Genomic DNA, 57,671 nt, shown 5'->3' with positions numbered 1-57,671 from the left:
CATCTTTCTGAACAGGAACGCAAAATCCTGCAGCCAACAGGCACAGCAACTGTTGTTGCCTCACGCGCCGGCTGGGCTAAAACCTATCTAAAAAAAGCAGGCCTTGTTATCCAGCCTGCCCGTGGAATGGTTAGCATTACCCCGGCCGGAAAAAAGCTGCTGGAAGCCAACCCAAAACAAATTACAAAATGGGATTTAGCTCACTATCCCAGCTTTAGAGAATTTACAGAAGCTGGATCTTCAACAAACCCATCAGAAGGGGCAAAAGAAGAAAAGATCACCGACACAGCGGAAATCACACCAGATGAACAAATTACCCAAGCTCTTACAGCCATTCATAATGAACTTAAGGACCAGCTGATTGAAAATATTCTGCAACAGTCCCCTGAATTTTTTGAGCGCCTCATCATCAATCTTATTTTAGCTATGGGCTATGGCAGCTCTCAAGAAGATGCCGGCCAGCATATCGGCGGCAAAGGAGATGGCGGGATCGATGGTGTGATCAAACAAGACGAGCTCGGTATTGAACATATCTATTTGCAAGCCAAACGATACAGTGCTGAAAATAAAATTACTGCTGAGCAGGTGCGCGGTTTTTTAGGGGCCCTTCAGCTCAAACACGCAAAAAAAGGTCTTTTTATTACCACATCATCCTTTACAACCGATGCACGGGAGACAATAAAAAATGTTCCCCATATTGTTCTCATAGATGGCCAACAACTCTCTACCCTTATGATCAAATACAATATTGGGGTTCGTATTATTCAAACAGTAGAAGTTAAAGCCCTCGACCAGATGTACTTTAACCCCGACGCCGCCATAACAGAATAAGCCCGTCTCCTAGAATCAGCAAACTTCACCGTAAGGGAGCGGTTTTCATTCTTCTCCTTCACCCCAGTCCCCAAGATCATGCCCCCCAGGACTATGCCTCAGAACTACGCTTCAGAACTATACCTCAGGATCACGCCCCAAGGTCATACCCACCAAGCTCTGTTTTCCGCTCTCCCCATGAATATCAGAGATACAAGCAGCCTACCAAAGCCCCTTTATCCCTTTTCTGCCCTTTCATCGCACAGTCCATGCTGACTTATTTCCTATCAAGATAAAAGCCATTCCCTGTTTTGAGGGAATGGCTTTTAGTGGCGCTATGGATCAATGCTGATTAAGCAGAGAGTAAATAAAAATATAATACCCCAATAGCAGCCCCTGTAGTGCCTAATATGGTTTCTAGCACAGTCCAGGTTTTAAGGGTTTGGGCTTCTGTGGCACCGGTAAATTTTCCAAAAAGCCAAAAGCCTGCATCATTAACGTGCGAGCATACAATGGCCCCCCCGGAAATACAAATGGCCAAGGCAGCATATTGTGCCGGCGAATAATTCATTTGCGTTAACACAGGCATCATCAACCCGACAGTCGTCAGACAAGCCACGGTGGCTGACCCCTGAATAATCCGCACCATAGCTGCAAGAATAAAACAGGCAATAGCAATAGGCAGCCCAGTCCCCAACAGAGCTGCGCCAAGAGCTTTCCCCACCCCTGAATCAACCAGAACTTGTTTGAAAACACCGCCTGCCCCTGTGATCAGCAAAATAATCCCTGCAGGCTGAATAGCTGCAGCACAAGCGGCCATGGTTTGCTGGCGGGTCAGGCCATAACGCGGGGCCAAGCCATACATCACCACTAAGCAGGAAATCAGTAAGGCAGTAAAGGGATGGCCAATAAAAACCAGCCATTTATCAAGAGTTGTGCCAGAGGCTACCAAACGAGAACCAATTGTCTTTAACCCCACCAACACCAGGGGTAATAACACCATGGCCACACTAACGCCAAAAGAGGGCTGTTTATCCCGCGCAACTTCAGCCCCAACGGTTTCATCTTCTACAGTATCAAAGGTAACCACTTTGCTGATCACACTCCCAAAGAGAGGCCCTGCAATAATCATGCCTGGAATGGCTGCTGAGATCCCAATAATAATCAACCAGCTGAAATCAGCATTCAACTGGGAGGCCAATAACATGGGCACTGGCCCTGGCACCAAGAAGGCAGCAGCAGAAGCAATACCCGCAAAAAGCGAGACCATCATTTTCACCAAGTTCCCCTGGGAATGACGAGCAACAGCAAAAGCAATCCCAATCAGCAACACGACGGCAACTTCAAAAAACAAGGGAAGAGCACAAATTAATCCCGCAACCCCAAGGGCAAAATGGGCCCGTTTGGTACCAAAAAGGCGCATCAGATTAACGGCAATTTCATCAAGGGCCCCACTCTCATGCAGGACTTTCCCAAACATCGCCCCCAAAGCCACCACAATGGCCAAAAAGCCCAAGGTGCTTCCCATCCCCTTTTCCATGGTGGCACAAATTTGCTCCAACGGCATGCCCGAGAACAAACCCGCACAGATGGAAACCAAAATCAGGGCCACGAAGGCATGCATTCGCACCTTCATAACCATAAATAATAAGAGTACCACCGAACCAACTGCGGTGAGTACCAAGGTTAAAGTATTCATAAAAAACCTCTTATTTCTGGCAATTTCGCCTAATAGGCAGAGACCCAAAGGGGCTTTCCCTTCAGCGATGCCTTTCCAGCATGAAAACACTTAAAACAGGGCGATTTTGCCGCGCTGCGCTACGGAACAAGTGATTCTCCTGTACTCTCAGCATGGGTAATGCCCTGGTTAAATACGCTCTTAAAAGATACAATTCTCAAATGTTATAAGTAACCGATGGCCTTTTGCCAATGCCCAAACCCCTATATTCTTATAGCTGGCCCTGCGGTTAGGTTGAGCCTAGCGCAATACTGCGCATATTCAAATAGCTGTGAGGCCCAATAAGGGTTTATCTTTTGACTATTCTCTATTAATCTTGTTGGACTGTCGTAATTTTATCTTATTCAAAGATGGGTCATTATCTTTTGAGACGGCCTGGTATGATTTTTTGAGACCGCTTGATATGTGATTTCCAAAAACTCTTGTTCTTTACAACTAAAAATTTTTTACAACTAAAAACTCTTGTTTTTTACAAAATGCGAACAAAGGCAAACTTCCTGCTCTACGAACCGTTACAAGCTTCATAAAACCTCAATTATAAGAGAGGCCATTTCCATGAGATTTACAAACAAAGTTATTATTGTTACCGGTGGTGCCAGTGGTATTGGCAAAGCCTCGGTAGAGCAATTCTGCACCGAAGGTGGCAGTGTTGTTATTGCCGATAAAAACCGCACCGAGGGCGAGGCCCTGGCCAAAAACTTGCAGGGCAGGGAAAGAAAAGTTTCCTTTTTTGAGATCGACGTCACAGACGAGCAGCAAAACCGTAAACTACTAGAGCATACCCTTTCCTATTTTGGGCAGCTGGATATTATTTTTGCCAATGCGGGTATTGCTGCAGATGGCCCCATTGCTGAACTTTCCCTTGAGCAGTGGCAAAAAACCATCGATATTAATCTTACCGGTGTCTACCTTCTTAACCGTGTTGCCATAGAATACTGGCTGGAGAAAAAAAGAGAGGGCGTTATTGTGAATTGTGGCTCTATCCATAGCTGGGTTGGCAAGTCTGGCTTGACAGCCTACAGTGCTGCTAAGGGGGGTGTAAAATTGCTCACGGAAACCCTAGCTATTGATTATGCGGCCAAAGGGATTCGGGTTAATGCCGTCTGCCCTGGTTACATAGAAACCCCTTTGCTGTCCTTCCTAAAGCCAGAAGAGAAGGAAAAGGTTAAAGCCATGCATCCTATTGGACGACTCGGCAAACCCGAAGAAGTTGCCAATGTGGTAACCTTTTTAGCCAGTGATGAGGCCAGCTTTGTCAATGGAGCCTCTATTCTTGTTGATGGGGGATATGTCGCCCAGTAATTTTTCTGGAGTTTCTCGCCCCTCACCCTCTCCCAACCTTCTTATCGCTTAGGGCTAACTTAGCACCCAGCAAGGAGGTAACGCCCCTAAACTTCTCTTCTTTTCGATCAGAGTCTGTTCCTGTTTTGTAAGAGGAGTTTGATATCGAAAAGCTCCAACAAAGCCTTCACCCCGAACGGGATGCCCTGTTTGGATATCTGGGGTTACAAACCTTGTATGACCGCTATCTGCTGAAATACGGATGACAAACACTTTGAAGCCCCTCAGCTGTTTTTAATGCGGGTTGCTATGGGCCTGGCTATTCAAGTTCTGTTTCGTGATATAGGCCAAATTTTTGGCAAGACCAAACTTGGGGTCAGGCCAATTTTTAGGTTAAGATAGGCCGCAAGCCCAGAAGAACAGGGTTCCCTTCTTTGATCAACCCATCTCTTTGAGAAACTTATGATTTATTGCCTTCAAAACCAAGAGGGGATTGCTGACACAGAGTTCTGCTGTGGTTAGGTTGTACATACACACTATTGCTCATAAAGATTATCACTCAAAATAAAGGTTACCACTTAATAAAGGCTCCGTAGCTCCTCCGCATCTCCTTGGCCCGCGGGGTAAGGCTTATTGCCTCCGATACTGCTTTTATGTAGGGAATGTAGGGAATACTGAGCGAGCAGAAGGGGGATAATCCATCCCTTATGGGGTCTTCGAGCCAGACATAGTCGTTTAGGTGTGGTCGTTTAGGCGTAGTCCTTCAGGCGTGATCGTTCATAAGAATGTCGAGATGAAATCCTTTAGTGGTCTTGCAAATTATCTTCTCCATAACCAGCCCATTATAGGACCTTATGCCCGTATTCGCCCCGAGTTAAAAGTGAAAGAGGGAGCACCTATTGGCAATTTTGTAGAAATTAAAAGTGCTCATATCGCTGAGAAAACAAAAATCCATCATCTCAGCTCTCTGTTGAAGGCCTTTGCTGAAGAGGCTAGAGGGCAGTCTAAGCGGCAACCGCACGAAGGCGATTTTGTAGGGGAGTGCCGCTTTTTGAGAGACGCTAGGCGATTACGAACTCATAGGGACAGAAAAAGGGTTACTGAGATTTTTTGATAAAAATCAAAGCTCGACCCCTTTCCCTTATCTCCCCTCACCCTTATCCCTCCCAAGGGCTGCTAAGAGCTCCCTTATCCCAAAAATCTGGTTCCAAAAGTTTAATCCCAAGATTTTAGTCCAAAGATTTTAGTCCAAAGATTTTGGATAATCCTTTTGGGATATTTATGCTCATGGCGTGATTCCTGTGGAGTAATTCCCGTAAATTGCTTCCCATGAGCCGAAAGTCAAAACCCTAAGAAGGGATTTCATTTCCAACATTTCTTCCTCTTTTTAAAGCCCTGTTTCTCACAGAACCCACCACCAACCACTATGAACACTATGATTCAGTGCGCTCAAAGCCTGCCCTTTGTCTTTGTACCCCTCTCTCCGATCTAGGGTTCCATAAAGACAAGATAGAGGACAAGAGGAGCTAAAATCTCAATGATGCGCACTCCCAAGGGGTCAGAAAAAGGAAGAAAAGCTTTTCTAGAAGGAAATCATCTTCCCTGGCGAAACATAGGAATTCACCCGCGCCCAGGATTTGACCAATGGGATCACAAAGGGAGAGATCTGCTCGGCAAACGGTATGGGAAAATGCCGGATGGAAGAAAGCAAGGCAAAATCGTCAGTCTTTCCCAGAAAATCATCGCTAATGGCTTGCCCAATCCGTACGGTTTGGGCAATACCATGACCGCTCCAACCATGCACAGCATAGAGAGAGGCGGCTTCACCTTCATATTCTTTCCGGCAATCCACAGCACCATTACAGGTTAAGTCGGTCTTTCCACTCCATAAACACTGGAAATCCCACTCTTTCTGTTGGGGAAATATCGTAGCCAGACGCCCCTCTAGATAAGATTTGACCTGCTCAGGAGCCAGCTGGCCACCCGTTCCTTCCCCCCCAAAAATAAAGCAATTGGCATTGACAGGACGGAAATAATCAATCTGGAAACTCGTATCATACACGGCTTTATGAGTGGGCATCAGGCTATCGGCCAACCCTTCCACCGGTGCGGTTAACCCTACATAACTATAAAGGGGCATAGTGGTTGGCAAAATCTGGCCCAACAGGCCCGATGTTGCATGATGCACCCCTAAAATCACCGCTTTTTTAGCGCGGGCCTGGCCATGGGGTGTTTTCACTACAAACCCGTTCTCTGTTTTCTCTACCGCCTGCACGACGCTATTTTCAAAAATTCGGCCACCTTCCTTTACAAAGGCGTAAGCTAGCCCTCGCACAAAAGCCAGAGGGTGCAAATGCCCCCCAAGCGGGTCATACAGACCTCCAAAATAGAGAGGGGAATGAACATGGTTTTGAATTTCTTCCCGATCCATGACCCGTGCAACGTCATCGCCCAAATAGATGCGTGCCTCTCTCCCTTTTTCCAAAGTCTGGATATGACCTGGGTGAATAGCAGCTGTGATATGCCCATGATGCCGATCAACCTCAAACCCGTACTCAGCTGTTAGGCTATCAATAAGGTCCATGGCTTCAAAAGAGGAAAAACGCCACAGGCGCTTGGCCTCCTCTTCTGAAAACTGGGTAATAAGCTTTTCAGCCTCCCAGCGGGCAAGCCCTGGGGTGAGCTGCCCCCCATTACGACCCGACGCCCCACTGCCAATATGCTTTCTTTCGATTAAAGCCACATCTACCCCTGCCCTGGCCAGATGCAAAGCCGCAGAAACCCCCAATAGGCCACCACCGACCACCACCACATCGGCCTGCACGTCTTCCTCAAGGGTGGGCTGGGCGATCCAAGGGGTAACAGTGGCTTCATAATAATTGGGAATGGTATGACCATCTTGTATCCTGCCCTCTTTAACTTGGCAGGACCACTCCTCTGCTGAGGTGTAACCGGTAATCGAAAAATCTGCCTGCCCTAACAGGGTTGGCTTCTGAATAGACACTTTATAAATCCTTTATTATTTGACCCCTCCCTTTTAGGGGACTTCTCTAATGTATGGCTTTAAGATGAAAAAGGGAAATATTTTCTCTTTTTTTATTGTCTGATCGGAGTTTCTTATGTCTGGCTAGAAGTATTCTGTCTGCGTAATCCCCTTCAGTGGAGTAAAACCAGGTATGGTAAAAGGCCGATTCCCTTATCAAGCCAGCAGGGAGCACCACATAACCTTCTCACCAAAACCATCCCTTGAAGTTCCTCTCACAGGGATGATCAGCCTGCAGGCCAAGTCAAAAAATGCTTCCTTCTTCTGGGTACAAACTCTCTCTTGATGGGACAGCCTCCCCTCGCTCCTCTTGATATTCCTGCCTATACCGATTTTTTTTATGAAAACCCCTCCTCGTTTTATAAAAACCACCCCTTTATAGGGGAAAGCTGAGAGACTTTTCTGGGGTCTATTTCTTTAACGAAATAGTCATTATAGCGAAATAATTATTATAGTAATCATTTTCAAGGCTGTATGGGCTTTCAAAATGCCAAGCCAGAAAATTTTTCTTGTTAGCCTGGTTCCTCCCATCCCCTTCCCCAAGGCCCAAGGCTATACCCCTGAAAACCCCCACCCCTCAGAAAGAAATCTGCGCGTTGAAAGCCTGGATATCACATGCTCCTCTCCCTCCTCCCAACAAGAATGCCCATGAGGTGGGCCCTTCCCTCCCAGGAAGAATAAAACTCTCAAGAGAAGTAACCCCCCCAAAGGCAAGTAAAACCCTAAAGGCAGGGGAAGAAATATTTTTATAACAATGCGGGTATAACCCTATTGAGGCAAGCGAATATGGTACCAGTCAACGGGATGGCAAAAATCTTGCCCAGCACCATAAGGCTGCCATCCACACACAGCCAATTCCACTCCACACTAGCCCTAGAATAAAGGCGTTTCTTTCTATATTACTCCATAAAAACAACAAAGAAACAATGCCCAAAAGAGGAAATAGCGCTGTATAGACCCATATCTTGCCTTTCTTGCCTTTCCTCTCAATCCCCATCCGCATCAGAACTGAAAAGTTAACGGCTGTAAAGGCCACAAGAGCTCCAAAACTTATAAGAGAGACAGCAACATCCAACGAAAAAAACATCCCTCCTAAGGAGGAAATCCCCACAAGCCCCACACACCACATGGGGGTTTTATAACGCGGATGCAGATAAGATAACGGCCGGATAGGAAAGATATGATCCTGACTCATAATATACACAAGCCTTGCCGTTGCAGCATGCGAGGCAATGGAAGAGGCGATACAATTAAAAAATATGCCACAGAGGAAAAAAGACTGAAACAGCCTGCCCCCCACGTAAAGCACAATTTCCGGCATAGCCTGGGTAGGGTGTTTAAACTGGCTGTTATCGGGGTAATAGAGCTGGATAAACCATGAGGCGCAAAAAAAGATCGCCCCCCCCACACAGACAGTAATAACAATGGCCCGAGGGATATCCCTTGCTGGATTTCCCACTTCACTGGTCATAGTGGTGAGGGCATCAAACCCCAAAAAGGAGAACACCACAACCGCAGCCCCCCCTATAACAGGCAGCAAGGAAAAGCTGCCATTCCACAAGGGAGCGATTGTCCATAAAGTGTGGGTTTGTCCTGTTTTTTGCATAACCAGCAGAATAAACAGAGCCATAAACACGAGAGGTGTATAAGCAAGCAAAAAGCTGATTTTGGTTAAATACCCAATTGGAAACATATTAATCAGGGTAATAAGGAAAGCCATGCCGATAATCCATATCCACTGCGATAGAGCCGGAAATAAGGCATGGAGGTAGATGCTCTCCAGCAAAACGTTAATCAAAGGCAGCATAATATAGTCCAGCAAGGTGGCCCAGCCCACAAAGAAGCCTATCCGTGAGCCACAAACCTGACTAACATACCCATAGGCCGAACCCGCATGGGGAAAAAGGCGCGCCATTTGCCCATAGCTTATGGCCGTAAGCAAAATACAAGCCGTAGCCAGCAAATAAGCCAATGGAACATGACCATGGGTTATGCGAGAAATAATTCCAAATGTATCAAAAACCGTTAACGGTGTAAGGCAGGCCACTCCGATTGTGACAAGAGAGAAGACTGTAAGCGGGCGCCTCTCCTTCTTTCCCAATGAACCTGAAGTGTTTACGGATTGAATTTTTGCAAGCACTTTTTCTTCTGGCAATTTCTTCTGACAATTCTTCTAGAGTATTTTTTGGGAGTGGTTCTTCTGGAGTCATTTTTCAGGAGTCATTTTTCTGGGACAATTTTTTCAGATTTTCTTAAGCAATTTTTCCTCGATTCGTTTATATGAGAGTCATTTGTCTAGGAGTCGTTTTTCTGAAAGTCATTTTTTCTGGAAGTCATTTTTTCTGGAAGTCGTTTTTCTGGGGGCTGTTTTTCCTCAGATCATTTGTCTGGTTACTTTTCTACGGGAAGTTGCCCCTATTATTCCCAGCTGCCATAACGGCGAACATTTTGTGGGGAGTAAACCAAACGGTCTTTTCTCTATGGAAGACTACCTCTTCCTGATTCTCCCCCTTTACTCTTACTGACTATTCCTATTCCTGAGCTTTTTTTCTGAAATGGCAACAAGTTTTTTCTATCATACCGAAAATACCCACTCCCCAAACAGAGTGACTCATGCAAAGATCCCCCAATAAAGGGCATTAAGACATGGTCAGTCGTTATCGTCCCAATACGAATCATAGAGGCATAAAACTGTAGAGAACCCCCATTCCTCTGGCGTAGGATCTTGAACCCATTCCCTTTAACGGTAACAGAAAATGAATCGCACAGCTTTTTTTGAGCCGGTTGTTTCTTATTTGGCCAGTGGTAGAAAAATTCACCTGACATGGGGTGATGTAGCAATTCATTATAATGGTAACCAAAAAATAGTCACCAAACCCCATTTGTTCCCACCACATGACTATTACAGGCAGCAGGAAGAAGGCTCCTTATACTGCTTCCGTAAAGGCAGAGGATATTGTAAAAACAATTGACTTGGTAAAGTACAAAGTTGGTAAAGTACAAAAGCTAGTGAGCTTTCCTATCTTCTTGCACAGTACCAGAAAAATTAAGGGCAATAGGGGCCCACCAATGGCTGCTTCTGGGCCCACATGGCCTATGCAAAACCCGCGTGTTTCACCTGAAAACGGCCATCCGTAATAAGGGCTACCTTACGGTACCAGAAAAACGATGCTGCACCAGGCCCCCAAAACGGGTTCATTCTCTCATAGCTGCCATAGCTGCAAAATAGCTCATGGCCGACAGACAACTAGGTTGTTCAAATTATGATCAAATCGGCTGTCACCAGCATCAACGACAGAATTCATCACTTACAAAAAGCTTGTGACACGCGGGGAAAAGAGAAGGCTCTGTCCACAATATCCTATAGAGAAATCCTATGGGAGGAACGAACCTTTTAAGAGGCTGATTAAGAGCAAAACATTCAATGTCCCTAAAAGCTCAATGTCCCTGCCCCTAGAAAAATCCACCCGAAAGAAGGCGGAGAAGCGATTATTGAAAGCCAGCCCATTGGCATTCTATTTGGTGTTCAGCCATGGAACTTTCCTTATTACCAGCTTGCCCGCATTGCAGGCCCAAACCTGATGGCTGGAAACGTGCTGATTGTTAAGCATGCCTCAAACGTTCCGCAAAGTGCCAAAGCCTTTGAAGCCCTTCTGCTTGAGGCAGGAGCCCCTAAAGGCCTTTATTCAAACGTCTTTGCCACACGGCCTCAAATTGAAAAAATTATTGCTGATCCCCGTATCAAGGGGGTAGCCCTTACCGGGGGTGAAAAAGGCGGGGCGGCTGTGGCTTCCGAAGCAGGAAAGGCTCTTAAAAAATCCACCATGGAGCTGGGCGGCAGCGATGCCCTTTCAGCTTGAAGGCGCAAAACTTCCCTAGCAGGATTTTCCCCATTCAGAAATATTTTATAAAAAACCCCTGCTTTCATCTCTTGTTTTTGAAAACAGAACCTATTGATCCTATATGAATATAAGATCAATACCTAACCAAAAGCCCTCACCTGCTTTTCCTAAGGATGATATAAATGTTTCAGAGTTTTAAAGGAAATTTTTGGAGACCTTACCCACTCCATTGCTCCCCTATTGATCTCCCAAAATAAAAGCAAAATGAAGAGAGTCCACTCGCCTTTTCGCTCTTAAACAAAGTTAATAACTTACATGTTTTCTGTTAGGATAATAAAAAAGCGTTATTTTTCTTCGTTCTTACTATTTTTTACATTTTTTTATGTATTTTTTTAAACTTATAAGGCCGTTTTTCTATATTACATTTGTTCTTAATTATTTTTTACCATGCTTTTCTATATTATACACCCGCAATATTTTCTATTATGTAAGGAAATTTAGTGATGCATACCCATCTCCTCCACTATACTGGTTTTTGGACCATCATTTGGATTATTGCTGCTGCCTGCATTCTTTCTACCGTTCGGTTTGCCTTTGGTCGTCTTGTCCACAAACATAGAGACCCCCTGTCTGCCCCTGCTCATAACCAGAACCAGACCCAACAGAAAAAATAACGTCTTTTATGCCCTTTATCCCTGTAAAGGGCTTGGCAGAAGTTCACCACCACAGTATTCATGAAATGTAAAATCCCATCTGTTCCCAGTTCAGGAGCTTTCATACTGTGCGTATTGCAATGATTGGTGGTGGATATGTCGGGCTGGTTTCTGCGGCCTGCTTTTCAGAGTTCGGCCACGAGGTTCACGTTGTAGAAAATAACCCCCAACGGTTATATGCCCTACAAAATGGGGAAATTCCCATTTACGAACCCGGGCTTGATACTCTTGTAAATACCAATATGCGGGCCGGCAGGCTCTCTTTTGGAAACAACATCGCTGCGGCAATCAGCGATGTTCAAGCCGTATTTATAGCCGTTGGCACCCCACCCCGTAATGGCGATGGCCATGCTGACCTTCAATATGTCTACAAGGCTGCAGATGAAATAGCCCAATCCCTTACCGATTATACGGTTATCATTACCAAATCGACCGTGCCCTTGGGAACAAGCCGTAAAATTGCCGAGCGGATTCGCCAGAAAAACCCCAAACTTGATTTTGATATCGCTTCGAATCCAGAATTCCTCCGTGAAGGAAACGCTATTGGGGACTTTATGCGGCCAGACCGTATTATTGTTGGCACCGATACCGCCCAGCCTGAGCGCTCACAAAATGTGCAGGCTATTTTACGCACTATTTATCGCCCTCTCTCCCTTATTGAAGTGCCCATTCTTTTTACCAACCTGGAAAGTGCAGAACTGACCAAATATGCTTCCAATTCCTTCCTAGCCATGAAGATTTCTTTTATTAATGAAATGGCCGATCTCTGTGATAAAGTCGGGGCCAATGTTCATGACGTGGCCAGAGGGATGGGGCTGGATAAACGCATTGGCCAAAAATTCCTTCATCCTGGCCCTGGGTTTGGCGGTTCTTGCTTCCCAAAAGATACGATGGCCCTCATGCACATTGCTGAAGAGCACCAGGCTCCCTCTCGTTTGGTAGAAGCCACCATTAAGGTTAACGAAACCCGAAAAACCAACATGGCTTCGCGCATTATTGCCCATTGTGGGGGATCGGTCAAAAACAAAACACTAGCTATTTTAGGATTGACGTTCAAACCCGAAACAGATGATATGCGCGATGCCCCTTCCCTATCCATCCTCCAGCGCCTGGATGATGAAGGAGCACATATCCAGGCTTTCGATCCCGTAGGGATGGAAACAGCCCGCCCTCTCCTTCCTCATACGGTTCGGTATTGCAGTAACGTTACCGAAGCCCTGACCCAGGCTGATGCTGTGGTGATATTAACAGAGTGGAACGAATTCCGGGCCTTACCACCAGAATTCCTGAAAACCCACATGCGAGGGAAAATAATCATTGATCTGAGAAATATCTTTGATCCCAAAACCATGATCGAGGTTGGACTACAATACTACTCCGTAGGCAGGGCAGACCTGAGCCTTGCCCCGCTCCCCTAGGCCCAACCTCTATTTTCCACAAAAAAACCAGCTAGATCTTAGCTGGTTTTTTACTCATTTTGACTTTTTACTCATGCCTGAAAAAACTTTCCCCTTTATGAAAAAGCCTAAATGCAGTTACAGATTTTTACCAGGGGCAATCACCATACAATGGCTTAAAGTCTGACAGGCTTTTTGGGCTTGTTCACGCGAAAGCCCCGTTAACCGTGCCCGATAAACCCGCCCCCCATGAGCTGTTACAGCGGGGGTTTGCGCAACAGCTTTAACCCCTGTGCGGGAACGGGCTGACCCTGCAGCCTTAGAAGCCAATTGGGCAGAACTGAAAGCCCCCACCTGAATAGCCCATATACCACTGCCTGACTGTGCTGCCCTATGGGGAGCAGCAGCAAAGGTTAATGAAGAAGGCTGGGCCGGCTTGTGCAAGCTAGCATGTTGAACATGCATGCCAGTAGACGCCTGGCGTGCGGTATAAGCCGTTTTGCGGCTATGGGTTTGATAGGGAGTATAAACAGGGGTAAGCGAAGAATAAGGCGTAGGAGCCGCAATGGGGGGTGCTTGATATGTTCCATCAGCGTCCCCGTAAGAGTCTGGTTGGTAGGTGTTGGTATTATAAACCCCGGCAGAGGCCGGAACCGGTGCAACCTGACTAAATCCCCTTTGTGCCCAAGCCTGGCTCACCTGATCGGGGGTTTCTATACCCGAACTGGAAGAATCAGAGGCAGGTTGCGGTGCAAACGCGACCTGACTGTTTGCGGCCCTTCTGGTCGAGGCATCATCATCGTCTGCATCTTCGGGCGCTGCAGCCATCTGCACGGGTTGGCTGCCATTCATCCGCTGTGCCCAAGCATTCCTGACAGAACTGGCCGAGCCCGTACTATAGCTTGCCCGAGAGCCTATATGAGAGCCTGGAACAGCTGCAGAGGCATAAGCCGTCCCATCAACAGGCACACCACTTTCATGGCTGCTGACCATTAAATCGGCCTGGGAGCGATTCTTAGGATAAATCCCCGCAATTTGCCGGCCAATACTGGCCACATACCGCCGTGTTTCCCGGGGAAGCCCACGGTTATGCGTCAAAAAATCATCCAACCTGCCGGGGCCACCATTATAGGCAGCCAAAAACCCAGGGGTGCCGTAAATATCATACATCTGGCGAACATAAGCTGTACCTGCCATAATATTATTATGGGGGTCATAAGGATCATCACCTAAAGAATATTGGGCGCGCATTTCATCGTAAGTGGGGGGCATAAGTTGCATCAGCCCCATGGCCCCAGGCCCCGAGGTAACAAGTTCCCCATTATGGTAAAGCCTGCCGCCAGACTCCTGCTGGATGACAGCACGAATCCACTCCTCTGGCACATCAAACCGTTGGGATGCCTCTACAATATAAGGCCCCCACGGATCTTCAGGAGGGCCAGGAGGGGCATAATAGGAACGGGCACGAGCACGGTAATTAGCAGCCTCCTGAGCGGCAGGAATACCCGATGGTGCAGGTGCTGTATCGGCACAGGCTGCCAGAAACGCCAGCCCCCCCAAGGCTATCCCTCCACGTAAAACCACTGCCCGTGTCTTGCGTTCCGCTGATCTGATAAGAAGGCTTCCCACAGTACGGTTTTTATCTTTGAAAGAGGGAGAAAAAGGAACACCCAGTGGCATGACGGTAAACTACCTTGTGTTACGGCCTCCATAGCACTACTGCCCTTGAGAGGGGCCGTGCCAAAAACCAACTATGGAAACCAACGATGGACTTTATTTACATTATGACTTTTCTTGATAAGTAAACTATACCAGAAAAACGCCTAAAAAAAGTATAAAAAACTAAAAATATTTTTTTTACTGTTGTACATTTTCCAGTGTGCATTGTTTCCAGTGTACATTGTCCACCACGGCTATGAGGAGAGAAGAGACACTCATCCCAAAAAACAGCCTATACCCGTAGCCACACTAGAGAAAAACGCTTATCAATACCGCAATGTAAAGGAGGGGCCGCAATGTAAAAAAGAGCCGTAATTTATAAGGAAACTTCTCCATATTTTTTGGCCCTCTTAACAACAGCCTATCGTAACGGACCTGCTTTTGGGACTTCCTCATTCTTTTTCTTTCGACTTCCGAGCAAACACTGTCCTCTTTATCCCTTATGCTCCCTCTTACAAAGACTCTAGAAATTGCGAATACTCTAAAAAATTCAAAGGATTTCTTCATAACAGCCCGTAAAACCCAACAAAATTTGGAATTTCTATGTCTCCCTCTATACCTCTCTAACACCCTATTTTTCTTCAAACGAGACCTCTATTGGGCCTCCTCTATGTGAAAGACAGGCCAGACTGAAAGATAGGGCCCAACTGAAAGACAGGCACGACCCTATCCCCTCCGGCATCCTTATCCTAACAGGATGATTGTATAAAAAGCCCTACTTTATAAACCCACCTTATAAAAAGACCACGGCAATTACGGTGCAGCCATTCTTGCAGATTACGCCGGGCAGACCATTATCAGGGTTGTACAAACAAAGACCCAACCAAAAAATGAAAGACCATACCGTCAACCTTTCAGTTATTTCAAAACATGTCATTTCAAAATATTTTGGCCCTAATTAGATTTTGTCCCTGATGAGATAGAGAGTAGCGCACGAATTACCATTGCAACCAGCTCCAAAAACTTTGGATTATCAATCGACCTAGTCCACCTTATGCAGGCCTGCCATCATGGAGACCTACCCACCAAAACAGCAACACCGACCTAACAGCCAAGCGTGAAGAACAAACCCACGCATTTACGGCATTTGACGAGATTACTCTCTTTTTTTCTTTTGGCTTTTTCTTTTGAAGCTCAATATATTTTTGGTTACTGCCCAACCTTTTTGTAGATTTTGTAGATAGCGTTTATTTTTTAATAAACCCTTCTCCGTCATCACCCATTCTAAGTTTGAAGAATCTAGATTTGAAGAGTCCGGGCTTGAAGAGCCTGAACGCAAAAAGCTTGAGCTTAAAGAGTCTAAGTTTGAAGAGTCTGAACTTAAAAAGCCTAGGCTTTAAAAGTCCGGGCTTAAAGAAGGCAAAACCATACCCCGATACCCAACAGGTACAAAGGAAACAAGAATGAAGGGATCCCTTGAGCCTTTCCGTACATGATAGGATAGAGCGTATGATAAAATAGAGCCTGAAAAATTAAGGCCCTTGATAAGAAAAACCCACGCAATAAGCACGCCGGAGTGGTGAGGGGAAACGCCTGGGTCGTATAGATGTGCAGGCTGCTATTGATGGAGATGATGACAAGACGCGTTCTCTGGCCTCGGTTCGCAGGCAAAGGGAGCGTGAGCGTCGCCAGGCTGAGCTGGAAAGGTTACGCTCCGATCAGGTTCGTGTGGTTCGTGAGGTGGTTTTACCTGAGACAATTACTATTCAAGAGTTGGCTAACCGTATGGCTGCTCGCCAGGGTGAGGTTATTAAAGCCCTTATGAAGATGGGGGTCATGGCGACAGGGCCACAAATTATTGATGCCGATACTGCAGAGCTCGTGGTAGAAGAATTTGGCCATCGGGTTCGTCGGGTGGCTGAGAGTGACGTGGAAATCGGGATTGAGGGGATTGAAGATACCCCTGATCAGCTCAAGAAACGCCCTCCTGTCATTACCATTATGGGCCATGTTGACCATGGAAAAACCTCACTTTTGGATGCCTTGCGGACAACCGATGTTGTAGCAGGGGAAGAAGGGTTTTTCTATTTCTTTGGCATGGTAAGTTCCCGTTTATTTCCCTTTCTTCCTGATTTTCCCGCTGCAAAGCTAGAAAATTTCTGTTTTTTTATGGTAGGGTCTACAAACAAACGCCATTTAAGTTTAATAAAGTTTAAAATTTGCTTAACCCCCCTATACTCACTCTCTAACTGACTGACCTTCTGGCATGTCCCTTTCGTCTTCCTCATTTCGTCCTTCGTCTTTTCCTCCCCCCTCCCCGACCAAACAGGGATGGACAGATATAAAAAACGGCTTAGCCCTATGGAAGCTGGCTTTCTCCCTCGGGTGGCTAGACATCAAACTTCGCTACAGAGGCTCGGCCCTCGGGCCACTCTGGTTAACACTGACAACGGCTTCCATGGTTATTTCCATGGGGTTTATCTATAGCCATCTCTTTCGGCTCAACTTACACGACTACCTGCCCTTCCTCGCTATTTCCCTTATTTTATGGCAAACAGGCATTGCCTGCATGATTAGCGAGGCCTGCACCTGCTTTACTGAGGCCGAGCATACAATACGCTCCATCAAGCTGCCTTTTTTTGTGCAGGCCCTGCGTACAGTGTGGCGAAACATTATTGTTTTCCTGCATAATATTATTGTGCCCTTGGCTGTATTTGCCTATGTGGGAGTCTGGCCAGGGTTAAATGCCCTTTATTGCCTGCCAGCCTTTTTTCTATGGACCCTTGACGGGCTGGCCCTATGCTTGTTTTTAGGCTGCATCTGCAGTCGCTTCCGCGATATCCCCCCAATTGTTAACACCTTGTTGCAACTGGCCTTTTATGTTACCCCCATCATCTGGACCCCAACCCAGCTGGGCAGTAAAGGGTGGTGGCTACCTTTTAACCCTTTCTTCTCCCTTTTAGAAATTGTTCGTGGGCCATTGCTGAGCACACAACCCAAATGGGATATCTGGCTTTCTGCCCTCCTGTTCAGCCTGCTCTTATGGGTTATGGCCTGGATGACCTTTAAAATATCCCGTGCCCGGCTCATTTTTTGGCTATAACCCTTAAACTGTCTCCTTGATCCTTTATGCAGAGCAAACCTCTTCCCCCCCCTCAGGCCAGCATTCTTGTTAACGCTCTTTCCCTTGAGTTTCCCATTTACCATGGGGAAGCCAAATCCCTTAAAAAAACGCTCTTTCAAAAAGCCAAGAATTCTCTCCTTTCAAATGCGTTTAGTAACAGGAATAGAACAGGCGGCCAGATTACGGTAAAAACCAACGGCAATACGCAATATCTCACGGTGCAGGCCCTTAAAGACCTCTCCTTTCATATCGCCCCGCAAGAACGCGTGGGCCTTGTGGGGCATAATGGGGCTGGTAAATCCACCTTATTGAAGGTTCTTGCGGGCATTTATGAGGGAAACCCAGGCGCAGTCGCCGTTGAAGGAAAGATCAGCGCCCTGCTCGACGCCACAGCGGGGATGAACATGCAGCTCAGCGGACGAGAGAATATTCACCTCTGGGCCCGCCAACACAAGCTTATCCCTGCTGAGGAAAAACAGCTGGAAGAGAATGTCGAGCAATTTGCCGATCTGGGAGAGTTTTTTGATCTTCCCCTACGGCTTTATTCCTCGGGTATGATAATGCGGGTGGGTTTTGGCCTAATTACGGCCAGCACACCGCAGATTCTGCTTATGGATGAATGGTTTATGGCGGGAGATGCCAACTTTCAAGAAAAAGCCCGTATTCGGCTTGAGAACATAGTACAATCGGCAGAAATCCTGGTTTTAACCACCCATGCCATTAGCATTCTCTACCAATGGTGCACCCGCATTTTCTGGCTGGAAAAGGGGGAATTACGAATGGATGGAGATGCGCCAACGGTTCTTGCTGCCTATCTGGAAAGTGTGGGCTCATCGCTTGAGCAGGAGCTCCCCTGGCTACGCGCCTCCCAACCCTCCACAGCCAATACCGAACCCACACCAGAGGACCTCATACCAGAATAGGCCAGAATAGGAAGGATTGTGGTTCGCAGAGCCCGCCCACCGGCTACCCAAAAAACCTTCAAGGTCATCAATCAAACCCTATAGATGAAAGGACCCACTCCCATAAGGGCATAAAAAGCCTCATGAAGATCATGAAGATCATGAAGATCATGAAGATCATGAAGATCATGAAGATCATGAAGATCATGAAGGAAAGAAAAACTTTTTGAGGCCCGCTGGCAATATAAATGAGTATGTTTCTCAAAATAAATTGAGCATGTTGCTCAAAGCCCTAAGCCCCCCTTACCCCCCTAAAAAGAGAACAGTTACAAGACATAATAATAGGCATATTCTGACTATTATGAACGATGTTACGATTGCGGATTTCTATGACACCATCATGAGAGGCTTCAACCATAGATTGCTCCGCACCACGCTGAGCTGTTCCCCCAATATGGAAGGTTCTCATAGTTAACTGTATGCAGGACTATGTGCAGAGTAGAAAAAATATTTTATTCTCGTTATCTTGACTTGCAAAATCTTGACTTGCAAAAAAAACCTTATTGCTATTGGGTTAATTTTTTTATGCTTTCACTTGCTGATTAAGGGATTATCCTTGAATTCTCCATCGTCTCCCAAGCTACCGGCTGGCTTCTCCTTAAAAAAGATCTCCAGCACTCTTCAATTTGCCCTTATCGCTGCCTTCTGCCTGCTGGCCATATGGCTCATCGGCGATATTCTCATGGTGCTGTTTGCCTCAACGCTGGTGGCCGTTATTCTTTGTGGCCTTACCCGCAAATTTCAAAAATTTATCCCCTTGCCTTACTGGCTAGCCCTTACATGTGTTGTTGTTTTACTGATGGTTGCTCTGAGCAGCCTGATCTGGTTTAGTGGGCCAGAAATCGGCGAGCAGGCCATTCGTCTTCGTACAGCCCTTACCACTCAGGCGGCCCATCTGCGTGAAACCCTTCATACCTCCCCCTTAGGAAACATGTTGTTGAATCACCTTCCTCGCTCCTTGGGGGGAAACCGCATTGAACATGGCAATGAAGGGATGATGGGTATTCGGCTGGCTGGCTCTATGAGCGGGATCATCAGCTCGGCCTTTGGTACCTTAGGCACGCTTGCAGTTATATTGATGGCGGGGTTATATTTCGCCCTCAGCCCCAGTACTTATACCAATGGGATCCTTCGCCTGGTCTCAAAACCTTACCGTATGGAAGCCCGCAAATACCTGGAAGCTTCGGGGAAAACCCTTTGGGCCTGGACAGCAGGGCAATCCCTGGACATGCTGGTGGTTGGCATATTTTCAGCCATGGGTTTATGGTTTTTAAACGTGCCCCTGGCCTTTGCCCTGGGCGTGGTGGCAGGGCTTGCCAATTTTATCCCCTATATCGGAGCCATTATCGGGGCAATTCCTGCGGTCATTATCGGCCTTTCCCAAAGCACCCAGGAAGGAATTTTTGTACTGCTCCTCTATATGGTCATTCAGTTTGTAGAGGGAAACATTCTTGCTCCCATTATCCAACGCCATGCTGTTCACATGCCACCTGGCATTACTATCCTCTCACAGACAATTTTTGGCACCATCCTGGGCATTCCGGGCCTTATTCTTGCAACCCCTTTGACTGCTCTTTTCCTCGCGGTGGGAGATAAAGCCACCCCCCCTCTGACAGAAGAAGAAAAACTTTAAGCCCTCCCTCCTTTAAGCACGCCCTTTCCCCCTTACCCTTGCAAACAGAAGCCCTTATGACCAGTGTTTTTAACAAAACCCCAAAAACCCACCCTAAAAAGGCTGTACTGAGTGGGGCAACCGGCGGTGTAGGCCATGCCCTTGTTCCCCTCCTCATCGCTGAAGGATACCATGTAGGCCTTATCGGTAGAAACCCACAAAAGCTTGAGGCCCTCCATGCCCAGTTCCCCGAGCAGACAAGCCTTTTCCTGCAAGATCTTGCTGAAAAAGAGGCCGCCTCCCGACTTGTAACAGCTATCACCAGCCAATGGGGACATATCTCCCTACTGATTAACAATGCCGGCACCATCACCCCAGGGCCAGCAGAAACGTTAACAGCTGAGGAACATGACCGACAGATCAACGTCAATTTTACAACCCCGCTGCAGCTCACTCAGGCTTTTCTCCCCCATATTGCTCCAAAGGGGAAAATTCTCTTCATTAACTCTATTGGGGGCATTATGCCTCTAAAGGGCAGTGCTGCCTACAGTGCCACCAAGTTTGGCCTGCGGGGCTATGCCCTTTCCCTTGCACAGGAAATGCAAGCCAGACAGATTCGTGTCTCCTCCATCTTCCCCGGTGCGATCGATACCGATATGCTGTTTAAAGAAGCCCAAGAGGGAGGAACTCCCCTGAACTTTTTAGCCGCCCCCTTAACCCCAGAGCAAGTGGCCCTTTTGGTGCTCAAAGCTCTGCGCCAGGGCAAGCTTGAATATTATATTCCCACTCTTGATGGGATTGGGGCTCGACTGGCTTTAAGTTTCCCCGCCCTGGTTCCACCCCTTATGCCTTTTTTGGAATATTGGGGGAAAAGGGGGATGAAAAAATATATGCGTAAAATGCGCACAATACGCCCACCTCAGGCCTGATTTTAATTTTATGGACCTTTTTTATTGTCCAATCCACCTGACCGCCATTTTACTTTTTGATTCTTTTTATACTCCCCATATTTTTTATCTTTCCCGTAGGAAGCAAAATATAGCTGCATTCTCCGTAAATACGCACAAGCTTGCAGCCTGCCCATAAATTCCATTTTCCTATCCCTGCTTCCTGCTTATAGCTGCTCAAACTATTCTGAAAGGGCTAAAGCTGAACCCAAACCATGGAGGACCGACCCCAAAAACCCTATCAGCCTCAGCATCTATTTGTAAACTCTTTCCCCAAATGCAAGAAAGCTGTTGAAGCCCTATAGAATGAAGGCGCCATACAACCCCTGTCTGCCAACCGTGGCAGGAACTCTTACAGATGACATCTGTCTTACCAATGACATCTGTAAGAATCTTTCAGGATATCTCCAAAATAATGGCGTATGGAAAAGGGAACCCTATCATTTAGGCCTATTTCTGGAGTGGGCTTTCAGCACTTACGGGCCTAATCCCCTTTCAAGAAGGTGGTCGGACTATTCCTGAGGCCGTCTTGGAGAAGGCCTCCCTCCCAGGGGAAAGGGAATGAAGGATGATCTGTTACGATTTATAACGCGATGAGACAAATCTTTAAGAGACGGATGTTTTTACAATATCATCTGCCTGTACGAAAGCAGCATTTGTCCCTTTTGAGGCCATGTTGCGTGAACAAAAAAGCTATAGTTTTAAAGATTTTTATTTCACTCCATCCTGTAAGGCAGATGATGTGCTTGTCGTAGAAGAAATAGTATAAGGAGCCTTCTTACTACTGCCTGTAATAGCCATGTGGTGGGAGCCAATGGAGTTTGGTTACCACGTAATGAATTGCTACATCCCCCCATGTCAGGTGAATTTTTCCACCTTAGAAGACAAAATAGCCACAGCCACAGAAGAACATAACCCGATGGGATAAAAAAGCCACCCTCAAAACTTACTCATTCCAGAAGAACAGCATTTTCCCCAAAAGCTGCCATTCCCTTTACACACTGCAACACATTCTCGCTACCCATATCTTGGTCTTATGGTTTCTGGGCTTATAGTTTGCTGGCCTTATGGTTTCCTGGATTCATAGTTTCCTGGGTTCATAGTTTCTTGGCGCATGGTTCGCTCGCTCCTATTGTCACTTTCTTCATTATTATGATCTTCTTCATTATTATGCTTAGGCGATGTCTCGTCCTCAATCCAATGATAGGCTTTAAGGATCTTTTTGGGGTCAGCTGTTTGGAATAGCTCTGATCGGTGAGGGTGTTTGCCAACTCAATGAGCATTTTTTTCAACATCAGGTGTAAGTTTGGTCTTTTCCCATGCGGTAAGCAGCTTTTAAGTTTGGGATGAAGCGTTTTGTCAATTTCTGTCATACAAAAACGCTAAGACTGCCGCGGAGAGCAGAAAATCTGCTCTTACGCTATAACAAAATACGCTACAACAAAAAGGGTACAGATTCCCAAAAAACGCCCTTTAGCTCGTGAAGAAATAAAACTACTGCCAGCCTAACATCCAAGCCCCCTCTCAATGAGCCTCGCATACGCCAACGCCAACGAAAAAACAGTGATTTGATGACCCAGGATTCTAAACTCTTCATTCCAACCCATTCCATAAGGTCTCGATTTTTTTCCTCATCAATAACATTCATGGTCAATAATCTTTATGGCCCCAAAAAGATGACCAAAAAAGGAAAACGAACCTTCCCCCCATAAAAACCGCCCACCCATATCTCCTCCTCTTGCCTATCCCAATTTTTTGGGCGATAACTCTGCTTTCTGTACTCACCTCTAACAGGGGCCTTACCATGAACCCTCCCCCTATTGATCTTAAACAATATATCCGCGAAATACCGGATTTTCCCAAACCTGGTATCCTGTTTTATGATATCTCAAGCCTGTTAAAACACCCCGATGGCTGGCAACTTGCAACGGCACGCATGACCTCGGTGGTATGCCAGTGGAACCCCACCCTTATTGCCGGAATCGAATCCCGTGGGTTTCTTACTGCGGCCCCTCTGGCAACGCGCCTGGGCTGTGGGATGCTTATGCTGAGAAAACCCGGGAAACTCCCAGGAAAAACCATTTCCCATTCCTATAACCTTGAATATGGCAGCGATAGCTTACACATTCAGCACGATGCCATCACGCCTAACCAGCGCATTGTGGTTGTCGATGATTTGCTGGCAACTGGGGGCACCCTTCAGGCTGCCGTAACTCTTTTGAAAAAGGCTGGTGCTGATGTGGTTGGCTGCGCTGTTATGGTAGAGCTGATGGCCCTAAACGGCCGCAAGGCCCTGGAAACAGAAGTGGTTTCCTTATTACAATATGATGATTAAGCACAATATGACGATTAAGATGATAAAACAGCACTGAAGCCGTACACCATTTTAGATAATTTTTTCTAAGAAATAATTAAGAAATAATGGTGCTTATCCGTTAGGTTGTATCTTAGGCTCTTAGGCTGTATCCATGGACACTGCAAAAATAATTCAGTTCGTGGGGCTATTCTCTTGTGCCTGTTAGAGTGCTCATCGGTAGATTGATCATAGGTGGGTTGATCATAGGTGGGTTGATCATGGATAAAAACCAGGTGGGAAACCAAAAGGCCTGAAAGAAAAAGCATAGGGACAAATATTAAACAAGCACAGATCTTAAAAAGAAGAACGCAGGAAAAAGAAAAGTGCAGGGATTTTTTTAAAAGAAAGAGGCTCCCTCTTCGCTGAAAAAGGAATGACTAGAAATATCCTTGGGGTAGATTGGAGGTATCCTTATGGGATTACCATTCAAGTGCGAAAATCTATCGCCCCATCAAGCCGTTCTACAGCCTGCTACAGTCTCGCACAAACCTGTTCCTCATCATCCAGCTTTAACCACACCGGTACATCTCTGGCTGGTATAGCCCCAAACCTATTCAAGTTGCCTATTCAGATTGCCTGTTCAGGTTAGAGTCATTCAATAATGCCTTCGTTGCTCCTTTTAGCCCTTGGCGACAAAATGCTCTAACCAATGAATGGAATACTCACCGGCCTGAAATTGGGGATCTTTCAGGATCTTTTCATGGAGAGGAATAACCGTTTTTATGCCTCCAATGGCAAATTCAGCCAAGGCCCGCCGCATGCGGGCAATGGCCTCTGGCCGGCTTGGAGCATGTACAATCAGCTTGGCAACCATACTATCATAATAAGGGGGGACCTTATAACCCGTATAAAGGGCACTATCGATCCGTACACCGAGCCCCCCTGGGGGGTGGAACACCGTAACCTCACCTGGCATCGGCATAAAATTAACCGGATCTTCCGCATTAATACGGCATTCAATGGCATGGCCACTAAAAACAATATCTTCCTGCTCGTACCCCAGGGGCTCTCCAGCAGCAATGCGGATTTGCTCTTTAACCAGATCTATCCCGCAGACCATTTCGGTAACGGGGTGCTCGACCTGTAAGCGAGTATTCATTTCAATAAAGCAAAACTGCCCATCTTGGTATAAAAACTCCAGCGTGCCGGCATTACGGTACCCTAACCCTTTTAAGGCTTCCGTTGCAGAATGGCCTATCGTATCGCGCTCCTGCTCAGTAATAGCGGGGGAGCCTGCCTCCTCCAACAACTTCTGGTGGCGGCGCTGCAACGAGCAGTCCCGTTCGCCAAAATGAACAACGTGACCATAATTATCGGCCAGAATCTGTAATTCAATATGGCGGGGATTATCAAGATATTTTTCCATATAGACTTCAGCATTACCAAAAGCTGCTTGGGCCTCAGTTCGGGCCACGCTCCAGGCCTCTGGCAATTCGGCAGGGGTTTGGGCCACCTTCATGCCACGCCCCCCACCGCCAGCTGCTGCCTTAATCAAGACAGGATAGCCAATATGCTCGGCAACCTTTACGGCATGAGCCAAATCAGGCAAAGCCCCATCTGACCCCGGCACTAAAGGAACGCCCAGCTTACCCATCACCGCCTTGGCGGCAATTTTATCCCCCATAACACGAATATGCTCGGCCGTAGGGCCAATAAAGGTAATGCCATGGGCCTCCACTGTTTCGGCAAAAGCTGCATTCTCTGAAAGGAAGCCATAGCCAGGGTGAATGGCATCTGCCCCGGTGATGGTCGCTGCTGTCAAGATGGCTGCCACATTCAAATAACTCTCTTTTGAAGCAGGCGGCCCGATACAGACACTTTCATCAGCCAACCGCACATGCATGGCCTCTGAATCGGCTGTAGAGTGTACGGCTACAGTCTTAATACCCAACTCACGGCAGGCCCTTAATATCCGTAGAGCGATCTCGCCCCTATTTGCGATAAGAATCTTGTTGAACATTATTCTACAATCATCAAAGCTTCGCCAAACTCCACCGGTGCCCCAGAAGTGACCAAAACCTTGGTAACCCGCCCCGTGCGAGGTGATTTAATCTGGTTGAAGGTTTTCATAGCCTCAATCAGCATGAGGGTTTGCCCCTCCTTCACCTCTTGGCCTTCATTTACAAAGGGTGCAGAGGAAGGATCAGGGGAGAGATAGGCAATCCCTACCATGGGGCTGGTAATGGCGTTGGTATTATGGCTATAATCCCCTGGAGCGGGGGCTGAAGCGCTTGCCGATGCTGCTGGCGCGGACGAGGGTTCAGCGACAGGTACACTGACAGGAGCAGGGAAAGCCCCACCACCCACCTGTCCCCCAGGTTGCCCCAAAGTGCGCGCAACCCTGATACGGCCGTATTTGTTTTCAACCTCTATTTCTGTAAGCCCTGTTTCTGTCAGGACGTTGGCCAAAGCACGAATGGTTTCTGCATCTACGAGCGGGTGGCTCATTAATTTTCCTCATCCAAAATAAGATCAGCCATAGCCGTTAAGGCCAAAGCATACCCACGAATACCCAAACCACATATCACCCCAGTAGCCATGAGCGATACATAGGAATAGTGACGAAATTCCTCCCTGCGGTGAATATTTGACAAGTGCACCTCTATCACCGGCAAGTCAACCGAGAGCAGGGCATCCATCAGCGCGACAGATGTGTGGGTCAATGCCGCCGGGTTAATGACTATTCCCTTAGCACGCCCTCGACATTCCTGCACCCAGGACACCAACTCTCCTTCACTGTTAGTTTGGCGAAAATCAATCGCCACATCAAGCCGTTCTGCAGCCTGCGCACAAAGCTGCTCCACATCATCCAGCGTTGCTCGCCCATAAACCTCTGGCTGGCGTAGCCCCAGCATATTCAGGTTAGGGCCATTCAATACAGCAATTAAAGAAGGTAGCATGTTCCAATGTGGCTCCTATCATGTCTGCCGGCGACTTCCAAGTGCAAAACAGACCGCCGTTAATATTTTTCAATCCTGTTGTAAGAATTCCCGTAAATAAATTGTTTGGCAAGAGGGTTTATTTTTGTTCACGTGCAATTTTCCAGCCATGTCCACCCTACACCACAATGCTTTATAACAAGATCCCTTTAATGGGAGCACACAGAACCTCTTTAAAACAAGACGTTCAAACCTGTTTAAAACGAGAAGCTCAACGGTTCAACCCTGCCATCCTCAATCATCATTTTTCATTTTTAAAGAGCTCCCCATAACGTCCTTTATATCTTTAAATATCTTTAACGGTCTTTTGGTCTTGCATAAGTAGTGGTCTCAGAAAAGACGGTGCTACTCCTAATGGCTCCTCTTTACCTGCTTATGTGAGCTTTAATTTTTCAGCAGTTCAGACCTTTAAAGACCTGTTCGCCACATCTTTCCTAAAGAACACACAAATTCGCCTGGATGTTATTAATATCCTTGATCACACCTATAAACTCCGTGACGGAACAGGCGTAGGTGCTCCCCAATATGGGCTCAGGCGAACTATTCTCGCAGGCCTATCCCAACATTTTTAGGGGAGACCTCTCCCCCCTAGCCAAACTATTATACAACATTATTATTTAGATTTATTAGAATAACGTTGTCTACAAGACAAGCATTCTCTCTGCTTCTGAGAGATGTTTTTCTTTTCTTTTTTTATGATTTTTAATTAGTTTTTTATTGTGAATATTTTTTGGGCGTATTTTTATGCGCTGAAGGCTGTGGCATGATGTTTGAATTATGTTCATAGCGTGTTAGTGATTTCCTTAATGGATCGGATAACCGTCACACCACGACCCCCGTACTTTTACCGGTAAGCTCCTCGGCTCAAGTGCTGATAACCTCCTAGAAAGAACTTCAAGATAAGGCGCTAGGCTAAGCCGCAAACTAGGATAAAGGGGAGCCATAAAGACCACTAAAGCAGGAACCCCCACCTGACAGGCCAGAAGAATGTGTTTACGCGTTTGAGGCATTGGACCATCTGCAGCAGAAACCACCAGAATAGCGCCGTCCATCTGCGCAGCACCCGTAATCATATTTTTCACGTAGTCAGCGACCAGGACAATCAACGTGAGCATAATGTCTACCGGAAAGTTTGGAGATAGAGAGAATTGAAACGCCTCACAAAGAAGGCCCTTTATTATGGCAGGGTGAGTAATAGCCGCAATTGTTTTCTGGGATGGGAAATTATGCGTGATAGGGCATGAATCCACTGTATGACGCGCTGCTGCACATGAAATAGTTTCACCCTGGGGGGTATCTGGGGGGGTATAAAGTCGTTTTGCTGAAGCCATTCATGAGCGTAGGATAATGGGAAAGATCTAAAAAGCTTGCAAACGACAGCTGCGGCAGACGTGGTGTTAACCCAATAACTCATGAGGCATTATTCTATCAAGATCAACAAAACCTATACGTTTACGTTCTCTTGAAAAACCATACATTTTCTTAAAAAAAACCATATGCTCTCTGTTATAAACATTTGTCTTGTTTTCTTTAATAGTAAAGTAAAACACCTAATAAAAATTTAGTAACAAAGTATTAATATAAAAAAACCATAATATTTCCACATTCCTATGAAACCAAAAAAATACTGTTTTCTCTGTCCTTCCTCCATAATACTCCCCATAAATAACGAACAATTCATCCCCCAATATTAACCTTTTCAATATTTATGTTGATTTTTTCTGTTTTATAAGGCATTAAATTACCAACAATAAACAGAACAAGTGAATGGAACAGTGACAAATTGGTACGGAACAGCTTATTCAGCAGCACACCTTGTCTATAAAAAAATATCCGGTAAAACCCTTGCTTTTGGCTTACTTGCTGCGGGAACTGCCCTAACCTTTCATCACCATCATGCGCACGCCTCAACCCTTTACAGCAACCCCGTTGCTGGGTCTAGTTCTGCCGTTCATACCCCATGGGCAGAAAGTGTAAAAAAACACTTCTCTTCTCCCCAAGCAAACAATTTTCTTCCTAACGATCCTACAGAATCCTCTACCGATTCAGATGAGGCTCTTTCAACGGCAGTCCAAAACTCCAAATGGTCCCAAACGGGAGGAGCTAGTTGGTATACTGGCAGGTTTCCACACGGCCGTCAGCAGCTTACAGCAGCCCACCGTACTCTGCCTTTTGGGACAAAGGTTATGGTTCAATCACCCGATACAGGGCGCTCCATCATCGTAACCATTACCGATCGTGGGCCCTATATCCGTGGCCGTATTATTGACCTTTCCCGCAACGCCGCTGTCAAACTTGGCATATTACGCCGAGGGACAGGGCATGTGGTGATCTCTAAAATCGATTCCAAATCCATGCCTATGGAAGTGGCAGAAGCCCCTCAGAAATAATCTGTCCACAAATTTTGATTATCATTATCTTATTACACTATGATCTAGACTTGATTATCACTGGGGTCTAATGATCATTGGGTTTAAGAAGACCAAGAATGAGGATGTGAGCTTTTTACACTAACCCCTCTTCTTGGTCTATTTTAATGACTGGCTTCATTTCCTCTCATCCGAGCAGCTTGAACACAAAACAAAAACAACAACTGTTGCCAAACTGGAAACCTTGAAAAAAAGCCTTAAAAAAACAAGAAAAAACTTACTCAGGAAGACAGTTTTCCCACCATATCGGTGATGGGCTCCAAAGTGCCATTACCACAAGCGACCATTATCCATTATTAAGATCACCAGAGAAGGACCCATACCCTTTCGGCCAACGTCCTTTACTTTTTTCAATTAAAGGTAGAACCTCAATGCCTCCTATGCGAATCGTATTGATCGCTCTCATTCCCTTTTACGCCCCTTAGAGCAAAACAGACCCTTTGAAACCCTATGGAGGTTATACCCCATACACAAGCAAAACCAGCTTTGAATAGGGATAACAACCATAGAATACCGCCTCCATACCCTTGTTACAATGGGTTATTCCCGCGTACAGGTAGGTTTGGCGCCAACTTCCTTGCTGATATCTTTACCGCTCTGCTGGTCAACAACTCGCATTGAAAGCTTGACTTGATAGTGGGAGCCAATATCTGGAAGGTACAACAGATATCACCTGTACTTTCTGGCTAGAAAATGATCCCCTCGAAATGACCATTTTTAGCGACCCAATGGGTTTATCGATAGCCCTATATTGGCCTCTGCTAACCCTTAAAAGAGCTTATTCCCTAAACAAGCTATGCTTTCTTACCCCTACAGGCCAAAATGCCTGCTTATTCTTATTGGGTTTTGTGACAAAATCTCACCACCTTAAAAAATTACGAATAACCCCGTATCTTCAAGAAAGATCCTATTCATAATTCTGTACCAACACGCATAGTAATAATACAAAATGGAAATGTAAAAAACGCAGAGCCCCCATATTATCACCAGCCTCTCCGCGATCAAGCAACTTACGGAACATTTCAACGCCCGTTACAGTCGTTTTAACAGTATCACGAATACCAACAATATCACCTTCATCATCACAGTCAGACATTTTTCACCCTTCATCGGGCAGAAAAAAGCTTCACCTCCGCCCTTCCTTATCAAAGAGTGAGTGGTCCCTAAAGGGCATGGCCAGAAATCGAGAAAATGTCTTCAATTGGCATAAAAATGAACGATCAACAGGGCGTTATGGTTGCGGAATATAAGAATCAACAACGTCTATCAGATCTTTAATATTGTGTATACAGTTTGCCAAACACAGGGATAGCAATGATCAGCCTAACCTGGGATCGGTTTTTATAGAAAGGTTATAACCGCGAGCGACCGGGCCTCTACCGGTTTACGGATGAAAAGCTGATTATGTCGAGAAGAGGGGTACAGGAATGTTTTTATTAAGGCCAACCGACAATATCCGCCAGCTGATCCATCATGTTTTGCCCTATCAACCGCAGAGGCACATTATTATCTAAATGGAATTTATTGGCATGTTGCTGAAGGCCTATGGGAAAAATGCTCAGGACTATTGCAACAGATGGCTATAGGCTTACGCATATAGAAACAGAAGCACCGAAAAGAAATGATCATTTTCCGTAAAACAGTTTACAAACTCTATATTGGCTCTAGAGAGAAGCTGATGGAGTTGAATTTTCGGTGTGTTATACTGGATATAAGCTAGCTTTTTCGATCTGCATCATATCCACATCCTGGCTCTTATTCTTAACAAACCCGTGCCAGAGTTTTTTCTTTGCTGCTTTACGTGGGGATACCAGAGTGCCTTCAGTTTGGCTTGGAAAACACAAAGGTTAAAGTAGTCACACCTCCTCCGTGGTCATGTTACAAAAAACCGGTTGAGCCCCATCGAAGATCTCCCATCAAAGGTCAGAGAATCCTGAATCTTTAAGTCGGCCACGAGGTTCACGTTGTAGAAAATACCCCGCAACGGTTATATGCCCTACAAAATGGGGAAATTCCCATTTACGAACCCGGACTTGATACTCTTGTAAATACTAATATGCGGGCCGGCCAGACCCTCTTTCGGAAATACCATCGCTATGTTGTGCCTGTTAAAGGAACGCGTGCGACAGCTCTTTTCGCGACACACTATACCCTATTGACAACCCGCGTATTTTCTACAGGGGTTTTAATAGATAACTTGTTTAAAAAGCTTTTAGACAACATGGTCTGCAACATAGGCCTGCCTTTTCCCCATGGGCCGGTCCTCACCTTGTGTTGTATCTGTGTTAACATGCAGCTCCAAGGCGGCATTAAGCTCTGCCCCCAAAACAACAGCATAGGCCGTAACATAAAACCACATCATCACACCTGCCACAGTCCCTAAGGGCCCATAGGTGGTGGTATAATTGGCCATACGCCCCACATAAATGGAAAAAGCATAAGAGGAGAGACCCCATAAGATCATAGTAAACAATGCCCCAGGAATAACCCACCGCCATTTGGCCTTCCGCCGTGAGGGGCCATAGCGAAAAACAAAAGAAAAGGCAAAGAGAACAAATACGGCCAAGATACACAAGCTTCCCATCCGCACAAACAGGTCTGAGGACTGCTCAATAAAATCGACACCGAAGCTTTTACGCAGCTGATAGGGAACTGTAAGGGGAAGATAATGCACCATAGCAGGCAAAGCCACTAAAAGGGCCAAAGTCAGGATGGCAATAAGCAGGGAACCAATCGTCATTAAGAGACCGGTCATTTGATAATGCAGAAAGCTGCGGTGCTCTTCCTCTTGATAAGCAATATTTAAAGCAGAAAGAATAGACTTGGTGCCGGCAGAGGCCGCCCACAATGTGACCATGAACGAGAAAAACAGGTTAAAGGTTAGGGTGCTGTGAGGTTGCTCTAAAAGATTGTGGATTTGCTGGCTGATCATCTGATACAGGGAATTGGGCATGATAATACGCATTTTCTCTAACTGGGGTTCAACAGTATAGGGGTCAAACAACAAGCCATAGAGAGAGATAAGCGCACTAATGGAGGGAATAAGGGAGAGCGTGCCATAAAAAGCGCAACCTGCAGCAGAAAGCCCTGTTTGATCTGACCCCAAATTATGAAAAACCATACGAGCAACACGCTTCCATCCAGAAAAGGGGATCTGCCAGGGAAAGGCTACCCGATAACCTTGGTGAACCGCCTGCAAAAACGGCTGTTGGCGATTAGGGAAATTCCCCGCTGGCCCCTGTTGGACAAGACCCGATGCAAGGAGCTCCCTCTCTTCAGCGGAAGTCTCTGGAAGAGTCTCTGGAGGAATCTCTGAGGGAATAAAGGAAGACTCTGGTTGATTTTCCGGCATTATCTGCTGCATGAATGGCTCAGTTTCTCTTGAATATCGTGCTGTTGGCCTTACCTTGTTTTTAAACCGCTTGGAGTTTTTAACCATTTAGAATTTTTAACCGTTCTGGGAAATCCTCCTGGAAAACCGCTCTAAAAACCGTTCTGGGAGCTCTCATATTTTGGAGGCTCTCACTTAAAGCTTTTAAGAAGGTCTACAAAACCTCATAAGATTTTTCTCCGTTCCCAGAGTGAAGACTTTGAATAGCGCTTTTGTCCCAATAGCACTTTTATCCCAGCAGAAAATCTTCTCCTTCATAAGCATGCATATGAAATTGTAACGTTTAGTCTATACAAAAACAGTTTTCTCTTCGTGACAATACAAAATTGCCCTATAGAAGAAAAATAAGACCATTAAAATAATGGCTGTGGAAAGGATGTCACGTTTAAAGGCCATTTTTCTCTGCTTAAAGTATGAATGCTTTGTTTTTACTTAAGGCAGAGATAAGGTGTTCATGGTTCTTCATACATTTTTCTTACCATTGTCTTAAAAATTTATTCACTTTGGCTTGTGAACATCTTTTTACTCATGATACATATTTTTACTCATTATAATGTTTTCCCCTCTTCATGGTTGCCCTGATCGACCGCCTGTTTTCCCGTCAATAAAAGGATGGGAAATGGCTATAAAAAAAACAAAAGAAATAATAATTTATTTATTGCTTTTTTTTTCAGAAAACCCCATATCCGCAATCCTACGCAACAACGCACGTGCCCCTGGCCCTCAGCGGTTACGCAACGACGTCAAGCGTTCTAGCAATCAGGCTTTAGTGTTTTTAACTAAACCTTATTGGTCGCTGGTCCGTTAGACCGTTCGCAATATATTCTGCCCCTGCAGAATCTAGAATTAAGGGATGAGTGTGCAATGAATCCAAAAATAACCCGTTTTCTGGAAAACCAGGCTTTGCCAACGCCATATCTCGTGGTGGATGTTGATCATGTTGAATACCGCTATCAACAGCTTAAAACCCAACTACCCCAGGCCAGTATTTACTATGCTGTAAAAGCCAACCCTGCCATGGCTATTCTTGAACGCCTGGTCTCTTTGGGCTCTTCTTTTGATGCAGCCTCGTGGGAAGAGGTAGAATTATGCTTGCAAGCTGGTGCTCCTGCTGGGGGTATTTCGTTTGGCAATACCATCAAAAAAGCCTCTGCCATTGCACAAGCCTACCAGGCAGGAGTAAGGCTTTTTGCGTTTGACTGCCTAGAAGAACTAGAAAAAATTGCAGACCAGGCCCCAAATGCCCAAGTCTATTGCCGCCTGATGGTCGAAAATAAGGGAGCAGAATGGCCCCTTTCCCGCAAGTTCGGTACAACTCTGGACAATGCCAAAACCCTTATGCTCAAGGCCAAAGACCTAGGCCTCGACCCTTATGGACTCTCTTTCCATGTCGGCAGCCAACAAACCTCCATACACGCCTATGAGGCCGCTATCGCAAAAACAGCCCTGCTCTTTACAGACCTTGCCCACGCCGGGATCGATCTGCGCATGGTAAATCTCGGAGGCGGGTTTCCCATACGCTATCAGGAAGAGGTGCCAGAAATCGACCAGTTCACCAGCACCATCGCCCAAGCCATGACACAATATTTCAAAAACAACATCCCCCACATCATCATCGAACCAGGACGGTTCCTGGTGGGCGAAGCCGGCACAATCTGTTCAGAAGTGGTCTTGACCAGTCAAAGAGGCATTCCCGATGGGCCGAAATGGGTTTATCTTGATATTGGCCGTTTTGGGGGGTTGGCCGAAACCGAAGGAGAGGCCATTAAATACCAGATTGAGACCCCCTATCCGGAAGGGGATATGGTCTCTGCCGCCATTGCAGGGCCAACCTGTGATGGAGCCGATATTATGTATGAGAAAACGCCTTACCAGCTCCCCATTCAGCTTAAGTCAGGCGATCGGGTCAGCCTGCATTCAACAGGGGCGTATGTTTCTTCTTATTGTGCCACTAAATTTAACGGCTTCAAACCCTTAGCGGAATATTATATCTAGCAAAAGCCTTCAAATTCGGCTGACCGTTTTTTCTATGTGAACTGATGTGAATGTGAACCCAATTTTTGCCTGGTGATGTCTTCCCACCAGGCATTTGGGGGTGTGGCCTTAGTGTGTTTCGGGGAAACTGCCTTTTTCAAAAAGGAAACATGGCAAGGCTTGCTTAAGGGGGGCCCTCCCCCTCGTCCATCTTGGTAAAACGTGGCACGCCATCTCCTGCGGTTTGCATCCACATCTCTCTTGGCCTAACCCAATAAGTTCCTTCCTTCTCGCTTCTGTAAACCACCATCCACTCTTCTGTTTCACTGTGCCTGGCCAAAAATAGCACGGTATATTCCCCACCCTTATAATGGCGGTAACGGCCAACAACCGGTAAAAGAGGTGTTTGCCCGGATGCTTGCCCAGACACTTTCTCAGACATTTGCCCAAACTGGGAAGTATTATTTTCCCCAGGGGAATGATTGACAGAATGGCCAGCCCTTGCCTTCATGGTCTTTTTCCTTCCAGGGTTTTCCGTAAGATCTCCATAAAAACCTGTGTTATGCTCTCTCCTGGACAAGAAGGCAGGGTGCCCAACTGGGGCTCCCACTGCCCCTTACTCCCAATAACTGACAATCGCTTCCCCTCGGCCTAAGCCACCCACAACAAAAACGGGAATATCCTGTATTTAACGAGCCAATGGCCGATTGTTCAAGAGGATCCCCAAAAACCTCAACAAAAAACTTAAGATAAAAAACCTCAATAAAAAACTGGGGCCAATATATCTGTTTGCTTTCCCTGGTCAATTTTTTTATATCATTTATACCACAATGCCAAAACCCTATGAGAGCACTGTCAGAGTCCGTTCAGGCTATAACGCTCCCTTGACCTAACCTGGAGAACGCACAGCAATGTCAAAGCGCCTGTTTGCTTCCTTTCTCGCTGGCATAATGCTCAGCAGCACCGCTATTTCCCCCTTATTTGCCGCTGCTACCCCACACCATACAAGCCATAAAACCAAACATAGCCGCCACCATAAAAGCCACAATACGGCTTCTTCCTCTACTACCCCCCTTATGGTGCCCTTAACTGAACAACCTGGAAGCGAGCTCGACAAGATTGCCCGTAAACTCAGCGCTGATGATCTTGCCCTAGCCGCCCGTCATAATGAAAACCCGCTAGTACTCATCGGAACGGCCCACATCTCCAGTCGGGTCGATGCCAAGGCCCTTTTCATTCAACTCCAATCGGCTGGTATGTGTGGGTCTGCGGGCTGTTCAACGTCAGTCTATCTCAATAAGGGGGGAAGTTGGGTCAATGTGCTGGATTCCGTAAGTGGCCCCATCGCCATTCTGCCCGAAGAACATGACGGTATGAAAGATCTTTTGGTAGATGGGACGGATAAATGGATATGGCATAACGGCCAGTATCAGGACACTATTACAGCAACACCACCCCCCACCCGTTCCAACAAACGCCACCCAGCCAAACGTAAGGCCCACAAAGCCAAATCTGCCTCTAAAACCTCCGAGGAGGATACCCCCCCTCTTAAAGGCTAGCAACCCTGCCATGGCTATTCTTGAACGCCTGGTCTCTCTGGGCTCTTCTTTTGATGCAGCCTCGTGGGAAGAAGTAGAATTATGCTTGCAAGCTGGTACTCCTGCTGGAGGTATTTCGTTTGGCAATACCATCAAAAAAGCCTCTGCCATTGCACAAGCCTACCAGGCAGGAGTAAGGCTTTTTGCGTTTGCTGCCTAGAAGAACTAGAAAAAATTGCAGACCAGGCCCCAAATGCCCAAGTCTATTGTCGCCTGATGGTCGAAAACAAGGGAGCAGACTGACCCCTTTCGAAAGGTATATTACTAAGGAACTGCCGTTTCACTAACGAGCAAGCAATCGTGCTCTTTCGATGTTGCCGCTCTCCCAGCCTTTGGTGTAATCTGATAGTCGGCTTACAGGCAGAATTGTTGTCCGGATTCGAGACATATGTACCAATGCCAAGCTACGCTTGTGCTTCTTTAACACTTATTGCGGGTTAAACATTTCGTTTGTTTAAATAGCCCGTATGTTCATCGCGTAGGAGTGCCTGTAAGCCTTTTTATTTGCGAGTGATATGTCTTATCTTCATAAATTAAAATCTGCCACATCCAGAAAAGGGCTTGCAGAGATCTTGGGATATAGACCCAAGGCATTGACTTCGATTGTTTATATGACCCCGCTCGACCAGAAATACACGATTTTCGAGATCGACAAGAACTCTGGCGGTAAGCGAACGATTAAAGCCCCGGTTCCCAAGCTCAAGAAGTTGCAGTCGCACCTTTCCCACGTACTCAATGGATGCCTCGCGGAAATCGAGAGGGAACGAAGCGCAAAGCCGATTTCTTTCGGTTTTCGAAAGGGCCGTTCGATCGCCGAAAATGCCAGACGCCACAAGAGAAAACACTGGGTTCTCAACCTCGACCTGGAAGACTTCTTTCCTTCCTTTAACTTTGGTCGAGTACGCGGATTTTTCCTGAAGGACAAGGCGTTCGGCCTCCACCCCGAGGTGGCCACCACGATCGCTCAGATTGCATGCGACGGAGCGGCACTTCCTCAAGGAAGCCCTTGCTCGCCCGTAATCTCCGAGCTCATTGCTCAAATTCTGGACATGCATCTCGTTCGATTGGCCAAAAAATATAGCGTAACCTATACACGCTACGCCGACGATATCACCTTCTCGACAAGCCAAAGAGAGTTTCCAACCGGATTGGCAACCGTTGATACAAACGACCCTCCGGTCTGGCATTTGAGCGATGAGCTTGTTGACAAGATCGTAACCTCTGGGTTCACGGTCAACGCTGCCAAGACCCGAATGCATTTTCAGGATAGCAGGCAGATGGTCACTGGTTTGGTGGTCAATGAAAAGGTCAACATCCGCAGCGACTATTATCGCCGTGCTCGCGCCATGTGCGACGTGCTTTTCCAGACGGGGCAGTATTATAAGGTTATGACCCAACCCGATGACGATAATGAAGGCCCCAAGCCTGATCTGACCAGCAACCTCAATCCCCTTCAGGCATCCTTAGCCATATTTACTCAGTAACGCAAACCGAAGAACGCAGAGAACTCCCCGATCAGCGAAAAAAACCGCGTGCGATCCGAAAGCTTTTCCGCCGCTTCCTTTTCTATAAGTACTGCATAGCGCTTCAGGAGCCGCTAATTATTACAGAAGGCAAGACTGATTCCGTCTATTTGCGAGAAGCCATCAAGAGACGAGCGAAATTCCATCCCACCCTCGGAGCGCCCGGCAAGAACGGTTTTAAGCATGCTGTGAGGTACTTTAACTATAACTATGGCAGCAAGTTGGCCAATGAAGTAATGGATTTAAGAGGCGGTACGGGCGATCTGAAATCAATCCCGCTAGACTATCTGCACAACCTCAAACTTTCAAAGAGTTCACATAAACCGTTTGCGCATAAGCCAATGAAGCATCCTGTCATCATCGTTCTCGATAATGACGATGGGTTGGAGCCCGTCGCGAAAGCCGCGAAGGAAGTTCATTCTAAACTAACTCGCAATAACGAAGGCTCTCCCCCTGTTACGAGTCCTGCAAAGGAAACTAGTAATCTACTCATCGAAATACCGTCCACAGCCGATTTCTACCATGTGACAGAGAACCTCTATATCGTAAAAGCGCCCGAGAAAAAAATGCCTACGCCAAAAACGCTCAAAAAAGAGTTATACACTTGTATCGAAGACCTATTTCCAGAGAAATGGCGCAATCACGAGATCAATGGCAAGAAGTTGAGTCTCACCAACGGAAAAGAATTCGATTCCTCCAAGCATTACAGCAAAATGATTTTTGCGAAATCTGTCTTGAAGGCCAACGCAGACAAGATCGATTTTTCGGGCTTCGATCCCTTGCTAGAGCGCATCCAAAAGGCCATCCTGCATCACGCCGCCAAGCAGTAGAGCAAGCTATAGAGAGAGTGTACGATCGAGCCTTATCCGCGTCAGCGAGCATGCAGGCTTCGTCCAATTCCCTCAAGCCCCGGAGCATTTCCATGGGTTGGGAGCATACCAAGCCTGTCCGATTTGGCAGGGTACGCGCGCATATCTGCTGAATAGTGGTCTGAAGAGGGTTTATTGTGGCTTGAAGGAATGATTCCGCAAATTTTTCTGCATATTATCTACACAGGCAAAAATTGGTGATTTTTGTCCCTGTTTTTCAAATATGTGATGAAATCCAAGGATCTGGAGCGGGTGAAGGGAATCGAACCCTCGTATGCAGCTTGGGAAGCTGCCGTTCTACCATTGAACTACACCCGCATACCGTTCTAAATGCCATAGAAGAATTTATGCCCTTCTTGTAGCCAAGTTTTTCTTTAAAAGCAATCGGGTTTGTATTTTAATGTCATCATATTATATGTATAACCACATTGGCCGATAAAGCTGCCCCATGCTTTCCCAGTGAAATGGGGAAAGATTTTGACCACCTTTTTCATTTTTCTAACAGGACTACCCCTTTATGGCTGAAGATTTTTTCCACCGTGCCCAGGTTTTTTTTGATCCGGAAGGCCTGCCGCTAGATTTGGGTAAAAACCTGGGGCGCTTTGAAGCGGTGACCGAAAAAATACATGTCAGTGTTAAGGCCTTTTGGCTCGAAGATCAATCAACACCAGAGGAAGGCCTATTTTGCTGGGCCTATCATATTCGGGTGGAAAACCACGGCAGCGACACTGTAAAACTCCTGAGTCGCCAGTGGGAAATTATCGATGGGGGCGGCCGTATAGAGCATGTTCAAGGGCATGGTGTGGTAGGGGAACAACCCGTGCTGAACGCTGGTGTTGCTTTTGAGTATACTTCCAGTGTTATGCTGCGCTCCCCCTCAGGTTTTATGCGCGGGAAATACACCCTGATCAACCATGCCACCAATGAACGATTTGATATCCAGATCCCCACCTTCAGCCTTGACAGCCCCTATCAGTTTCAACTGGTTCAATAGTCGACCTCCCCTTTTATACGCCGATCAGATATGGATACAACCATGACGACATCTCCCCCCAAAAAAAACCGCCCTACAGCAACCCCCACCCGCACAGAAGCTGAAGACGCCATACGCACCCTCCTCCGCTGGATAGGTGAGGACCCAGAGAGGGAAGGATTACAAGAAACTCCTCAAAGAGTTATTCGCTCCTATGATGAATTTTTCGAAGGTTATAACCAAGACCCGCTGGACTATTTAAGCCGCGTTTTTGAAGAAGTCGGAAACTATAATGAAAGCGTTATATTAAGGGATATCCGCTTTGAAAGCCACTGTGAACACCATATGGTTCCCATCATCGGCATTGTTCATATCGCCTATCTCCCCAATAAACGGGTTGTAGGGATTTCCAAACTCGCCCGGGTGGTGAATGCCTATGCGCGCCGCCTGCAAATTCAAGAACGATTAACCGCTGAAATTGCCAACGCCATTCATACTGCCCTGCAACCCCAAGGCGTGGCCGTTTTTATAGAATCAGACCATCACTGCATGACAACCCGCGGTGTTCATCGCCCTGGTGTTTCCATGAGCACTTCTACCCTACTTGGCAAGTATAAAACCGACCCTGCCCTGCGACAGGAGTTAATAGCCCAAATTTTTGCCCCTCGCACAGCCTTTTTACGGTAACCTAAACCGGTTAGCTTTTAGGCATGAGCCCTAGGATAAACGTAAACTGGGGATAAGAGTAAACTTGGGATAGACGTAAATCTGGGGAGCGTTTTTTCCAAGCCATGCATATTATACACCCCTGCCCTCTTATTCCCCTTCAAGGGGAGACCTCTTCTCTGGTGGAGGAAAATTTCTTTATTGATCAATGCATTAAGCTATAAAACGCCATTTTAATATTTTCTTTTTCTTCTTTAGCTCCCCGATTGTTGTACTTTGTTACACCATTCTGGATCTATTTCCATTAAGCTGACACAAAATTTACCATCGACCACAGCCTTGTTATTTTAATGTCGTATTATTTTAATGCCATAATCCCTTGTTGACACTCTCTCTAAAAAAAGCCTTCTACCAGGCGGCTCCTGTAGGCATTTATGCCGTATCCCTTAAAAACTGGCTTTTCCCACCAGGGTGCTGGAGCTTTTGCCTCCGCACGTGGCTTTCTGTTGTACTGGCCTTAAGTGCTTCGTTCTGGCTTCAGCTAGAGTCCCCTTCGTCGGCTGCTATCACGGTTATGCTCCTTGCCCAACCCTTGCGCGGCCAAGTCCTTTCCAAGGCCATATACCGCATGGCGGCGACTATCATTGGGGCTATAGTCTCCATTATTCTGGTCGCCCTCTTCCCCCAAGAACGCTACCTTTTACTAGGTGGAATGGGTCTATGGTTGTGCACCTGTGTCGCTATTGGCTCTCTGGAGCGGGATTTTCGCTCTTATGGAGCCATTCTAGCCGGCTATACTGCCATTATTATCAGCATTGCCGCCATAGACCAGCCCCAAGATGTTTTTGAGCTTGCCGTAAACCGTACCGCAGCCATTGCCGTGGGTATTGCTACTGTAGCCTGTATTAACGATTTTTTTGGCTCCCCTACAGCATGGAAAAAACTGGCAGAAAAACTGCATCTTATTTCTCAGGAAGTCTATAGCCTGGCCGATCGGGCTATAGAAGGTCACCCGCTGCCCAATGACAAGACGATAGCCGAGCTAGCAGCCCGTATCATTGGGCTGATTTCAGATATGTCCTTTGCCAGGACAGAAATGGAAGACAGCGTTTATCGCACAGCAGGTGCCCGTTCTGCTATGGTAGGAATGTTAGATATTATTTCCTGCAGCCGGGCCATTAACGATATTTTGCACCACCAGCCCATTACCCAGCAGCTTCATACAAAAATACGCACCTATTACACAAGCGAGATGCCAGCAGCCCTTTCCGTTTACCAAACACAAAATGCCCTAGAAACCTTGCTTGAGAAAGACCAGAAAACAGGGCAACTCATTCTTCCCACTTCCCCACAGGAAGCCTTTTTGATTGAGCGTACTGAACGGATTGTTTTGCAAACACGCTGGGTTGCTAACGGGATTGACACCCTTATTCGGGGGCGCAAGGCAGCCTCAGCCTCCCCACCTACCCGTATTGTTCGCCACCAGGATAGGTTTGCCGCTTTTATGAATGCGCTCAGAACCCTGTTTGGTTTTTCCATCACGGCATTTGTTTGTGTTTTATCGGGTATTCCAGCCATTACCATTACACTGAGCCAGGTCTCTATTATGCTCACCCAGGCAGGGCTTAACCCAGCACCAAAAGCTATTGGCTATGGCTCTCTCATCGGCATTCCCCTCACCATATGCAGTGCCGCAATAGTGAATTATTTTGCTCTCCCTTACGGCAACAGCATGGTTTATCTGGCCATTATCCTCCTCCCCCAGGTGTTTCTGGCGTGCCTTTTGCTGCTTAACCCAAAAACCAGCCAGATAGGCTTTAATTTTGGGGTGTTCTTTTTTGCCGTCCTCTCCCTTGAGAACCGCCATGATTTTGATCCCACCGCTTTTGTGGACAGAAGTGTTTATTTCCTCTTTGCCTCTATCCTGATTTTTATCTGCATTGTATTGATCTTTCCTGTTTCTGCGCGCCGTCGAAGGTTTCGGATTGCCCTTTCTGTTGTAACTGATCTTAAAAACCAATTCTTCCATATTGGCGAACATGAAGGTCCCGCCCTGGTGACCCGCCAATATGACAGACTGGCCCAAACCCTATTATGGAATGACCAACGCCCACAAACCCTGGCTGCTGAAAAGGTTTTCTCACGGTTAATGTCGCTGGGGGATTTAAACGGGGCCCTGGCCAGAAGCAGGCGCTATCTGGAACGAGCCTGCCATATTCCTGCCGCCCTGCCAGCTGCCCAAGAGGCCCTAAGCGCCATTACCGACCATGACAGGGCCATAACCATCTCTTCCATCCTGTTCTGTTGCGAGACATTTTTACAGATACGCGCAAACCTTATCCGTGAAGAACAAGGGGTAGTTTTAAGCTGTGCTGCAGCGCTTTACCATGTTGCCCACCTGTTGAAGCATAATACCCGTGCCCTTTACCATTCCGATATTATTGCTGTGAAGGCCAATTAAACCATGTCTGGTGTGATTGATATTAACGGTGTGCTGATTTCCTCTTTTGTCTACAATGCCCTCTTGAGCCTGGTGGCGATCGTATTAATCCGCCCCGTGCTGACAAGGCTTAAAATCCATACCCTGTTCTGGAACTTACCCTTAGCAGAATTTGCCTTACTCATTTGTTTTTTAGCCTTATTTACCCTTTTATTCTGATGGTTTTGTATTTTTTTTATTTTCATTCGTACTGCTTTTATTTTCAAAGGAATTTTCTTCGTGTTTAAACGCGCACAGCGTATTATGCGCCTTTCTCTTACGCTGTCCCTCCTGGGAGTAGCAACAGTGGTGGGAGTTACCCTTTGGGATTATTACACGGCCTCGCCCTGGACAAGGAACGGTCAGATCCGTGCACAGGTGGCCAATATCGCCCCGCGTATTTCCGGCCAGATCATTGCCATTGCCGTTCACGATAACCAGTTCGTCCATAAAGGCGATATCCTCTACGAAGTAGACCCTTTTGATTTTCGCATAGCTGTGGCCTCTGCCCAGGCCAGAGTTAACGAACGAATGGCCGATATGACCCTTAAGCTTTCCCAGCATGCCCGCCGCCAGCAGCTTACCAATCTTTCTGCCTCTGCTGAGGAAAAACAAACCTTTGAAGCCACAGCCGCCCAGGCCAAGGCCTTGTATGGGGAGGCCGTAGCGGCCCTTTCCCAAGCACAAATTAACCTTGAGCGCACAAAAATACGAAGCACCGTAAACGGCTATATTACCAACCTCACCATGCGGATAGGGGACTTTGCCACGGCTGGCCAAGCCAATATCCATATTATTGATGCCGATTCCTATTGGGTAGATGGCTATTTTGAAGAAACAAAATTATGGGATATCCACATCAACGACTTAACCCGTATTGACCTGATCGGCTATCAAAAACCGCTTTCAGGCCATGTGGAAAGCATTACCCGCGGCATTGCCACGGCCAACGCTACACCCTCGACCCAGGGGCTACCCCTGGTAGACCCTGTCTATACCTGGGTCAGGCTTGCCCAGCGTATTCCTGTACGAATTAAGATTGATTCTATCCCCGAAGGAGAAACCATTAGTGCAGGCATGACAGCCACTGTCACCATTCTCGCTGACGATGGCCACCGCCCACGGCTCTCCCTTAAAGATGCCCTAGAGCGTTTCAAAGCCCGACTTTTTCACTTCGGCCCCTATCCCGCCCAAAAGCCTAATCCCCCTGCGATCTAACCAAGGCTGCTCTCCCACAAGACCCCATAAACAAGGCCCCATAAACGGCAATATCTCTAAAAAGGCTGGTTCACAAAAGAAGGCTAGTTCACAAAAGCGGGCAATAAAGTTATCCTGCTTTTTAAAAGAGGCCTCCAAACCCTGATGAGCCTTTCAAAAAGGCACATTTCCCCAAGGGTTCAGCGGCACTTCCCTATTTGCAGTCTTTCAAGAAGAGGCCCAAATGTTTACAGCCTATGCCATAGCTCGTGCCCTTCATGTGCTTGCAATCGTCATCTGGATTGGTGGGGTATGTATGGTGACCACCATTCTTCTGCCCGCTATTCGTAAAAATTTTCCGCCCGCCCAACGCGTAGAGCTTTTCCATAAAATTGAAAGCCGCTTTGCCACACAAGCCCGCGTCACCACCCTAATCGCAGGGCTGTCAGGGTTTTATATGGCCTGGCAAATGCATTTATGGGGCCGTTTTGCCCAGGCCCATTTTTGGTGGATGCATGCCATGGTTTTTGTCTGGCTGATGTTCACCTTAATGCTGTTTGTTATTGAACCCTTTTTTCTTGAACAGAAAATCCATAAGGATGCCCAAAAAGAGCCTGTAAAAACCTATCATCGTTTGCAGATTATGCACTGGGTTATGCTCGTGCTAAGCCTTATAACCATTCTCGGGGCTGTAACAGGCAGTGTGGGATATAGTTTTTTCTAAAGGCTTTTTTTGAAATATTTGGCCATACGGGCATAAAGGGCGGGAATAACCAACAAAGTTAGAGCTGTAGAGGATACAAGCCCCCCCATCACCACTGTGGCCAAAGGTTTTTCAACCTCTCCTCCCTCACTCATGGAAAAAGCCATGGGGAAAAAGCCCAAACAAGCCACACTGGCCGTAGCCATAACCGGCCTGAAACGGTCTTCCACTGCTTCATGAATGGCCTCTAGAACTGGTTTTTCCTCACGCTGGCGTTTATAAGAGATATAACTCACCAAAACCACCCCATTCAACACGGCAATACCAAAAAGCGCAATAAAGCCAATACTGGCAGAAATACTAAAGGGCATACCCCGAATATATAGGGCAATAATCCCCCCCGTGGCGGCAAAGGGTAAGTTCACCAGCACCAAAACCGCTAAGGCAACATTGCCTAAGGCTACAATCAAGAGGCAAAAAATCAGGAAAATCGCAATCGGCACAACCACTTCAAGCCTAGCTAGGGCTGATTTCATATTGTTAAACTGCCCACCCCATTCAACTCTGTAACCATGCGGCAAAGGCAATTGAGTGCGGATCTTCTCCTGAGCTTCCACCACAAAGGAGTTAATATCGCGCCCGCGTACATTGGCCTGCACCACCACCTGGCGCGAGCCACGGTTATGGCGGATACTCACAGGCGTATCCTCCCGGGTCATATGGGTTACCTGCGAGAGCCTAACGGGAACACCATCGCGATTAAAGACTGCCAAATTACGAATATCGTCCAGGCTATCACGATCTTGCAGCATAAAAACGGCCTGAGTGGGAATTAAACTCCCATTCATGGAAACAGGCGGCCCAATATAGCCTGCCAGGGCAGTCACGGTTTTAAGAATTTCCTGGGTATCCACATTCAACCGCCCTGTCATGGTTCTATCAACATCAATATGCAGGGTCGGGTTACTTTCCACCTCCCTGGCCGCTACGTCGGCAGCGCCGGGGATCGTCTTCATAAGGGTCGCTGCCTGTTTGGCTAAGCTGACCAGCTTACGGACATCATCCCCATAAAAGGAGAGAGCAATTTGAGAGCGCACACCAGAAAGCAGGTCATGCATGCGCATTTCAATCGGCTGAGACCAGGTAAAGGTAGAGCCAATAATGTTTTTCTGTAACGCTTCATCAAAAGCCTTGACCAGCCCTTCCTGGGTTGAGGCGGTTTTCCACTCAGATTTTGGTTTCAGGTAAATAAAGGTATCGGTTTCCTCCCAACCTTGGGGGTCTGTGGGAATAATGGCAGTACCCGTATTACTAACAACCGTTCGTACATCGGGAAAAGACGTCAGGACTTTTTCGATCTCCTGTACGGAGCGCAACGATGAATCCAGCGAAATGCTAGGATAGCGCACAGAATTCAGCACCAGGCTGCCTTCTTGCAACTGGGGAATGAACTCTCCCCCCAAGCGGGTCGCAAGGACACCGGAAAAAACCAGCACAATAAGAGCTATACCAAACACCTTGGTGGTATTTTGCATGCACCAATAGAAAATCGGGGTATAATATTTGCGTACAAAGCGAATAAAAAATGTATCCTTATGGTGGCTTCCCACCCGCACACATAACCGCGCAATAATCGGGATGCAAAAAAGGGAAAACAAAAGAGAAGCAATAAGGGCTAGGATAACCGTTTGCCCCATGGGACGAAACATACGCCCTTCTACACTTTGCAAGGTCAGAATGGGGAGATAAACCAATATAATAATCATAATGGCAAAGGTTACAGGCCTGACCACCTGGGTCCAGTTATGAGCTACCAGATCTGCCATATCGCTATATTCTATCCGGCGCGCACTCATAACCTTTTCAACAATCACCAAAGAGCCATCCACGATCATGCCAAAATCAATGGCCCCAAGGCTGAGCAGGTTGGCTGATATTCCCAAATAATGCATCCCCACCATGGCCATAACCAGCGAAAAGGGAATCACGGAAACGATCACCAAAGAAGCCCTTAAATCTCCCAAGACCACAAGCAACACCACCAGCACCAAAATAGCACCCCAAAGCAGGTTTTCCTTTACGGTATGGATTGTTTCATCAGTTAAGTGAGCGCGGCTGTAATAAACATCCATACTCACGCCCTGGGGCAAAGTGGCCTGAATACGAGGTATAGCCTCCTGAAGATTTTTTAAGGTGGCCTTGGCACTGGCCCCTTGCTGCAAAAGAATAACGCCGTTAATAATCTCTCCCTTCCCATCACGGCTGGCTCCCCCAAACCGTGGGCGGGCTGCAAAACCCACCTCCCCAATATCTCGCAGATGGATAACAGAACCTTTCTGACTAGCACTGACCTGAATATTGCCAAAATCTTCCAAGTCTTTTATCAAGGTGCGACCGACGATATTGCTGTGCTCATCATTAATATCCAGCCAGTTGCCACTAACAGCCTTGTTAACTCCATCCAGCGCATCATAGACACTCGAAAGCGAGATATGGTTTTCAATCATCCTGTCGTTATTAATGCTAACACGAAATGTCTTTTCAGCCCCGCCATTATTGTTAACCTCGATCACCCCTGGCACCAGCTTTAACTGGGGAATTACCTTCCATTTCATGATCTGAAACAAGTCTTCAAGCTGATAATTTGCCCCCTTCAGTTGGAAAGAAAGGATCTCCCCCATCCCTGTTGCCAATGGGCCAAGGGAGAAGGTCACATTTCCTAAAAATATGTTCGCCCGGATATCATCCAGTTTTTGGGAAACCAGCGTACGATCCAAGTAAATATCTGTATCTTCCCGAAATTGAAGATAAAGCACCGTAAGGCCTGTACGAGTGATAGAGCGTAGATTAACAATGCCAGGAATCCCCGCCATGGCCGTTTCTGCTGGCAAGGTTACAAGCCTTTCCACCTCTTCCGTTGGCAAGCCCGGCGCCGTAACAGACAGCATAACCTGCTTAGGAGAAATATCAGGCACAGGCTCAACAGGTAAGGTGCGCAGGTCTATAATCCCCGCTATGGTTAACACCGCACACAAACCCATGATAATGCCACCATGGCGTAACAGTGCCTTGATAAATCTTAACACTTCCCCGCCTCTCCTACTGCCTCATAGCGAGCTGAGATTTTAAGTCAAAGCTGCCACTTGTTACAATCTCATCACCTTCCTTCAATCCCTTCTTAATCAGGATATCCTGATCAGAGGAAGGCCCGGTTACAACAATACGGCAAGCAAAACGATGGGGGCCAACTTTTACAAAAACCACAAAATGGTCATCAATCCTCTGAAGGGCCTCCTTGGGGATGACAAGCCCAGGTTGAGGTGTGTTGTAAATCCGTGTTCTTACAAACATGCCAGCCCGGAGCTTACCCGTATTTTTCACCTCACTCCGCACCAGAAATTGGCGTGTAATAGGATCAACACTACTATCTATGGTTGTAACTGTAGAAGAAATGGGCAAGGAAGGCGTATGTTCAGCAATGATCGTGCTTTGCGGATTGCCAATTTTAACCTGATCGAGATTATGGCTTGAAACCTGAGAAACCACCCAAACCGTAGAGGTATTGACAATTTCTACCACGGGCAGACTGCTTGAACCGATCATATCGCCCATCGAGATATTAATGGTTTTCACCATTCCTGAAACCGGTGACATAACGCGGGAATAGTGGCCATCAAAAATAGTTTCGCTATTATTGCTAAACTGGCTCAATCGCATGCGCATATTATGCAAAAGAGCCTGCTTTTCCCTAACCAGACCAGACATATGCTGCAAAACAGTCTGCCTTCTCTGCACCTCTCCCCTTGGCAAAGCCCCCCCTTGCAACAAGTTCCCCCTTTGGGCAGCATAGGCCGCTTCCGTTTTCTGGGCCTGAGCTTCCTCGACCACTGCCTTGGCCGCATCAACCTGATTGATCACATCGGTTAAGGTATAGTTTTCATAATCCAGTAAAGGCGTGCCAGGCACCACAACCTGACCGGGATACGTATAAACCTTAACCACGCGCCCATTCCCAACCGGGCGGATTTTAACCAAACTCCGATCATCGGCCTCAACATAGGCCGGGCTAACAATAAAGCTGCTGATTTTACCGTTTCGTACCTTGGCCGTTTTAATCCCCATCGTGCGGAATATTTCAGGGGTTACGCTAAGAAAACCAAGATTAGCCGATTGAGGCCCAACTCTGGGTTTACTGGTGCTAGGGGTTACGCCCTTTTGCCCAACAGCCTTTTTGGCGGCCACCCCCCATGCTGGATTGATGCCTACACAAACCAAAGACAAAACAAGCATTGGCCCAATACCCTCGCCCAGAACCACCCGACGAAAGAAGGTGAGTGATGTTTGACAACCACCCTTTTTCCACAGACCCATTGCTCTCATCCCTATTGCTCTCATCCCCATTTCCACAAAGATCGCCTCATAGAATTCGAGTCAATAGAACTCGAGTCAGTGGATTTAAAATGCAGGCCTCGGGGCTGGGCATAGTCATATCCCGCATGGTCATATCCCGTGTGATCCTTTCCATAAAGTTTATTTCCTGAAGGTTTATTTTTTGACGGTTCATTTTCTGGGGCTTTATTTTCTGGGGCTTTATTTTCTGGGGCTTTATTTTCTGGATTTTCTGGGAAATTTTTTTCTGGAGATTTTTTTTGGAGGAGTCCTGAAAATGCGTTTCCAAAAGGGTTTTCCTGAAGTTTTTTTCTCATAATACTACGGAAATGTTGTCCCATGTTTTTTGGAAATCTTTCTCCCTGAAGGGTTTGGCAGAAGGCTTCTTTCATAGGGGTTTCCCTGCTGTTTCTGCCTGGTATCTTTCTCTCAACGGGCTCATGGATACCGCCTGCCGGTAATTAAAATGCGCAAAAGGGCACTTCGCCACATAATATCAGCAGCAATTTTTTCCCTTCGTGCCAACAAGGCTTGGTGGCGAGCACGAACAAATTCAATACTGGCGACCTCCCCCACAGACCACGCCTTGGCCATACTGTTTAACCGGTTCTCAAGAGCGTTATATTTTTCAGTCGTATGGCGGACGACTTTAAGAGAGGCCCAAAAACGCGCCCGTAATTTGATATACTCTGCATAAATAGCACGCTTGCTGGAAACCACCAGCTGTTCGGCGCTGGCAATTTTCTTTACTGCATCCATCTGCATGGGCACATTGCGAGCCTCGCTCGGAAGGGGGACACTAACCTCAAACCCAATACGCGAGTTCCACGGGCTACCATACTGTTTTTCGTGAATCCCCATAACCCCCACTTGAGGCGCTGGCATAAAGGACGACTTTGCCCGTTCATGGGTAGCTTCAGCAGAAGAAAGAACCGCCTGGGCAAGCTTCATGCGCGGGTCATGTTCAACAATAAGGTTTAAATCCTTTACGTTCTGCCGTAAAAGACCCTGACCATCAATCATCAGAATATCGGGGACTTCATCTTGAAGGGTAAGCTGCTGCACCATAGCCCGAAAATTAATATATTGCTCCTGGGCTGTGGCCAGCTCTCGTTCAACATCTTCCAACCAGGCAATAATGGCATCTAAATCTGTTGAGGCAATTTCCCCATGGGTGTAAAGACTGTCAGAAAGTTTTCTGATATGAAGCAGGGCCTCTTTTTCCTGCTCAAGAATCATAACCTGGTTTTTGTAGAGTGAGGCTTCTGTTGCTGCATCTAAAACCCGTATGCCAATCAGCATTTTTTCAACGGCGAGGTTTTCTATCGCAACTTTATTGTTGGAAAGGGCTTCCTGAATAGTAGCATCCCGCTGGCCTGGCAACCAAACAGGTACAGAAACCCCAAATTGATAGGTGGTATAGCCCTGGTTGCTGCCTATGGCGTGGTCATCAAAATACTGCCCATTGAGGGTTGGGCCACCGGGAAACCAGGAATGAGCGGCATCGGCCTTATTATATTCGGCCTCCTTATCGGTAGTAAAGGCCTTACGAGCAGGGTCGACCTGCCACGCTTTGGCAATGGCTTCCTGTAAAGTAATAGCATAAGCCGTACTATTAAAAACAACAACGGAGAGGATCATCCCGATACAGTAAAGATACGGCTTATTCAATAAAAAAAACATAATTAATACATAAATAGTACAGCTATTTTCCTCTTCTCACTTACCATAGAATAGCTTCTATACTATAGCCTATTTTTTGTGACAAAATATAACCGTCCTCATGAAAACGTGCAGCACGCTGCGTGGCGGCCATTTCTCTGCGATGGTTAGTGGCAAGTTAACAGCCAAAATAGCCGACAAGCCGCTCAGAGTAACTCCCCTTAGGTAAGGCCAAAGGGTAAAACCCATACCCTGTTTTAATAGAGATTTAGCAGGATTAACAACCATGAAAGGACTTCCTACCTGATGGAATCCAAAGGGACGGCCGCTCAACTTAGGAAAACCCACATCCTGCTTGAATGGAAGTTTGACAGAATGAACAACCGTAACAAGGCTTCTCCCCTATGATGGAAACCAGAGGGGAGCAATTTCACTCTTGAGGGCTCTTACTTTCTGCTCTTTCTTTCGTCTAACACTTTCATCTAACAGCCCTCATCTTATAAGTCTGTTAGGAAAGCTTTCCCCGCATAGCAGCATTGCCGTTTTTACACCCTTTTGGAGAAGATGCCCTTCCTCCTTTTCTCTCTCCCAATATCTCTCTTTCTCTCTCTTATATATCTCTCCCTGACGGGGTGACCACGGTCCGACGAACACTCCTTCCCTCAACGTCAATTGCTTCATAACAGGTGCAGATCTTGTCATGCAGTTTCATGACATCCCTATTTTCAGTTTCATCACATCCCTATTAAGGGCATATTCTCTCTCACCAATCGTAGCAAAATCTGCCAACCCCCACACCCCTTTAGCCTTTACCTTTACCAGCTAGCCATGGCCATCTATTCGCTCTAGCCAAAAATATTTCTAAAAACTGTTTTTTAACAAACAGCTTTCGGAGGGAGAGAAGGAAAAACCCATCAAATTGTGCTTCACGACCACGCATTGGAAATAAGCGGGAAGAGAACCCGCTTAAAACTTTCACCGGTCTTTATGACCAGTAAGGGCTCGTAAGTGCCCCAACTGTTTTACCTGCTATTTTCGACATTAAACAGGTCGCACAACAGAGCTGAGAGAAACCAGGGGTCGCAAGGCTAAGATCATAAAACCCCAACACACTACCTTAGGACGGCACAATAATCAGCTTCCCATTGGCAGAGCTGAGAATATTGTTCGTCAACATCATCAACACACGAGGCCTCAAGCCTGAACTTCAAGGCTTAAGGGAACATCCCCCACCAATTTGGTCGCCATCAAAATCGGCATTAAAGGCCGTACAAACCAATGGATGACGCTGAATGGCTTTGCCTTCTACCAAAAATGAGCTTAAAAGCCTGAATGCCCACCCAATACAATGGAGGCGCACGGTTGAGCATAACAGCCTCCCCTTCAGCAAAAGAAGACCTCCTTCCTCCCTGCCCCGTAAAACAAGTCTTTGATTTCTTCCGCCAAAATCCCCAGGCAGAATTTCCAGGCAGAATCGTCATGTGACTGAATCTTTACGTAAGCCGTTATTGGAGGATAAAGTAACAAAATATATTATTGAATCGGCTGATATAAAAGATGAGATGGTACCGGCGGAGCAATTAACAAAGTTGCCCCAGCCAAGCTGTCGTCGTAGCTTTCTCTTCTATTGCTATTATATTAAAAAAATCTGGTTCCTTATTTACAGCATGAAATGACAGAAGGTTACATCTAAGCCTTTTTCTCCTACCCTTGATGGGTCCTCAAAATGGCTTCTTTATGCAAACCCTCAAACATAAAATTTACACGCCATAAGCGGCCCATTCCAGATCCTGGGACCAAATATTACGGGGCCAGATATTACACGACCCAAAATATTACGGTCATTAAACATTACGATCACTGATGATACTCTGGTCTTTCGCACGACCTTATAACAATCCTTTGGCCATCAAGCCTATAGGCCCAAATCTCCGGTATCTAACCATCCTTCCTAATCAAGAGCGCGTCACGTTTCATCCGAGAAAGGGTGGTCGTTGAAAGCGTCAACTGCTCTCATGGTAAAAAGCTAAAAATTGGGGGTTTTTAACCAGCACTGTAATACCAAAATTTGAAACAAAAATTTAAACGTCTTAAAACCGTCCTATAACTGTCTCTTCTTCCCTCTTTTTCTCAGCATGTTTATTATACCTTCTCCTGGTTATGGCTTCTCCTGGCCGCCCGCAACCTGGCTACACGCACATGACAGAAGCCCCTTACATCGACAAGCTTAAAATATTGAAATGGCTTTTGAGATAAAAGAGTGAGAACAGTGCTATTTTTCGAGGAGACCCCGCAACATCGATTTCAGCTCAGGCAAGTCATCGGTTGTTATGGCCCTGCGGAGATAGTTAATCTGCCGGCGGGCTGAATAGAGCTGGTCAACCAGGGAAAGGATAAGGGAAATATGCTCTTCATGAACCCCCATATCGTCGCGTAAATCACGAATAAGGCGCACCCGGGCTTCATCAATTTCGCAAAACATATAATGGCCCGAAACCCCATCTGGACGCACCCAGTGATTGTCTACCCAACGTTCAATCTCTGATGGGTTAAGGCCAGAAACACGCCCACATAATGCTTCAATTGTAATCAATTTACACCCCCATATCCTTTTGACTCACTCAATCAATATGTCTCTTTTGGCAGGGTTCAAGGTGACCAGTTTTTTAAAAAATCTTCAAGCTGTGGATTAGTCTTACCAATGACAACTTGAAGAACCACATAAAGGTTGCCATCTTCCTGCCCACCATGGGCCTTAACCCCACGCCCACGCAGCCGCAACACTTTGCCCGAATCAGAATGGGGCGGAACAGTAAGGTTAACCTCGCCAGAGGGCGTTCTTACGGAAATGCTGCCCCCCAAAACGGCAGTTTTTAAATCAATATCCTGTGTCATGCGCACATCATTCCCCTCTCGGGTGTAAACGGCATCAGGCTTAATCGAAATGGTAATCAGGGCGTCTCCATCTTCGCCTCCTTGAAAACCTGGCGCGCCCTTGCCCCGCAAACGAAGCACCTGCCCCTCTTGAATGCCAGGAGGGATCTTAACATCCAGGGTTGAACCATTGGGCAAGGTAATACGCGATGTTCCACCATTAATGGCATCCAAAAGAGGGATACTCAACGCATAAGACGCATCACTTCCCTTAGCTGGGCCCCGCCTTTGCCTGCGCCCACCCCCTTGAGAGAAAAGATCTTTGAAAATATCGCCCAGATCTGCCTCTGAATAGGCATGGGAGAAAGCTTCTTCTGGCCCCCCACCATGGCTATAGCGAAACCCTTGCGCGCCTTCGGCAAAATCCCGATACGATCCCCCACCATACCCCCGCCCGAAAGGCGTTTCCTGGCCAGAGGCATCAATCTCACCCCTGTCATAGCGGGCCCTTTTCTCTTTATCGGAAAGAAGGGCATGGGCTTCCCCAATGGCCTTAAACTTCTCTTCCATTTCCTTATTATCGGGGTTAAGGTCTGGATGATATTTCTTGGCCAGGGCCCGATAGGCCTTGCGGATCTCAGCCTCGCTGGCTGTTTTCTCCACTCCGAGTATTTTATAAGGATCCTGGCTCATTTCAGAAAAATTCCCTCATGCCAAAAAGCATTTTTAAATCGGGCAGACCAGCTCGCCAAAAAAAGTGCACCTGCTGCAAGATGTTTCCCCCATTCTACCACGCTTTTGTTTTTGCCTGCCATTTAACCCTTTGGAAGGAAAACTTGGCCCTTCTCCAAACGAGGCGTTGGCATTGACGATATCGCATTATCATAAAAAATACAAAACCTGCTGGCAAGCGCCATTCCTCTGAAGCGGCACACCCCTTTAGCCTGATCTTCCTCTTAAATCTCTATAGCTCTTTAATCTTGGAATAAACCCTACGCCCTGGTTTAGAAACGCGTTGGAGTTCCTTAATCGCAGGCTCTCCTTCATTATACTTCAACTCAATACGAAGCTGAGAAATCCCTGCTCTTATTTCCTCGACAGTATAGCCACGAATATAACCTTCACGACGAAGGGCTTCAAGAACATTTGCACGCAATTTTGAAGAAGGCGCAACACACACAGTATGCCGAGCACGCTGTGCATTTCGGATACGAGTCATCATATCCCCCAATGGATCGGAAAGTACCATGATATAATACCCTTACCAGCTTGACTTTACCAAGTCTGGAATTTGGCCAGATGATGCCAAATCTCTCTATCATTTAATACCATTTACGCTCTATCGTTTAATAAGAGCCCATGTTTTGAAATGAAAATTAACTTTGGGATGAAAATTAAAAGAACTTTGAGAAGTGTTCATCTTTACCTGTCTTCTTAAAATTCCCATCCGCTTTGGAAAATAAAACATGAAAACAAAATAGACTGGGCTCTTAAGACTGGGTGCTTAAGTTTTTTCTTCACACTGGCGTTTCTACATATTGGCGTGAAAAATCTCATGCTAAAACCCATTGACTAAACAACAAACTTAACTCAACAATAAATCAGCGAAAATTCAGGAAAAAGGTTCGTCTCCCTGCCCTTAAAAGAGATTCCTTCTCCCTTGCCATATCCAAAGTGGCTGCAACCATAAGGGGGAACTTAATAGGGGCGCTCAGTAAATTTCCTTAGAAGAATTTTCAGCTTCACCTCATGACCTTTTTCACCTCATAACCTTTTGCCCCAGACCACTCCTTTTTCCCAAAATCAATCCTCATATTATTAGCAAATTATTAGCAAAATTCTCTTAGGCTTTACACCCTTTACAGGAAAGGGCACGATCATCATCTTCCAATAAGGAAACCTTTTTTTCAATAGAGCGGAGCTCATCAGATACTCTAACGTGATGAGCCTATTTTATCGTTTCCTTCCCCACGGGGAGGGGCATAATGAAAGGAATTTGATATGAAAAAAACAGCTTCTGCCCAATGGCATGGCAACCTTAAAGACGGAAAAGGCACCATTTCCACCCAAAGTGGTGCACTTTCCAATGCTCCTTATGGGTTTAAGGCCCGTTTTGAAGAAGGTCCAGGGACAAACCCTGAAGAACTGATAGGAGCTGCTCATGCTGGCTGCTTCACCATGGCCTTTTCCTTGTTTTTGCAAGAGGCCGGCTATACGGCAGACACCCTAGACACCAAAGCAGAAGTAACCTTAGAAAAGGACAGTAACGGATTTACCATTACAGCTATTCATCTGACCCTCATCGGCAAAGTGCCAGGCTTACAAGAAGCCGAGTTTAAGAAACTGGCTGAAACTGCCAAAGAAAACTGCCCCGTCTCTAAACTTTTTAACGCCAAAATTACCCTTTCTGCCACTCTACAAGGGTAGACGCACTCAGAAAATGAAGAAAGCTAGTGATTAAATACGTTTAAAGATTAAACACGCTAAAATTGACTCAACACATTAAATCACGAATGGGCATTTGGCAGACCCTATTTTACAGACCATAAATTGACAAGCCATAAAAAATACAGGCCATAAAAAAGTGAAGATACCTTATCTTATGGCTTGTATTTTCTTTGCTAAGCTGAAGCTGGGGCCTATGCAGTTCCAACCTTTGGGAATGCTTAACGATTGCTAGATTGTGCCTTCATGTCTGCCTTGCGTGGTTAGCCTTGGCAGCCTTTTCGTTATACATTTCTTGTTTGTACGGAAGTGCAATATCAGATATTCTTTACAACTTTCATCATTATGCGCTTTCAGCTTTGTAAAATATCCTTAAATTTTCGCTGATGACGTCTTGCCATTTCAGCGCCGTTACAAGGGTTTTTTCTTCACAAAGGTTTTTCTTTCATGCCTTTTCCTGTTCGTACTGCTCTGATGGGTTACGGATATGCCGGCAGCACATTTCATGCCCCTCTTCTTTTATCCACCAAGGCTCTTTCGCTTGACCTTATCCTTTCCAGCAAAAGCCAAACCCTATCAGACCTCTTTTCTTCCATGGGCGTCAAAACCACTTCCCGTGAAGAGGATATCTACCAAAATCCCGAAATCGATCTAGTCGTCATAGCAACACCCAATAATACCCATGCTGCCCTTTGCCAGAAAGCATTAGAAAGTGGCAAGCATGTTGTTGTCGATAAACCCTTTACCCTTACAGGGGCAGAAGCAAGAAAACTCACCGCCCTTGCCAAGGAAAAGGAGCTTATCCTCTCTGTTTTTCAGAATCGTCGATGGGATAGTGACTTTCTCACCCTCTCCCAAGCCGTGAAGGATATTGATCTGGGAACCATTGTTGAGTTTCGCTCCGAAATGAGCCGTTTTCGCCCCCAAGTTCGTGACCGATGGCGCGAACATCCTACCCCAGGGGGCGGGCTGTGGTATGATTTAGCACCCCATCTGCTGGATCAGACCTTATGCTTGTTTGGCTTACCCCAGTCCATTTTTGTCACTTTACAAACCCAACGCCCCTCAGCATCGACAACAGACTGGTTTAACGCTCTCCTCACCTATCCTAACCGTATAGCCATTTTAGAAGCCAGCATGCTCGCCGCCGACCCAGCTTGCCGCATGCTCCTGCGAGGAAGTAAGGGCGCCTTGTTCAAACAGTTTGGCGACAGACAGGAAACCATGCTTCTTGAAAAAACGCCCCTTTCTGATCCCCTTTGGGGCGTAGATCCCGACCCCATGCTGTATTTCAGCAAAGAGGAGAAAACGCCCCAACGCCTTACCCCCTTACCTGGGCACTATCAAGCCTATTATGCCAATATTGCAGCAGCCATCAACACAACCACCTCTCCTGTGGTGAGTGCTGATCAGGCCTCTTCTCTCATGGTCCTTTTAGAAGCAGGGCTTCTTTCCGCCCAGAACGGCAAGGCTGTTACACCTTCCTATACACCAGATGAGCAAAAGACCTGGCACCCCTTGCTGAAGTAAAAGCAGGGTAAAATAGAGAAAACCGACATAACAGGCCCTTATCATATTTTCGCCAATTTATTATACTTTCACCAATTCTGTATTTCACCAACTTTTTGTGGTAGGAAATGTTAAATGTTAAAGAGTACTGTAACCATCGCTCCAATTGTAATGGAGAGTGTATCAAGCCTTAAATTCTAACCCGTATGAAATTGCCCGGCAGCAATCCAATTAAGGAAATGAACCTGAATAACGAAAAACTGGTTATGTTGAAAACTATACACAGAATGTGTCTAGACCTACTTTTATAAAAAACTCTCTCACCAATGAAACCAAAAAATCCTTCCTATGACAGAAACAGACCCCCATTTTACCCAACTTATGACAGACACCCGTAACGGAAATAACATGTCTGGCTTTAAGCTGTTACAATATGGAATTGAAAAGAACTTTATCCCCGCTCTTCAGATTGCTGACATAGAAGCGACCTTGCCGGGCGGGGAGCTTCCGCCTGATATCCCTAAAAAAATTGTTCAATACTGGCATAACCCCCACCGCCCAGATTAT

At 46.5% G+C, this 57,671-nt stretch carries 42 protein-coding genes, 1 tRNA gene and 7 pseudogenes (2 of these 50 running past the window's edge); 30 read left to right on the top strand and 20 right to left on the bottom strand.

The features are described 5' to 3' along the window. Positions 1-831, top strand: the 3' portion of a protein-coding gene (locus JGUZn3_RS04320) for a restriction endonuclease (RefSeq protein ID WP_203414468.1). It extends 159 nt beyond the left edge of the window; only the last 831 of its 990 coding nucleotides appear in the window; its start codon lies beyond the left edge, outside the window; the stop codon is at positions 829-831. A 331-nt stretch (positions 832-1,162) separates the two neighbouring features. On the opposite strand, the gene gntU is transcribed toward JGUZn3_RS04320, so the two are convergent. Next, on the bottom strand, positions 1,163-2,509 hold the full coding sequence (gntU, locus tag JGUZn3_RS04315; protein WP_203414467.1) for a gluconate transporter: 1,347 nt from the start codon (positions 2,507-2,509) through the stop codon (positions 1,163-1,165). A gap of 594 nt (positions 2,510-3,103) precedes the next feature. Between gntU and JGUZn3_RS04310 the strand changes: the two genes are divergently transcribed. Then, positions 3,104-3,850, top strand: a complete 747-nt coding sequence (locus JGUZn3_RS04310; protein WP_203414466.1) for an SDR family NAD(P)-dependent oxidoreductase — start codon at positions 3,104-3,106, stop codon at positions 3,848-3,850. Positions 3,851-4,622: 772 nt separating this feature from the next. After that, entirely contained in the window at positions 4,623-4,943 is a 321-nt protein-coding gene (locus JGUZn3_RS04305) for an LbetaH domain-containing protein (RefSeq protein WP_203414465.1), read from the top strand. A gap of 468 nt (positions 4,944-5,411) precedes the next feature. On the opposite strand, the gene JGUZn3_RS04300 is transcribed toward JGUZn3_RS04305, so the two are convergent. Then, positions 5,412-6,833, bottom strand: coding sequence for an NAD(P)/FAD-dependent oxidoreductase (locus JGUZn3_RS04300; protein ID WP_203414464.1), 1,422 nt, complete (start codon positions 6,831-6,833; stop codon positions 5,412-5,414). Positions 6,834-7,359: 526 nt separating this feature from the next. Here JGUZn3_RS04300 and JGUZn3_RS04295 point away from each other — a divergent pair. After that, a complete protein-coding gene (locus JGUZn3_RS04295; protein ID WP_203414463.1) occupies positions 7,360-7,524 on the top strand; it encodes a hypothetical protein in 165 nt (54 codons plus the stop codon). 144 nt (positions 7,525-7,668) lie between these two features. Here JGUZn3_RS04295 and JGUZn3_RS04290 read toward each other — a convergent pair whose 3' ends face one another. Further along, positions 7,669-9,027, bottom strand: coding sequence for an APC family permease (locus JGUZn3_RS04290; protein WP_203414462.1), 1,359 nt, complete (start codon positions 9,025-9,027; stop codon positions 7,669-7,671). Positions 9,028-10,321: 1,294 nt separating this feature from the next. On the opposite strand from JGUZn3_RS04290, the pseudogene JGUZn3_RS04280 reads away from it, so the two are divergent. The 3 genes and pseudogenes from JGUZn3_RS04280 to JGUZn3_RS04270 all read left to right on the top strand — a co-directional run. Then, positions 10,322-10,720: pseudogene (locus JGUZn3_RS04280) on the top strand (aldehyde dehydrogenase family protein); the annotation flags it as partial. A gap of 494 nt (positions 10,721-11,214) precedes the next feature. Further along, the gene (locus tag JGUZn3_RS04275; RefSeq protein WP_203414461.1) at positions 11,215-11,388 is read left to right on the top strand and encodes a hypothetical protein; all 174 of its coding nucleotides are present in this window, start codon (positions 11,215-11,217) and stop codon (positions 11,386-11,388) included. A gap of 119 nt (positions 11,389-11,507) precedes the next feature. After that, positions 11,508-12,845 (top strand): UDP-glucose dehydrogenase family protein, encoded by a 1,338-nt coding sequence (locus JGUZn3_RS04270; RefSeq protein WP_275402865.1) that lies wholly within the window; start codon positions 11,508-11,510, stop codon positions 12,843-12,845. 117 nt (positions 12,846-12,962) lie between these two features. Here JGUZn3_RS04270 and JGUZn3_RS04265 read toward each other — a convergent pair whose 3' ends face one another. Then, positions 12,963-14,504 carry a lytic transglycosylase domain-containing protein gene (locus JGUZn3_RS04265; RefSeq protein WP_203414459.1) on the bottom strand — a complete coding sequence of 514 codons (1,542 nt, stop codon included), beginning with the start codon at positions 14,502-14,504 and terminating at the stop codon, positions 12,963-12,965. 1,566 nt (positions 14,505-16,070) lie between these two features. On the opposite strand from JGUZn3_RS04265, the pseudogene JGUZn3_RS04260 reads away from it, so the two are divergent. The 3 genes and pseudogenes from JGUZn3_RS04260 to JGUZn3_RS04250 all read left to right on the top strand — a co-directional run. Next, a pseudogene (locus tag JGUZn3_RS04260) lies at positions 16,071-16,562 on the top strand (translation initiation factor IF-2 N-terminal domain-containing protein); the annotation flags it as partial. A 187-nt stretch (positions 16,563-16,749) separates the two neighbouring features. Beyond that, entirely contained in the window at positions 16,750-17,586 is an 837-nt protein-coding gene (locus tag JGUZn3_RS04255) for an ABC transporter permease (RefSeq protein WP_203414458.1), read from the top strand. Between the two features lie 26 nt (positions 17,587-17,612). Further along, positions 17,613-18,530 carry an ABC transporter ATP-binding protein gene (locus JGUZn3_RS04250; protein ID WP_203414457.1) on the top strand — a complete coding sequence of 306 codons (918 nt, stop codon included), beginning with the start codon at positions 17,613-17,615 and terminating at the stop codon, positions 18,528-18,530. A 271-nt stretch (positions 18,531-18,801) separates the two neighbouring features. Here JGUZn3_RS04250 and JGUZn3_RS04245 read toward each other — a convergent pair whose 3' ends face one another. Then, complete coding sequence (locus tag JGUZn3_RS04245; RefSeq protein WP_203414456.1) at positions 18,802-18,978, bottom strand: hypothetical protein; 177 nt, start codon at positions 18,976-18,978, stop codon at positions 18,802-18,804. A 147-nt stretch (positions 18,979-19,125) separates the two neighbouring features. Between JGUZn3_RS04245 and JGUZn3_RS04240 the strand changes: the two genes are divergently transcribed. The 4 genes from JGUZn3_RS04240 (at position 19,126) to JGUZn3_RS04225 (ending at position 24,073) form a co-directional block, all read left to right on the top strand. Next, entirely contained in the window at positions 19,126-20,202 is a 1,077-nt protein-coding gene (locus JGUZn3_RS04240) for an AI-2E family transporter (RefSeq protein WP_408871755.1), read from the top strand. Positions 20,203-20,258: 56 nt separating this feature from the next. Beyond that, a complete protein-coding gene (locus tag JGUZn3_RS04235) occupies positions 20,259-21,110 on the top strand; it encodes an SDR family NAD(P)-dependent oxidoreductase (RefSeq protein ID WP_203414455.1) in 852 nt (283 codons plus the stop codon). A gap of 1,822 nt (positions 21,111-22,932) precedes the next feature. Further along, entirely contained in the window at positions 22,933-23,463 is a 531-nt protein-coding gene (locus JGUZn3_RS04230; RefSeq protein ID WP_203414454.1) for an adenine phosphoribosyltransferase, read from the top strand. A 394-nt stretch (positions 23,464-23,857) separates the two neighbouring features. Next, a complete protein-coding gene (locus JGUZn3_RS04225; RefSeq protein WP_203414453.1) occupies positions 23,858-24,073 on the top strand; it encodes a hypothetical protein in 216 nt (71 codons plus the stop codon). 30 nt (positions 24,074-24,103) lie between these two features. On the opposite strand, the gene accC is transcribed toward JGUZn3_RS04225, so the two are convergent. The 3 genes from accC to aroQ are packed head-to-tail and all read right to left on the bottom strand — an operon-like array spanning position 24,104 to position 26,384. Then, complete coding sequence (gene accC, locus JGUZn3_RS04220; RefSeq protein WP_203414452.1) at positions 24,104-25,444, bottom strand: acetyl-CoA carboxylase biotin carboxylase subunit; 1,341 nt, start codon at positions 25,442-25,444, stop codon at positions 24,104-24,106. Further along, the gene (locus JGUZn3_RS04215) at positions 25,444-25,932 is read right to left on the bottom strand and encodes an acetyl-CoA carboxylase biotin carboxyl carrier protein (protein ID WP_203414451.1); all 489 of its coding nucleotides are present in this window, start codon (positions 25,930-25,932) and stop codon (positions 25,444-25,446) included. The genes accC and JGUZn3_RS04215 overlap by 1 nt, the downstream gene beginning before the upstream one ends. Further along, the gene (gene aroQ, locus JGUZn3_RS04210; protein ID WP_203414450.1) at positions 25,932-26,384 is read right to left on the bottom strand and encodes a type II 3-dehydroquinate dehydratase; all 453 of its coding nucleotides are present in this window, start codon (positions 26,382-26,384) and stop codon (positions 25,932-25,934) included. Before aroQ ends, JGUZn3_RS04215 begins: the two co-directional genes overlap by 1 nt. Before the next feature lie 362 nt (positions 26,385-26,746). Between aroQ and JGUZn3_RS12305 the strand changes: the two are divergent. Continuing rightward, positions 26,747-26,995, top strand: a pseudogene (locus JGUZn3_RS12305) (TonB-dependent receptor); the annotation flags it as partial. Positions 26,996-27,364: 369 nt separating this feature from the next. On the opposite strand, the pseudogene JGUZn3_RS04205 reads toward JGUZn3_RS12305, so the two are convergent. Next, positions 27,365-27,545 (bottom strand): annotated as a pseudogene (locus tag JGUZn3_RS04205) (GTP-binding protein); the annotation flags it as partial. Positions 27,546-28,198: 653 nt separating this feature from the next. Here JGUZn3_RS04205 and JGUZn3_RS04200 point away from each other — a divergent pair. Further along, the gene (locus JGUZn3_RS04200) at positions 28,199-28,813 is read left to right on the top strand and encodes a septal ring lytic transglycosylase RlpA family protein (protein WP_238996896.1); all 615 of its coding nucleotides are present in this window, start codon (positions 28,199-28,201) and stop codon (positions 28,811-28,813) included. 946 nt (positions 28,814-29,759) lie between these two features. On the opposite strand, the gene JGUZn3_RS12980 is transcribed toward JGUZn3_RS04200, so the two are convergent. Beyond that, the gene (locus JGUZn3_RS12980; RefSeq protein ID WP_203414449.1) at positions 29,760-29,948 is read right to left on the bottom strand and encodes a hypothetical protein; all 189 of its coding nucleotides are present in this window, start codon (positions 29,946-29,948) and stop codon (positions 29,760-29,762) included. Positions 29,949-31,064: 1,116 nt separating this feature from the next. Next, positions 31,065-32,204 (bottom strand): YihY/virulence factor BrkB family protein, encoded by a 1,140-nt coding sequence (locus JGUZn3_RS12290; protein WP_238996895.1) that lies wholly within the window; start codon positions 32,202-32,204, stop codon positions 31,065-31,067. 903 nt (positions 32,205-33,107) lie between these two features. Here JGUZn3_RS12290 and JGUZn3_RS04185 point away from each other — a divergent pair. After that, positions 33,108-34,238, top strand: a complete 1,131-nt coding sequence (locus JGUZn3_RS04185; protein ID WP_203414448.1) for a type III PLP-dependent enzyme — start codon at positions 33,108-33,110, stop codon at positions 34,236-34,238. A gap of 163 nt (positions 34,239-34,401) precedes the next feature. Here the strand turns inward: JGUZn3_RS04185 and JGUZn3_RS04180 are convergent, their stop codons facing one another. After that, positions 34,402-34,728, bottom strand: a complete 327-nt coding sequence (locus tag JGUZn3_RS04180; RefSeq protein WP_238996894.1) for a DUF1653 domain-containing protein — start codon at positions 34,726-34,728, stop codon at positions 34,402-34,404. 400 nt (positions 34,729-35,128) lie between these two features. Here JGUZn3_RS04180 and JGUZn3_RS04175 point away from each other — a divergent pair, with 400 nt between their 5' ends. The 4 genes and pseudogenes from JGUZn3_RS04175 (at position 35,129) to JGUZn3_RS04160 (ending at position 38,168) form a co-directional block, all read left to right on the top strand. Further along, entirely contained in the window at positions 35,129-35,776 is a 648-nt protein-coding gene (locus JGUZn3_RS04175; RefSeq protein ID WP_238996893.1) for a hypothetical protein, read from the top strand. Beyond that, positions 35,730-36,055: pseudogene (locus JGUZn3_RS12285) on the top strand (type III PLP-dependent enzyme); the annotation flags it as partial. The gene JGUZn3_RS04175 and the pseudogene JGUZn3_RS12285, both read left to right, overlap by 47 nt. A gap of 353 nt (positions 36,056-36,408) precedes the next feature. Further along, entirely contained in the window at positions 36,409-37,299 is an 891-nt protein-coding gene (locus tag JGUZn3_RS04165) for a reverse transcriptase domain-containing protein (protein ID WP_203414447.1), read from the top strand. A gap of 149 nt (positions 37,300-37,448) precedes the next feature. Continuing rightward, positions 37,449-38,168, top strand: a complete 720-nt coding sequence (locus JGUZn3_RS04160; protein ID WP_203414446.1) for a hypothetical protein — start codon at positions 37,449-37,451, stop codon at positions 38,166-38,168. Between the two features lie 283 nt (positions 38,169-38,451). On the opposite strand, the gene JGUZn3_RS04155 is transcribed toward JGUZn3_RS04160, so the two are convergent. Then, a tRNA-Gly gene (locus tag JGUZn3_RS04155) sits at positions 38,452-38,525 on the bottom strand. A gap of 199 nt (positions 38,526-38,724) precedes the next feature. Here JGUZn3_RS04155 and apaG point away from each other — a divergent pair. The 6 genes from apaG to JGUZn3_RS04125 all read left to right on the top strand — a co-directional run bounded on the left by apaG (position 38,725) and on the right by JGUZn3_RS04125 (position 44,246). Further along, positions 38,725-39,201: a Co2+/Mg2+ efflux protein ApaG gene (apaG, locus tag JGUZn3_RS04150; protein WP_203414445.1), complete on the top strand. Its 477-nt coding sequence runs from the start codon at positions 38,725-38,727 to the stop codon at positions 39,199-39,201. Between the two features lie 42 nt (positions 39,202-39,243). Continuing rightward, a complete protein-coding gene (gene folE / locus JGUZn3_RS04145; protein WP_203414444.1) occupies positions 39,244-39,867 on the top strand; it encodes a GTP cyclohydrolase I FolE in 624 nt (207 codons plus the stop codon). Between the two features lie 358 nt (positions 39,868-40,225). Continuing rightward, positions 40,226-42,307 (top strand): FUSC family protein, encoded by a 2,082-nt coding sequence (locus JGUZn3_RS04140; RefSeq protein WP_203414443.1) that lies wholly within the window; start codon positions 40,226-40,228, stop codon positions 42,305-42,307. 3 nt (positions 42,308-42,310) lie between these two features. After that, complete coding sequence (locus JGUZn3_RS04135; protein ID WP_203414442.1) at positions 42,311-42,505, top strand: DUF1656 domain-containing protein; 195 nt, start codon at positions 42,311-42,313, stop codon at positions 42,503-42,505. Between the two features lie 60 nt (positions 42,506-42,565). Next, the gene (locus JGUZn3_RS04130; protein WP_203414441.1) at positions 42,566-43,543 is read left to right on the top strand and encodes a biotin/lipoyl-binding protein; all 978 of its coding nucleotides are present in this window, start codon (positions 42,566-42,568) and stop codon (positions 43,541-43,543) included. A gap of 223 nt (positions 43,544-43,766) precedes the next feature. Next, the gene (locus JGUZn3_RS04125) at positions 43,767-44,246 is read left to right on the top strand and encodes a DUF4149 domain-containing protein (RefSeq protein WP_203414440.1); all 480 of its coding nucleotides are present in this window, start codon (positions 43,767-43,769) and stop codon (positions 44,244-44,246) included. Here the strand turns inward: JGUZn3_RS04125 and JGUZn3_RS04120 are convergent. The 7 genes and pseudogenes from JGUZn3_RS04120 to rpsH form a co-directional block, all read right to left on the bottom strand. Next, complete coding sequence (locus tag JGUZn3_RS04120) at positions 44,243-47,311, bottom strand: efflux RND transporter permease subunit (protein WP_203414439.1); 3,069 nt, start codon at positions 47,309-47,311, stop codon at positions 44,243-44,245. The two genes, JGUZn3_RS04125 and JGUZn3_RS04120, sit on opposite strands and share 4 nt — an antisense overlap. Positions 47,312-47,324: 13 nt before the next feature. Next, entirely contained in the window at positions 47,325-48,596 is a 1,272-nt protein-coding gene (locus JGUZn3_RS04115; RefSeq protein ID WP_203414438.1) for an efflux RND transporter periplasmic adaptor subunit, read from the bottom strand. Positions 48,597-49,052: 456 nt separating this feature from the next. Further along, positions 49,053-50,297, bottom strand: coding sequence for a TolC family protein (locus JGUZn3_RS04110; RefSeq protein ID WP_203414437.1), 1,245 nt, complete (start codon positions 50,295-50,297; stop codon positions 49,053-49,055). A 1,099-nt stretch (positions 50,298-51,396) separates the two neighbouring features. Beyond that, positions 51,397-51,649 (bottom strand): annotated as a pseudogene (locus tag JGUZn3_RS04105) (hypothetical protein); the annotation flags it as partial. An 899-nt stretch (positions 51,650-52,548) separates the two neighbouring features. Then, entirely contained in the window at positions 52,549-52,869 is a 321-nt protein-coding gene (locus tag JGUZn3_RS04100) for a chaperone modulator CbpM (protein WP_203414436.1), read from the bottom strand. 56 nt (positions 52,870-52,925) lie between these two features. Beyond that, positions 52,926-53,843: a DnaJ C-terminal domain-containing protein gene (locus JGUZn3_RS04095; protein WP_203414435.1), complete on the bottom strand. Its 918-nt coding sequence runs from the start codon at positions 53,841-53,843 to the stop codon at positions 52,926-52,928. Positions 53,844-54,117: 274 nt separating this feature from the next. Beyond that, positions 54,118-54,399, bottom strand: a pseudogene (gene rpsH / locus JGUZn3_RS04090) (30S ribosomal protein S8); the annotation flags it as partial. Between the two features lie 752 nt (positions 54,400-55,151). Between rpsH and JGUZn3_RS04085 the strand changes: the two are divergent. From JGUZn3_RS04085 to JGUZn3_RS04075, 3 genes are all read left to right on the top strand, one after another. Continuing rightward, complete coding sequence (locus tag JGUZn3_RS04085) at positions 55,152-55,577, top strand: OsmC family protein (RefSeq protein ID WP_203414433.1); 426 nt, start codon at positions 55,152-55,154, stop codon at positions 55,575-55,577. Between the two features lie 465 nt (positions 55,578-56,042). Further along, positions 56,043-57,125: an oxidoreductase gene (locus JGUZn3_RS04080; protein ID WP_203414432.1), complete on the top strand. Its 1,083-nt coding sequence runs from the start codon at positions 56,043-56,045 to the stop codon at positions 57,123-57,125. A 327-nt stretch (positions 57,126-57,452) separates the two neighbouring features. Continuing rightward, positions 57,453-57,671 carry the start of a glycosyltransferase family 32 protein gene (locus JGUZn3_RS04075; RefSeq protein ID WP_203414431.1) on the top strand. The gene runs 627 nt beyond the window's last position, so only the first 219 of its 846 coding nucleotides appear in the window; it begins with the start codon at positions 57,453-57,455; its stop codon lies beyond the right edge, outside the window.

The sequence above is a fragment of the Entomobacter blattae genome (genome assembly GCF_014672835.1).
Classification (GTDB): Bacteria; Pseudomonadota; Alphaproteobacteria; order Acetobacterales; family Acetobacteraceae; genus Entomobacter; species Entomobacter blattae.
The sequence above is the reverse complement of the archived record's forward strand: the minus strand, read 5'-3'. Positions and strand labels throughout refer to the sequence as shown.

What these genes read in the sequence shown, in the direction of transcription:
- gntU (WP_203414467.1), bottom strand. Translation starts at nt 2,509, where the DNA reads ATGAATACTTTAACCTTGGTACTCACCGCAGTTGGTTCGGTGGTACTC.
- JGUZn3_RS04310 (WP_203414466.1), top strand. Translation starts at nt 3,104, where the DNA reads ATGAGATTTACAAACAAAGTTATTATTGTTACCGGTGGTGCCAGTGGT.
- JGUZn3_RS04305 (WP_203414465.1), top strand. Translation starts at nt 4,623, where the DNA reads ATGAAATCCTTTAGTGGTCTTGCAAATTATCTTCTCCATAACCAGCCC.
- JGUZn3_RS04295 (WP_203414463.1), top strand. Translation starts at nt 7,360, where the DNA reads ATGCCAAGCCAGAAAATTTTTCTTGTTAGCCTGGTTCCTCCCATCCCC.
- JGUZn3_RS04270 (WP_275402865.1), top strand. Translation starts at nt 11,508, where the DNA reads ATGATTGGTGGTGGATATGTCGGGCTGGTTTCTGCGGCCTGCTTTTCA.
- JGUZn3_RS04265 (WP_203414459.1), bottom strand. Translation starts at nt 14,504, where the DNA reads ATGCCACTGGGTGTTCCTTTTTCTCCCTCTTTCAAAGATAAAAACCGT.
- JGUZn3_RS04255 (WP_203414458.1), top strand. Translation starts at nt 16,750, where the DNA reads ATGTCCCTTTCGTCTTCCTCATTTCGTCCTTCGTCTTTTCCTCCCCCC.
- JGUZn3_RS04250 (WP_203414457.1), top strand. Translation starts at nt 17,613, where the DNA reads ATGCAGAGCAAACCTCTTCCCCCCCCTCAGGCCAGCATTCTTGTTAAC.
- JGUZn3_RS04245 (WP_203414456.1), bottom strand. Translation starts at nt 18,978, where the DNA reads ATGAGAACCTTCCATATTGGGGGAACAGCTCAGCGTGGTGCGGAGCAA.
- JGUZn3_RS04235 (WP_203414455.1), top strand. Translation starts at nt 20,259, where the DNA reads ATGACCAGTGTTTTTAACAAAACCCCAAAAACCCACCCTAAAAAGGCT.
- JGUZn3_RS04230 (WP_203414454.1), top strand. Translation starts at nt 22,933, where the DNA reads ATGAACCCTCCCCCTATTGATCTTAAACAATATATCCGCGAAATACCG.
- JGUZn3_RS04225 (WP_203414453.1), top strand. Translation starts at nt 23,858, where the DNA reads ATGACTAGAAATATCCTTGGGGTAGATTGGAGGTATCCTTATGGGATT.
- accC (WP_203414452.1), bottom strand. Translation starts at nt 25,444, where the DNA reads ATGTTCAACAAGATTCTTATCGCAAATAGGGGCGAGATCGCTCTACGG.
- JGUZn3_RS04215 (WP_203414451.1), bottom strand. Translation starts at nt 25,932, where the DNA reads ATGAGCCACCCGCTCGTAGATGCAGAAACCATTCGTGCTTTGGCCAAC.
- aroQ (WP_203414450.1), bottom strand. Translation starts at nt 26,384, where the DNA reads ATGCTACCTTCTTTAATTGCTGTATTGAATGGCCCTAACCTGAATATG.
- JGUZn3_RS12980 (WP_203414449.1), bottom strand. Translation starts at nt 29,948, where the DNA reads ATGTCTGACTGTGATGATGAAGGTGATATTGTTGGTATTCGTGATACT.
- JGUZn3_RS12290 (WP_238996895.1), bottom strand. Translation starts at nt 32,204, where the DNA reads ATGCCGGAAAATCAACCAGAGTCTTCCTTTATTCCCTCAGAGATTCCT.
- JGUZn3_RS04185 (WP_203414448.1), top strand. Translation starts at nt 33,108, where the DNA reads ATGAATCCAAAAATAACCCGTTTTCTGGAAAACCAGGCTTTGCCAACG.
- JGUZn3_RS04180 (WP_238996894.1), bottom strand. Translation starts at nt 34,728, where the DNA reads ATGAAGGCAAGGGCTGGCCATTCTGTCAATCATTCCCCTGGGGAAAAT.
- JGUZn3_RS04175 (WP_238996893.1), top strand. Translation starts at nt 35,129, where the DNA reads ATGTCAAAGCGCCTGTTTGCTTCCTTTCTCGCTGGCATAATGCTCAGC.
- apaG (WP_203414445.1), top strand. Translation starts at nt 38,725, where the DNA reads ATGGCTGAAGATTTTTTCCACCGTGCCCAGGTTTTTTTTGATCCGGAA.
- folE (WP_203414444.1), top strand. Translation starts at nt 39,244, where the DNA reads ATGACGACATCTCCCCCCAAAAAAAACCGCCCTACAGCAACCCCCACC.
- JGUZn3_RS04135 (WP_203414442.1), top strand. Translation starts at nt 42,311, where the DNA reads ATGTCTGGTGTGATTGATATTAACGGTGTGCTGATTTCCTCTTTTGTC.
- JGUZn3_RS04125 (WP_203414440.1), top strand. Translation starts at nt 43,767, where the DNA reads ATGTTTACAGCCTATGCCATAGCTCGTGCCCTTCATGTGCTTGCAATC.
- JGUZn3_RS04115 (WP_203414438.1), bottom strand. Translation starts at nt 48,596, where the DNA reads ATGGGTCTGTGGAAAAAGGGTGGTTGTCAAACATCACTCACCTTCTTT.
- JGUZn3_RS04110 (WP_203414437.1), bottom strand. Translation starts at nt 50,297, where the DNA reads ATGTTTTTTTTATTGAATAAGCCGTATCTTTACTGTATCGGGATGATC.
- JGUZn3_RS04095 (WP_203414435.1), bottom strand. Translation starts at nt 53,843, where the DNA reads ATGAGCCAGGATCCTTATAAAATACTCGGAGTGGAGAAAACAGCCAGC.
- JGUZn3_RS04085 (WP_203414433.1), top strand. Translation starts at nt 55,152, where the DNA reads ATGAAAAAAACAGCTTCTGCCCAATGGCATGGCAACCTTAAAGACGGA.
- JGUZn3_RS04080 (WP_203414432.1), top strand. Translation starts at nt 56,043, where the DNA reads ATGCCTTTTCCTGTTCGTACTGCTCTGATGGGTTACGGATATGCCGGC.